The sequence below is a fragment of the Algibacter sp. AS12 genome (genome assembly GCF_046736315.1).
GTDB classification, from domain to species: domain Bacteria; phylum Bacteroidota; class Bacteroidia; order Flavobacteriales; family Flavobacteriaceae; genus Algibacter_B; species Algibacter_B amylolyticus.
This window is the reverse complement of the sequence record NZ_CP151841.1, coordinates 1,167,573-1,225,243: the sequence shown is the minus strand read 5'-3', so window position 1 is coordinate 1,225,243 and position 57,671 is coordinate 1,167,573. Positions and strand designations below refer to the sequence as shown.

40 protein-coding genes and 2 tRNA genes (2 of these 42 cut by a window edge) are annotated in these 57,671 nt (G+C 35.1%); 20 read left to right on the top strand and 22 right to left on the bottom strand.

Annotated features, from left to right (window positions below):
• Positions 1–1,224, bottom strand: partial view of a choice-of-anchor B family protein gene (locus AAFN75_RS05205; protein ID WP_411808553.1) — the 5' portion only. Its footprint begins 162 nt before the window's first position; the window shows 1,224 of its 1,386 coding nt (coding positions 1–1,224); it begins with the start codon at positions 1,222–1,224; its stop codon lies beyond the left edge, outside the window.
• Positions 1,225–1,296: 72 nt separating this feature from the next.
• On the opposite strand from AAFN75_RS05205, the gene thiL reads away from it, so the two are divergent.
• Complete coding sequence (gene thiL / locus AAFN75_RS05200) at positions 1,297–2,343, top strand: thiamine-phosphate kinase (protein ID WP_411808552.1); 1,047 nt, start codon at positions 1,297–1,299, stop codon at positions 2,341–2,343.
• Here thiL and AAFN75_RS05195 read toward each other — a convergent pair.
• The 4 genes from AAFN75_RS05195 to AAFN75_RS05180 form a co-directional block, all read right to left on the bottom strand.
• Positions 2,340–2,600, bottom strand: coding sequence for a hypothetical protein (locus AAFN75_RS05195; protein ID WP_411808551.1), 261 nt, complete (start codon positions 2,598–2,600; stop codon positions 2,340–2,342). The genes thiL and AAFN75_RS05195 overlap by 4 nt on opposite strands.
• 73 nt (positions 2,601–2,673) lie before the next feature.
• Positions 2,674–2,928, bottom strand: a complete 255-nt coding sequence (locus tag AAFN75_RS05190; RefSeq protein WP_144118151.1) for a hypothetical protein — start codon at positions 2,926–2,928, stop codon at positions 2,674–2,676.
• Positions 2,929–2,990: 62 nt separating this feature from the next.
• Positions 2,991–3,767, bottom strand: a complete 777-nt coding sequence (locus AAFN75_RS05185; RefSeq protein WP_411808550.1) for an alpha/beta fold hydrolase — start codon at positions 3,765–3,767, stop codon at positions 2,991–2,993.
• Between the two features lie 45 nt (positions 3,768–3,812).
• Entirely contained in the window at positions 3,813–4,469 is a 657-nt protein-coding gene (locus AAFN75_RS05180; protein ID WP_144118149.1) for a hypothetical protein, read from the bottom strand.
• Between the two features lie 219 nt (positions 4,470–4,688).
• On the opposite strand from AAFN75_RS05180, the gene AAFN75_RS05175 reads away from it, so the two are divergent.
• The gene (locus AAFN75_RS05175) at positions 4,689–6,011 is read left to right on the top strand and encodes an aspartate kinase (protein ID WP_411808549.1); all 1,323 of its coding nucleotides are present in this window, start codon (positions 4,689–4,691) and stop codon (positions 6,009–6,011) included.
• Between the two features lie 61 nt (positions 6,012–6,072).
• Here AAFN75_RS05175 and AAFN75_RS05170 read toward each other — a convergent pair whose 3' ends face one another.
• Positions 6,073–7,365, bottom strand: a complete 1,293-nt coding sequence (locus AAFN75_RS05170; protein WP_411808548.1) for an aminopeptidase P family protein — start codon at positions 7,363–7,365, stop codon at positions 6,073–6,075.
• 110 nt (positions 7,366–7,475) lie between these two features.
• On the opposite strand from AAFN75_RS05170, the gene AAFN75_RS05165 reads away from it, so the two are divergent.
• From AAFN75_RS05165 to AAFN75_RS05140, 6 genes are all read left to right on the top strand, one after another.
• Positions 7,476–9,278: a T9SS type A sorting domain-containing protein gene (locus tag AAFN75_RS05165; RefSeq protein ID WP_411808547.1), complete on the top strand. Its 1,803-nt coding sequence runs from the start codon at positions 7,476–7,478 to the stop codon at positions 9,276–9,278.
• A gap of 136 nt (positions 9,279–9,414) precedes the next feature.
• A complete protein-coding gene (locus AAFN75_RS05160; protein WP_411808546.1) occupies positions 9,415–11,217 on the top strand; it encodes a T9SS type A sorting domain-containing protein in 1,803 nt (600 codons plus the stop codon).
• Positions 11,218–11,502: 285 nt separating this feature from the next.
• On the top strand, positions 11,503–12,180 hold the full coding sequence (locus AAFN75_RS05155; RefSeq protein ID WP_411808545.1) for a succinate dehydrogenase cytochrome b subunit: 678 nt from the start codon (positions 11,503–11,505) through the stop codon (positions 12,178–12,180).
• 10 nt (positions 12,181–12,190) lie between these two features.
• A complete protein-coding gene (locus tag AAFN75_RS05150; protein ID WP_411808544.1) occupies positions 12,191–14,203 on the top strand; it encodes a fumarate reductase/succinate dehydrogenase flavoprotein subunit in 2,013 nt (670 codons plus the stop codon).
• A gap of 10 nt (positions 14,204–14,213) precedes the next feature.
• Positions 14,214–14,957 carry a succinate dehydrogenase/fumarate reductase iron-sulfur subunit gene (locus AAFN75_RS05145; protein WP_411808543.1) on the top strand — a complete coding sequence of 248 codons (744 nt, stop codon included), beginning with the start codon at positions 14,214–14,216 and terminating at the stop codon, positions 14,955–14,957.
• A 75-nt stretch (positions 14,958–15,032) separates the two neighbouring features.
• Positions 15,033–15,956, top strand: a complete 924-nt coding sequence (locus tag AAFN75_RS05140; RefSeq protein ID WP_411808542.1) for a M28 family peptidase — start codon at positions 15,033–15,035, stop codon at positions 15,954–15,956.
• Here AAFN75_RS05140 and AAFN75_RS05135 read toward each other — a convergent pair.
• Entirely contained in the window at positions 15,953–19,375 is a 3,423-nt protein-coding gene (locus tag AAFN75_RS05135) for a hypothetical protein (RefSeq protein ID WP_411808541.1), read from the bottom strand. The genes AAFN75_RS05140 and AAFN75_RS05135 overlap by 4 nt on opposite strands.
• A 277-nt stretch (positions 19,376–19,652) precedes the next feature.
• On the opposite strand from AAFN75_RS05135, the gene AAFN75_RS05130 reads away from it, so the two are divergent.
• The 5 genes from AAFN75_RS05130 (at position 19,653) to AAFN75_RS05110 (ending at position 24,825) form a co-directional block, all read left to right on the top strand.
• Positions 19,653–20,417 (top strand): exodeoxyribonuclease III, encoded by a 765-nt coding sequence (locus tag AAFN75_RS05130; protein WP_411808540.1) that lies wholly within the window; start codon positions 19,653–19,655, stop codon positions 20,415–20,417.
• Between the two features lie 19 nt (positions 20,418–20,436).
• On the top strand, positions 20,437–21,396 hold the full coding sequence (locus AAFN75_RS05125) for an OmpA family protein (RefSeq protein WP_411808539.1): 960 nt from the start codon (positions 20,437–20,439) through the stop codon (positions 21,394–21,396).
• Positions 21,397–21,587: 191 nt separating this feature from the next.
• On the top strand, positions 21,588–22,241 hold the full coding sequence (locus AAFN75_RS05120; protein ID WP_411808538.1) for a hypothetical protein: 654 nt from the start codon (positions 21,588–21,590) through the stop codon (positions 22,239–22,241).
• 41 nt (positions 22,242–22,282) lie between these two features.
• Positions 22,283–23,314, top strand: coding sequence for an aldo/keto reductase (locus tag AAFN75_RS05115; protein ID WP_411808537.1), 1,032 nt, complete (start codon positions 22,283–22,285; stop codon positions 23,312–23,314).
• A 239-nt stretch (positions 23,315–23,553) separates the two neighbouring features.
• Positions 23,554–24,825: a DUF2254 domain-containing protein gene (locus AAFN75_RS05110; RefSeq protein ID WP_411808536.1), complete on the top strand. Its 1,272-nt coding sequence runs from the start codon at positions 23,554–23,556 to the stop codon at positions 24,823–24,825.
• A 47-nt stretch (positions 24,826–24,872) separates the two neighbouring features.
• Here the strand turns inward: AAFN75_RS05110 and AAFN75_RS05105 are convergent, their stop codons facing one another.
• The 5 genes from AAFN75_RS05105 to AAFN75_RS05085 form a co-directional block, all read right to left on the bottom strand.
• The gene (locus AAFN75_RS05105; protein ID WP_411808535.1) at positions 24,873–26,300 is read right to left on the bottom strand and encodes a flotillin family protein; all 1,428 of its coding nucleotides are present in this window, start codon (positions 26,298–26,300) and stop codon (positions 24,873–24,875) included.
• Positions 26,301–26,303: 3 nt separating this feature from the next.
• On the bottom strand, positions 26,304–26,873 hold the full coding sequence (locus AAFN75_RS05100) for a hypothetical protein (protein WP_411808534.1): 570 nt from the start codon (positions 26,871–26,873) through the stop codon (positions 26,304–26,306).
• A 315-nt stretch (positions 26,874–27,188) separates the two neighbouring features.
• On the bottom strand, positions 27,189–28,118 hold the full coding sequence (locus AAFN75_RS05095; protein ID WP_411808533.1) for a PorP/SprF family type IX secretion system membrane protein: 930 nt from the start codon (positions 28,116–28,118) through the stop codon (positions 27,189–27,191).
• Positions 28,119–28,125: 7 nt separating this feature from the next.
• Positions 28,126–36,147: a BspA family leucine-rich repeat surface protein gene (locus AAFN75_RS05090; RefSeq protein WP_411808532.1), complete on the bottom strand. Its 8,022-nt coding sequence runs from the start codon at positions 36,145–36,147 to the stop codon at positions 28,126–28,128.
• 501 nt (positions 36,148–36,648) lie between these two features.
• Entirely contained in the window at positions 36,649–38,163 is a 1,515-nt protein-coding gene (locus AAFN75_RS05085) for a GH3 auxin-responsive promoter family protein (protein ID WP_411808531.1), read from the bottom strand.
• Between the two features lie 42 nt (positions 38,164–38,205).
• Here AAFN75_RS05085 and AAFN75_RS05080 point away from each other — a divergent pair, with 42 nt between their 5' ends.
• A complete protein-coding gene (locus tag AAFN75_RS05080) occupies positions 38,206–39,000 on the top strand; it encodes a DUF2797 domain-containing protein (protein WP_411808530.1) in 795 nt (264 codons plus the stop codon).
• 130 nt (positions 39,001–39,130) lie between these two features.
• On the opposite strand, the gene rpsU is transcribed toward AAFN75_RS05080, so the two are convergent.
• The 5 genes from rpsU to AAFN75_RS05055 form a co-directional block, all read right to left on the bottom strand.
• Entirely contained in the window at positions 39,131–39,325 is a 195-nt protein-coding gene (gene rpsU / locus AAFN75_RS05075) for a 30S ribosomal protein S21 (RefSeq protein WP_092848816.1), read from the bottom strand.
• A gap of 100 nt (positions 39,326–39,425) precedes the next feature.
• Positions 39,426–40,289, bottom strand: a complete 864-nt coding sequence (locus tag AAFN75_RS05070; protein ID WP_144118262.1) for an RNA polymerase sigma factor RpoD/SigA — start codon at positions 40,287–40,289, stop codon at positions 39,426–39,428.
• A 472-nt stretch (positions 40,290–40,761) separates the two neighbouring features.
• Positions 40,762–43,449 (bottom strand): AsmA-like C-terminal region-containing protein, encoded by a 2,688-nt coding sequence (locus AAFN75_RS05065; protein ID WP_411808529.1) that lies wholly within the window; start codon positions 43,447–43,449, stop codon positions 40,762–40,764.
• Between the two features lie 110 nt (positions 43,450–43,559).
• Positions 43,560–44,264 (bottom strand): queuosine precursor transporter, encoded by a 705-nt coding sequence (locus tag AAFN75_RS05060; protein ID WP_411808528.1) that lies wholly within the window; start codon positions 44,262–44,264, stop codon positions 43,560–43,562.
• Positions 44,265–44,474: 210 nt separating this feature from the next.
• The gene (locus AAFN75_RS05055; protein WP_092848807.1) at positions 44,475–44,771 is read right to left on the bottom strand and encodes a GIY-YIG nuclease family protein; all 297 of its coding nucleotides are present in this window, start codon (positions 44,769–44,771) and stop codon (positions 44,475–44,477) included.
• A gap of 257 nt (positions 44,772–45,028) precedes the next feature.
• Between AAFN75_RS05055 and folK the strand changes: the two genes are divergently transcribed.
• From folK to AAFN75_RS05040, 3 genes are all read left to right on the top strand, one after another.
• Positions 45,029–46,159, top strand: a complete 1,131-nt coding sequence (folK, locus tag AAFN75_RS05050; RefSeq protein ID WP_411808527.1) for a 2-amino-4-hydroxy-6-hydroxymethyldihydropteridine diphosphokinase — start codon at positions 45,029–45,031, stop codon at positions 46,157–46,159.
• 127 nt (positions 46,160–46,286) lie between these two features.
• Positions 46,287–48,869: a sulfatase-like hydrolase/transferase gene (locus tag AAFN75_RS05045; RefSeq protein WP_411808526.1), complete on the top strand. Its 2,583-nt coding sequence runs from the start codon at positions 46,287–46,289 to the stop codon at positions 48,867–48,869.
• Positions 48,866–49,330, top strand: coding sequence for a DUF6702 family protein (locus AAFN75_RS05040; RefSeq protein WP_411808525.1), 465 nt, complete (start codon positions 48,866–48,868; stop codon positions 49,328–49,330). The genes AAFN75_RS05045 and AAFN75_RS05040 overlap by 4 nt, the downstream gene beginning before the upstream one ends.
• Before the next feature lie 34 nt (positions 49,331–49,364).
• On the opposite strand, the gene AAFN75_RS05035 is transcribed toward AAFN75_RS05040, so the two are convergent.
• The 4 genes from AAFN75_RS05035 to AAFN75_RS05020 all read right to left on the bottom strand — a co-directional run bounded on the left by AAFN75_RS05035 (position 49,365) and on the right by AAFN75_RS05020 (position 53,755).
• Positions 49,365–49,610, bottom strand: a complete 246-nt coding sequence (locus AAFN75_RS05035; RefSeq protein ID WP_411808524.1) for a hypothetical protein — start codon at positions 49,608–49,610, stop codon at positions 49,365–49,367.
• A gap of 121 nt (positions 49,611–49,731) precedes the next feature.
• Positions 49,732–52,356, bottom strand: a complete 2,625-nt coding sequence (locus tag AAFN75_RS05030) for an MGH1-like glycoside hydrolase domain-containing protein (protein ID WP_411808523.1) — start codon at positions 52,354–52,356, stop codon at positions 49,732–49,734.
• A gap of 191 nt (positions 52,357–52,547) precedes the next feature.
• Positions 52,548–53,207, bottom strand: coding sequence for a class I SAM-dependent methyltransferase (locus tag AAFN75_RS05025; protein ID WP_411808522.1), 660 nt, complete (start codon positions 53,205–53,207; stop codon positions 52,548–52,550).
• Positions 53,208–53,224: 17 nt separating this feature from the next.
• Entirely contained in the window at positions 53,225–53,755 is a 531-nt protein-coding gene (locus tag AAFN75_RS05020) for an RNA methyltransferase (protein WP_411808521.1), read from the bottom strand.
• A 410-nt stretch (positions 53,756–54,165) separates the two neighbouring features.
• Between AAFN75_RS05020 and mutS the strand changes: the two genes are divergently transcribed.
• The 3 genes from mutS to AAFN75_RS05005 all read left to right on the top strand — a co-directional run bounded on the left by mutS (position 54,166) and on the right by AAFN75_RS05005 (position 57,058).
• Entirely contained in the window at positions 54,166–56,778 is a 2,613-nt protein-coding gene (gene mutS / locus AAFN75_RS05015; RefSeq protein WP_411808520.1) for a DNA mismatch repair protein MutS, read from the top strand.
• Positions 56,779–56,876: 98 nt separating this feature from the next.
• A tRNA-Gly gene (locus AAFN75_RS05010) sits at positions 56,877–56,948 on the top strand.
• Positions 56,949–56,974: 26 nt separating this feature from the next.
• Positions 56,975–57,058, top strand: a tRNA-Leu gene (locus AAFN75_RS05005).
• Between the two features lie 64 nt (positions 57,059–57,122).
• Here AAFN75_RS05005 and AAFN75_RS05000 read toward each other — a convergent pair.
• Positions 57,123–57,671: the 3' end of a thioredoxin domain-containing protein gene (locus AAFN75_RS05000; protein WP_411808519.1), read on the bottom strand. It continues 1,563 nt past the right edge of the window; only the last 549 of its 2,112 coding nucleotides appear in the window; its start codon lies off the right edge, out of view — the gene reads right to left on this strand; its stop codon occupies positions 57,123–57,125.

The following is a 57,671-nucleotide window of genomic DNA, read 5'->3' as shown; positions in this document are numbered from 1 at the left end:
TCCTATATCGGTGATATTTAACATACGGACTCCTGCTCGGTAATTTGCAAAATAATAGGTGTCATTTTTTACATAACCATTATGATCTATTGCAGCGCTTGCGCCATAATAATCAAAATGAAAAGAGGGATTGTCTAAATCTGTGAAATCAAAAACTATAGTTCTTGTGTTATTTCCGGCTCTAGCTTCGTCTAACTCATCGCCCAAAATAAAATATTTCATGTCTTGAGTAAACCAACCTTGGTGGGCATACCAAACATTAGCATAACTTATTGTTGAAATTATAGTAGGATTTGCTTTGTCTGAAACATCTGCTATTACGACTTCGTTTTCATTGCTACCTATTAAAATTTCTTTACCTGTATAATCACTATCTGGTCCATTATAAGTGACTACTTGTGCATCGTGAGAGTAGCCACCTTGACTAAAGCCACCTTCTGAAACTGGGTTTTTAGGGTCTTGAATATTTATAAAAATAGGGCCACCAAGGTATGTTGAGCTTCTGTTAGCACCTACAATATAGGCGTAACCAGAATCTTCGTTAATTACAATGTTATGAGCTTTACCAAATTCGGTAAAATGTGTGTCGGCTGTAAAAGTTTCTGGGGGATTAGGAACGTTTCGTAATCGTGTTAAATCAAATACTTGCATGCCATGATCGTCATTACAATTGGGGTCGTTTCCTAAGCTACAATCTGCAACTATAAACGCGTGGTCTTTATATACTTTAACATCTCGCCAAGGACCTGTTGACGATGCTGTTGGGAGGATTCCTAAATAAATAGGAGCTGTAGGTTCTGTAATATCAACAAAAGCAGTGTTATGAGATGTTGCCATTAAAGCATATTCTTTTCCTGTGGTAGTATCCGTCCAGCCCCAACAATCATTTCCTGCTGTAGCACCAAAAATGGTTAATGGTATGTTTGCCATTAAATCGTAATCGTTACACGGGTAAATGCCTGCAAAACCATTTTCGCAAATAGCTAATGGTGTTTTTTCAGCGTTAATAAAATCATCATCACAAGGATTTCCTATACCATCTTTGTCGTCATCTAATTGGTTTGGGTTGCTTGTAAATGGGCAATTATCAAAATCATCTAAAATGCCATCGTTATCGGTATCAATTACCGGGATTATTTCGTAAGGCTCATCGTTACAGGATTGTACATTAAAAACTAAAACGCAAATAAGTATTAGGTAGGAAAAAGGGCGTAAAACTGTCATTAGAGAATTTATTAAAATGCTAAATAATTATTAAAGATAGTAAAAACAAATATAGCTTCTTATTTTTGCATTATGATAGAAGATAAAAACCAGCAACGAACACAATTAAGTGACCTAGGTGAATTTGGATTAATTGACCATTTAACTAAGCATTTTAAAATTAAGCAAAACTCTACAGTAAAAGGTATTGGCGATGATGCTGCTGTTTTAAAATTTGACGATAAAAAAATAGTTGTTACTACTGATTTATTGATTGAAGGTGTGCATTTTGATTTAGGCTATATGCCTTTAAAACACTTAGGGTATAAAGCGGTAATGGTTAATTTGTCTGATGTTTATGCAATGAATGCTACTGCTACGCAAATAACAGTATCTATTGCGGTTTCTAACAGGTTTCCGTTGGAAGCTTTGGAAGATTTGTATGCTGGAATAGAGGCGGCATCGGCTTTATATCAAGTTGACCTTGTTGGTGGCGATACAACCTCGTCAAATAAAGGGCTGTTAATTTCTGTTACGGCTATTGGAACTTTGGAAGGCGATAGCGAAGTTTATAGAAGTGGAGCAAAGCCAAACGACTTACTTGTTGTGTCTGGAGATTTTGGAGCTGCTTATATGGGGCTTCAAGTTTTAGAGCGCGAAAAGGAAGTTTTTAAGGTGAACCCGAATAGTCAGCCAGATTTAGAATTGTATTCATATATAATTGAAAGACAGTTAAAGCCTGAAGCGAGACAAGATATTATTAAATTATTAAAGGATTTAGATGTAAAACCTACATCTATGATTGATGTTAGTGATGGTCTATCATCTGAAATTATTCATATTTGTAAACAAAGTCAAGTGGGGTGCGATTTATATGAAGAAAAAATTCCATTAGATCCTCAAGTTATTTCAACCTGCGAAGAATTTAATATAGATAGTACAACGGTGGCTTTAAATGGTGGTGAGGATTATGAGTTGCTTTTTACTATTTCGCAAGATGATTATACTAAAATAAAGGCAAATCCGAATTTAACGGTTATTGGGCATATAAAGGAAGAGAGAGAAGGTTTACATTTAGTAACTCGAGCAGATACACGAATTCCAATAAAAGCGCAGGGTTGGAAAGGTTTTAATGATTAAGCTATGCGTAGTTTTGCTTGGTTTTCAACAAGTACTTTATTTATAGGTTCGTTTTTTCTAAGTATGCGTTTGTGATGGATGCGCTCTAAAACGTCGTTTATTTCTCTAAATTTAGGTGTTAATGCTATTAAATCACCGTTTCCACTTGTAGTAAGTTCTGTTTTACAATTTTTACAGGTGTATTCTTTTACGTGATAGGTAACATGTCTAGATATTTTATAGTCATGCCCAAACACCTTGCAATGGATGCTTTTCATTTTACTTAAAATTAATTAATTTTAGAGAACGTTTTAAAAGTATTAAAAATCAGACCATTAAAATAATTAGTAACTAATAAATCGACGAAGAGAGATTTTTATTCTTTAAACGTTGTGTTCTGGCGTTGTGAATTCTTTCAAGAATAGCATTTATTTCTTTAAATTTAGGAGTTAGCTCGGTTAAGCAGCCATTACTGTTTGTTGTAAGTTGTGTTTTACAATGTCTGCAAGTATACTCTTTTACATGATAGGTTACGCGCTTAGTAACCTGATAATCATGGCCAAAAAGGTTGCAATACATTTTAGGAATTGGGTTAGGTTTTTTCATGATTTGTTAATTTGGGTTGTATAAACTTAATACAAATCACTCAATAAGTCGGTAAAAAGTAATTAAAATTCGATGAAACGCATTAACTCATATGAAAATTCGTATTTATTTTCAATATGACTCATGTGTCCGTCGTTGAATTCCACAATGTTCACTTTAGTATTTTTGGTTTGTGCAAGAAGCGTATCGTAACTTAAAATCGGGTCTTTTTTACTAATTATAAGCATAGTCTTATACGGTGCTGAGTGGAAAACAGAGGTGCGGTCTTTTCGTATTTTCATGCCTTCTAATGCAGCTACAATACCTTGAAGTGGTGTTTGCTGTGCTTCTTGAATTAAAGTTTTAATATTTTCGGCAAATGTAGTTCTGTTATTGGGGCTAAATAAGTTACCAATTGCCAATTGTATAAAGGTGTTGTGGTTTTGCTTTACTGCTTGTATCGCGCGATCTCTATTTTTTTTCTTTTCGTGTGTGTCTTCGTGTGGTGTCGAATTCATTAAGCACAAACCTTTCAGTGCTGCTGGGTTTTTTTCCGCGAAAGCGAGTGCTACATAGCCACCCATGGAATGTCCAATAATATAGAATTGCGAAACTTTTAAATGGGTTAAAACCGCTTGAACCGCTTCGGCCATAAGTTCCATAGAGTGCACATAACCTAAACAACCTGTTTTTCCGTGGCCCAATAAATCTATAGTAATAACTCTATTGTTTTGCGAAAGTGTTGGTGTAAACGGTTGCCACATTGAAGCGTTTTCTAGAAATCCGTGGAGAAAAACTACGGTGTTTCCTTTGCCTTGATCGGTAAAAAATATGTTTATGCCTTTATAGTCTAAATACATGTTTTCTTTATCTGGGGCAAAGATAAAGTCAACGATATAAATAAGCTAAGATTTTACTCTTTTAATGGCGGTAAAAGCTTTGTCGACAAATTCGTCTTCAACTAAAATAGTAAACTCGTTGGTGGTTGATAAGACTTCATAAAGTACAATGCCTTCCCAGGCTAAGCGTTTAAAAAAATGATAGTATAAACCCGCAATTTTAGAGTTGTCTTGAGGTAAATTAATACTAATTGCCGATAAGTTTTCTTGTACAGCAATAAAGGTTTCGTTCTCTAAATGATGATTAACAAAATCATTTAGACTGCTAGAAACAACTATGTTGCTTTCATGAATTCCTCTTGTAAAGGCATAAAAGAGTTTTTCTTCCGTATTAATTCGTTCTAGAATTTTGGCGTGATTATCTATTAATGTTGTTGAATTTTTTACGGTAAAATCGGTAAGGTTAGAGCGTACAGTAATGTCGCCAAGGTTTTGTATTACACGTTTCATTTTAATGGAATTACCTAGTGTAACAGGAGGGTTGTAGCGCCTTAAAGCCATCATAATAGCGCCAGGTTTCACATCCTTTTTTAGCATTTTGCTAATAGGTTCTACTAATTCTATGGCAAGCGCACTAAAATTTATGATGTTTCTGGAAAGCGCCTCTTCTAAATAAGGTTGCGTTATTAAAATGTCTTCAACGCAATTGGATACCGTTTTCATGTTATTAAACGTCTTAAGTGTTAATTATTTAACAATTTGTGTAAAAATAACTTTTTTTTATTAAAAATATCATTTTTTAATAAATGAGTTATAGTTTTGTTACTCAAATTAGTGAAAATGAAACCGGTATGATTAAAAATAATCTCTAAAAGCAAAATGGCTTGATTATTTTTCTCATTAAGGTTACATCTGACAGCTTTTTAAACATAGAATAAACAGATGAAAGTATTAAAATTTGGTGGAACGTCAGTAGGCTCTGTGAAAAACATGAGCGAGGTTAAAAATATAATTAACGACGGAAGTAAAAAGGTGGTTGTTCTTTCGGCTATGTCTGGAACAACAAATAAATTGGTTGCAATAGCAAACGATATTAAAAATAATGAACCTAATACTGCTATTGATAGAGTTAATAGTTTGCTAGAAACATATTTTGTTACTATCGACGAGCTTTTAAGTGATGTTACATTAAATAGTGATGTTAAAAATTATGTGTCAAGGGTTTTTGAACTTTTGGTTGAAAGTACAAACCAAGCATTTTCTGAAACCTTAGAGAATAAAATTTTAGCACAAGGTGAATTGCTTTCTACCTATATGTTTAATAGTTATTTAAAACAAGAAGGTGTAAGTTCTACATTATTGCCTGCATTGAGCTATATGCGTATTGATGACTTTAAGGAACCTGATACCGATTATATAGAAAGAGAATTTGATCGTGTTTTTAAAGCGGCTGATGATGCTCAAATATACATTACTCAAGGTTTTATTTGTTTAGATAGCGCTGGCGAAATCTCTAACCTTCAACGTGGTGGAAGTGATTATACAGCTACCATTATAGGTGCTGCATTTAAGGCAGAAGAGGTTCAAATCTGGACAGATATCGATGGTATGCATAATAACGATCCACGATATGTGGATAATACAAATGCGATTTCAAACTTATCGTTTGAAGAAGCTGCGGAGTTAGCTTATTTTGGAGCAAAAATTTTGCATCCACAAACCGTAACGCCTGTTAGAAAGGATAGTATTCCGGTAAGGTTAAAAAACACAATGAAACCAGATGCGCATGGTACCTTAATTTCCAATAGTACATCGGGAGAGGGTATTAAAGCCATTGCTGCAAAAGATAATATTACAGCCATTAAAATTAAATCGGCTAGAATGTTACAGGCTCATGGTTTTTTGAAAAAAGTTTTCGAAATTTTTGAAACTTACCAAACATCCATTGATATGATTACAACCTCTGAGGTTGCTGTTTCATTAACGATTGATGATGATAAAAATCTAGATAAAATTTTGGCAGAGCTAAAAAAAATAGCATCGATTGAAGTGGATGCCAACCAAAGTATAGTTTGCTTAGTAGGGAACTCTGTTGTCAATCATCAAGATACTTACAAGATGTTTAAGATTTTGCAAGATGTAAAAATTAGAATGATTTCTTATGGTGGAAGTAATAACAATATTTCTTTGTTAATAGACTCTAATGATAAAATTAAAACGCTACAAAAACTAAATGATTATTTATTTGAATTAGTCACTCTGTAACATATAATATTTTAGTGTTGTAAGCAAAAGGGTCGTTTTTAAAAACGACCCTTTTTAATTTTTATGAATTCATTAAAGATTCAATCTCTTCAATTTCTATAGGAATGTTTTTCATTAAATTAATAGGCTCTCCAGTGTTTTGGATAACCACGTCGTCTTCCAGTCTGATTCCGAATCCTTCATCTGGTATGTATATTCCAGGTTCTACAGTAAATACCATATTAGCTTCCATGGGTTCTGTTAGTATACCGTAATCGTGTGTGTCTAATCCCATATGGTGGCTAGTACCGTGCATAAAGAATTTTTTGTAGGCTGGCCAATCTGGATTTTCGTTTTGTACATCGGCTTTGTCTAATAAGCCTAAACTAAGTAACTCGCTAGTCATTAGTTTTCCAACTTCAACATGGTATGCTGCCCAGTCCGTACCCGGAGTTAGCATTTTTGTAGCTTCGTTTTTAACTCGAAGTACAGCGTTGTAAGCCGCTTTTTGTCTTTCAGTAAAACGACCAGAAACAGGAAGGCTTCTTGACATATCACTTGAGTAATTAGCGTATTCTGCAGCCACATCAAATAAAATTAGATCGCCAGCTTTACATTGTTGGTTGTTTTCTACGTAGTGCAAAACATTTGCATTGTTGCCTGATGCGATAATAGGTGTGTATGCAAAGCCTTTAGAGCGATTTCGTAAAAATTCATGCATAAATTCTGCTTCAATTTCAAATTCCCAAACTCCCGGTTTTACAAATTCTAGAACTCTTCGAAAACCTTTTTCGGTAATATTACATGCTTTTTGAATTAAATCAATTTCTATAGGTGATTTAACCGAGCGTAAACTCTGCATAATAGGGTTGCTTTTGGCTACCGCATGCGCAGGATATTTATTTTTTAACCACTTTGTAAAACGGTCTTCGCGGGTTTCCGTTTCAACATTTGCACGGTAATGCTCGTTGGTGTTAATATACACGGTATCGCATTGGGTCATTAATTCGAACATGATTTTCTCCATGTCTTGCAACCAATATACTGTTTTTATACCGCTTGTTTCAAAAGCTTTTTCTTTGGTTAGTTTTTCGCCTTCCCAAACTGCAATATGCTCGTTGGTTTCTTTTAAAAATAGAATTTCACGATGTTTCTTTTTAGGGCAATCAGGGAAAACTACAAGAATACTTTCTTCTTGATCTACTCCACTTAAGTAAAAAATGTCGCGGTGCTGCTCAAAAGGCAACGTGCTATCTGCACTTATAGGATAAATATCATTGGAGTTAAAAACAGCTAAGCTATTAGGTTTCATTTTAGCTTTAAAATTTGTTCTGTTTGTTTCGAAAAGAGATTTATCTATAGGTAAATATTTCATGTTAAATAAAGTTTATTTTTATCACTGATGTAAATGTATAAATAAAAAGTAGAATTTTATTTGCTATATTTGATAATCCCTCGCATTCTTAAATAAAATTAAAAAAGATTATGATTAAAAATTTACCTTTTAGATTAATGTTTGTGGCATTAATTTTTTTAATGAATTTAACAAAAGTTTCTGCTCAAGTATCGCTAAAAGAAATACCATTAAAGGAACAAATTGATAACTCTAGTTTAGTGGTTGAGGGCGAAGTTGTTGCACACCGATCTTTTTGGGATGAAGCGCAGGAAAAAATTTATACAGTCTATACTGTAAATGTATATAAGGTTTTTAAAGGGGAATTTGTAGAGCAAGTAGAGGTTGTAGAACTAGGTGGGACGGTTGGTTTAAATGCTTTGGTGGTTTCGCATGGTTTAAATCTTAAAAAAGGAAATCAAGGTGTTTTTACATTATATGATAGTAATTTTAAGCTAAAAGCAACAACAAAGTTAAAGAAGTTTAAAACGTATAGTGCGGTTCAAGGTTTCTATAAATATGATAGAGCTAATGATGAGGTTGCTAATGTATTTGGTAAAACAAATGGTATAGAAAGTACATTTTATAAAACGGTAACAAAACTTACTAAAACAAGTTATAAAGAAGTCAGAGCTTTTAAGGCAGCTAAAGTTAGTTCGAAAAGTGCAGGTGTTTTAGTTCCTGGAGGTATATCTTTTCCAAGTACACCGGTTACAGCTGGAACTAAAACAGAGTTGGTAATAACGGGTTCTGGTTTTGGTACAGATTTAGGTAAAGTGGGCTTTAGAGATGCCGATGAAGGTGGTGCGGTTTTTACTGATGCTTTGGACTCTGAAATTATATCTTGGTCCGATTCAGAAATTAGGGTGCATGTGCCAAGTTTTGCTGGTACGGGTAATATTCGTGTTACAGATTCGGGAGGAGCAAGCAGTGTATCTGCCGGTAATTTAACTGTTACTTATGCTACATCAAATGCATTGTTTGAAATTAGCGGAGAAAATCAAGCTTTTGAAGTACAACATTATAATAACAACGGGCTTGGTGGTTATACTTGGTCGTTTTTTACTGATTTCTTTCAGGATATGGTTCATCCAGGTGCTAAAGCATCTTATGAAAGAGCGTTAGAGAGTTGGAGGTGTGAAACTGGGGTTAATTGGATTGTAGATGCAAATGAAACTAATATTAGTGAAACTAGTGATATTGAGACCAATATTATTAGATTCGATAATGGAAATGAGCTTGAAGCTGGGGTATTAGGTGTAACATATACATCTTTTGGAGGTCGTTTTTGTCCAGGTGGTGTTATTGCTTATGTAGTGGATAATGATATGGTTTTTGATAAAGAAACGAGTTGGTATTTTGGTCTTGAAAACGAAACCTTAGATGCCGGTGAATATGATTTTGAAACCGTAGCGTTACATGAGTTAGGGCACGCGCATTTATTAGGTCATGTAAATGACGTTACAAACGTTATGAATTTTGAGATTTTTGATCAGGACATAAATACAACTTTAGATGTGAATAGTATAAATGCAGCAAATAGTGTGCACTTAAGAAGTACAACAAATGAGGTTTGTACTGGTAATCCAACTATTCCATTAATGACAGATTACTCGGGTTCATGTGGTTTAAGTGTAGGGGATAATACTATGGAAAATAGTATTTCTATTTACCCAAATCCAGCAGAAAACGAATTTTATATTCAATCTTCAATTGTAAATTTAAATAGAGTCGTTATTTACGATGTTGGAGGAAGATTAATTCTTGAATTGGATGTTGCAGATAATAGTAAATTAATACCCGTTAATTTAAGTAGTGTTTCTAAAGGTTTGTATTTTGTTAATTTATTTTCAGAAGAATCAAATTTTATTTCTAAAAAGCTGGTTTTAAAGTAGTAATATTTGTTTATTTTTGATTTTTTATTGATTTATTCATTTTCATATAGTCTAAAAATGTAAATCAACCGTACATAGGAATACAAATCTTGTTGCCACTGTTAAAGGCGCAAACCAACTATTTAAAATTTTGAGAATGAAGAAGGTTATATTACTTAGTTTATTGATTATTATAAGTTTAGAGACTTTGAGTGCTCAGATTTTATTAAAAACGGTGTCTTTAGAGAAACAAATTGAAAAATCCAGTTTAGTTGTTGAAGGTCAGGTTGTTGCTAAACAATCTTTTTGGGATGCTAATCACGAAAAAATATATACCGTTAATACCATTGAAGTATTTAAAGTATTTAAAGGCGGTGTAAAATCTTATGTAGATGTTATTACTTTAGGTGGTGTTTTAGATACTGAAGCGCAAGTAGTGTCTCCTAGTTTAGATTTAAACGTAAATGATGTTGGGGTTTTTACATTATATGATGACAACTTAAAATTGGGGACTGCTAGTCCATCTAACAATGCTAAATTTCTACCTTACGGAGTAACGCAAGCATTTTATAAATATGATTACAATAACGATTTAGCATCAAATCAATTTAATGTAAAACAAGGTATTCAAAGTGTTTTATATAAAGATATTGAAAGTCGAACTAAATCTGAATATATTGAAGTAGCTCCTTTTAGTATTCAAAATAAATTATTAAAAGCAAATGCGGCAAAGTTATTCGATGTCGACAATTTTTTTCCAACAACTATTTCGGCTGGAACTAAATCTATTTTAACTATTTCTGGTTCAGATTTTGGTTCGATAAAAGGTAAGGTAGGTTTTAGAAATGCTGATAACGCTGGAGATAATTATGTAGATGCTTTAGATTCTCAAGTCTTAACTTGGACTGATATTCTAATCACTGTTGAAGTGCCTTCACAAGCGGGAACAGGTCAGGTAAGAATTACCCATAATGATGGCAGTAGTTTTGAAACAGCTAACGTCTTAACTATCAATTATGCACAAAACAATATAGTTAGTAATAATATAGCTTACCCTTCACAACTTGTGGACGATAATGGAAGTGGTGGTTATACTTGGCAACTTTCGGCACATTTAGCACAAACAAACGGTGTGGCAGATGCTTTTAAATTAGCTTTAGAAACTTGGAGTTGCGAAACTAAAATGAACTGGGAATTGGATGAAGTTAATGTTGTAGCCAACTTAAATGCCATTCACAAAGCGGTTAATGATAATAAAAATGTTATTGCCTTTGATAATAGCTCGAGTTCTAATCCAGATGAGGTGTTACCAGATTTAGTTCTTGGCCAAAGAACCAGTTATTATGTTTCATGCAGCGAACCTATTAATGGGGTTCCTAGTTTAGTATGGTATGTAAAAGAATTTGATATTGTATTTGATGGTGATACGAACTGGAATTTCTCAGTAGATCCTCCTTCTGCGGTTCAATATGATTTTCAGAGTGTAGCTCTTCATGAGTTAGGGCATTGCAGGCAATTAGATCATGTTATTGATACTAACGATTTAATGCATTTTGATATTGCACAAGAAGAAGTGTTAAGAAATTTAAACAATTCTAATGTATTGGCGTCTCAAATAGTTCAAGATATTAGTGTAAATCAGCCTATATGTAGTCAATCTGGATTAGAGAATTATGCTATAAGCTGTAGTACTTTAGGTGTTGCAGAAGATGTTTTATCAGCAGGTATTAAAATGTATCCAAATCCTACAAATGGTGATTTGTTTATTAGTCATGATGGTGCAATAATTTTAGATAAAATTGTAGTTTACGATGTTAGCGGAAGGCTTATTTCTCAAAATACGAAGCCAAATTCATCTAGTTTAAAGACTATTAGTTTAAAAAATGCTTCTAAAGGAATGTATTTTGTCGATATCCATTCTGGAAATGCTGTTTTAACCAAAAAGCTCATTATTAATTAGTACTAATATTTCTAAAATATTATTTTAAAAAGGAGATCTATAATTAATAGATCTCCTTTTTTAATTAGTTAACCTATAGTCTGTTGTGAGTTTTAACAAAAAGAAAGCTAAATATTTATCAATTTCAAATATTATTTTAAGTATTCTTAGTTTAAGTTTGTTTTAGTTATGGATAATAAATTTCTTTAAAATCATTCTAAATAAAGAAAACATGACATTTGTTATTTGTCTAAGAGTGCATCCATAACTACCTTTGTTTAAATTAAAATAACAACTTCTAAAATAATGGGCGGATTTTTTAAATCTTCGATTGGAAGAAAAGTAGCCATGGCGCTTTCTGCATTCTTCCTTATGTTTTTTTTACTTCAGCATCTATTTATAAACATGTTATCTGTTTTTAGTCCAGATGCCTTTAATGAGGTTTCACACTTTATGGGTACAAACCCACTCGTGCAATATGCATTGCAGCCAGTGTTAATTTTTGCAGTAGTATTTCATTTTGTAATGGGTTTCATTTTAGAGCTTAAAAACAAAAAAGCTAATGGTGTGGCTTATGCTAGAAACAACGGTGCCGCAAACTCAACTTGGTCTAGTCGTAACATGATTTACAGCGGATTAGTGATTTTAGCTTTTATTGTACTGCATTTTATCGATTTCTGGATTCCAGAAATTAATACAAAATATATTGTAGGTGATATGTCTGGACTTCACAATGGGGAATTTAGATATTACCACGAATTAGTAGAGAAATTTCAAAACCCACTACGTGTAGGGGCTTATGTAATTTCATTTGTCCTATTAGGATTGCACTTAGCTCATGGTTTTACATCGGCTTTCCAATCTATGGGATCTACAGCTGGTCGTAAAAAGAACTTACAAGTATTTGGTAAAGCGTATTCTATAATAGTTCCTTTAGGATTTGTAATTATCGCGCTTTTTCATCATTTAATAAATAACCATTAATCTTAAAACTATGGCTTTAGATTCAAAAGTACCTCAAGGTCCAATTAAAGATAAATGGACAGATTATAAAAATCATATAGATTTAGTTAACCCAGCAAACAAACGTAACATCGATGTTATTGTTGTTGGAACAGGTCTAGCAGGTGGTTCCGCTTCTGCAACTTTAGCAGAACTAGGATACAACGTAAAAGCATTTGCTTATCAAGATTCTCCACGTAGAGCGCACTCTATTGCAGCTCAAGGGGGAATTAATGCAGCAAAAAACTACCAAGGCGATGGCGATTCTACATATAGATTGTTTTACGATACTGTAAAAGGTGGCGATTATCGTTCTCGTGAGGCCAACGTATATCGTTTAGCAGAGGTTTCGGCAAATATTATCGATCAATGTGTGGCTCAAGGTGTTCCTTTTGCTCGAGATTATGGTGGTTTGTTAGACAACCGTTCCTTTGGTGGTGTACTAGTGTCTAGAACATTTTATGCTAAAGGTCAAACAGGACAACAATTACTATTGGGCGCTTATTCTGCAATGAATAGACAAATTGCTCGTGGTAAGATTGAAATGTTTAACCGTCACGAAATGTTAGATGTTGTTGTTGTTGATGGTAAAGCAAGAGGAATTATAGCTAGAAACTTAATTACAGGAGAGATTGAGCGTCATTCTGCTCACGCCGTTGTAATTGCTTCTGGTGGCTATGGAAATGTGTTTTTCTTGTCAACCAACGCTATGGGATCGAATGTGTCTGCCGGATGGAAAATCCATAAAAAAGGCGCATACTTTGCAAACCCATGCTATACGCAAATTCACCCTACATGTATTCCGCGTTCAGGAGATTATCAGTCTAAATTAACGTTAATGTCTGAGTCTTTAAGAAATGATGGTCGTATTTGGGTTCCTAAAAACATGGAAGATGTTTTAGCGATTCGAGAAGGAAAGAAAAAGCCAGTCGATTTATCTGAGGATGAAAGAGATTATTACCTAGAGAGACGTTACCCTGCATTTGGTAACTTAGTACCTCGTGATGTTGCCTCTCGTGCAGCAAAAGAGCGTTGCGATGCTGGTTATGGTGTAAATGCTACAGGTGAAGCTGTGTATTTAGATTTTGCTTCTGCAATAGACCGTTACGGTAAAGAGCAAGCTAAAATTCATAATATAACAAGCCCTTCTAAGGAAAAAATATACGAGCTAGGACAAGCTATTGTTGAAGCGAAATATGGCAACTTATTCCAGATGTACGAGAAAATCGTAGATCAGAACCCATACGAAACTCCAATGATGATTTATCCAGCAGTACATTACACCATGGGTGGTGTATGGGTAGATTATAACTTAATGACTACCATTCCTGGATGTTACTGTATTGGAGAAGCTAATTTCTCAGATCACGGTGCAAACAGATTAGGAGCTTCTGCATTAATGCAAGGTTTAGCCGATGGATATTTTGTATTACCTTATACTATTGGCGATTATTTATCTGATGATATTCGAACTGGAAAAATTTCAACTGAAACTCCAGAATTTGAAGCTGCAGAAAAAGAAGTTACCGAAAGAATTAATTTCTTCGTAAATAATAAAGGCACAAAATCTGTTGATTACTTCCATAAGCGATTAGGGAAAGTAATGTGGGATAAAGTAGGAATGTCTAGAAACGCAAAAGGTTTAGAAGAGGCAATGGCCGAAATTAAAGCTATTCGTGAAGAATTCTGGAAAGAAGTTTCTGTACCAGGAACGGCAAATGAAATGAATCCAGAGTTAGAAAAAGCAGGAAGAGTTGCAGATTTCTTAGAGTTAGGAGAATTGTTTGCTAAAGATGCCTTAATGAGATCTGAGTCTTGTGGAGGTCACTTTAGAGAAGAATCTGCTGAGTTAGATGGTCCTCAAAAAGGAGAAGCAAAACGTAATGATGAAGATTTTGCTTTTGTAGCTGCTTGGGAATATAAAGGAGAGCCTGCAGATGCCGTTTTACACAAAGAAGAATTAGAATTTAAAGATATAGAACTAAAACAACGTTCATACAAATAATAAAGACATTATGAATTTAACACTTAAAATTTGGAGACAAGCCGACTCAAGTTCAAAGGGTCAAATGGTAGATTATAAAGTGACTGAAATTTCAGAACACATGTCTTTTTTAGAAATGATGGATGTTTTGAACGAGCAGTTAGTAAATTCTGGTGAAGAACCAGTGGCTTTCGATCATGATTGTCGTGAAGGTATTTGCGGTATGTGCTCTATGTACATAAATGGTGAGGCTCACGGGCCAGATAGAGGCGTAACAACCTGCCAATTACACATGAGAATGTTTAAAGATGGCGATACCATTACAATCGAACCTTTTAGAGCAGCAGCTTTTCCAGTAATTAAAGATTTAGTAGTAGATAGAAATGCGTTTGAGCGTATACAACAAGCAGGTGGTTACATTTCTGTAAACACTTCTGGTAATACTCAAGATGCAAACTCTTTACCAATATCTAAACATGCTGCCGATGAAGCTATGGATGCTGCAACTTGTATTGGTTGTGGTGCCTGTGTTGCAACTTGTAAAAACTCCTCTGCTATGTTATTTGTAGGTGCTAAAGTATCGCAATATGCGTTATTACCACAAGGACAAGTAGAAGCGGCAGACCGTGTACAAAACATGGTTGCGCAAATGGATTTGGAAGGTTTTGGTAACTGTACAAATACTGGTGCTTGCGAGGTAGAATGTCCTAAAGGAATTTCTTTAGATAACATTGCTAGAATGAATAGAGAATTAATGAAAGCTACCGTTAAGTAGTTCCATTTAAAATATATTTTAAGCCCATATCAACTTGTTGGTATGGGCTTTGTTATTTATTTACTATTATTGTGTATGAATAAAATTGCCCTAATTCTATTTTTTTGCTTCATTTTTCAAGGGTCGCAAGTGCTAGCTCAAACAGATTCAGCTTTAACACAGGCCTTTAATGAAAAAGACTTGCTTAAACATGTTAAGTCCTTGTCTTCCGATGCGTTCCAAGGTCGAAGAACCGGTGAAACAGGCGCTATAAAGGCCCGAAAATATATTGTAAATCAATTTCATAGCGCACAGGTTAAACCTTTAGGAAAAGCGTTCGAACAAGCATTTACGTTCCGTAAAGGAAGTAAACAGTATAATGCTGTAAATGTTATTGGCCAAATAATAGGTACGGAGTTCCCTAAAAAGTATATCGTTATAAGTGCACATTACGATCACGAAGGTATTAAGCAAGGTCGTATATATAATGGTGCAGACGATAATGCTTCTGGAGTAAGTGCTTTATTCGCTTTCGCGGAATATTTTAAAACATACCCACCAAAACATACCGTTATTTTAGCTGCTTTTGATGGCGAGGAATTAGGCTTACAAGGCTCTAAGTATTATGTGAATCATCCTATTGTTTCCCTAAATGATATCTTAGTTAATTTGAATTTAGATATGATTAGCCGAAGCAATAAAAATGAGTTATTTGCCGTTGGTACATCATTCAATAAGAATTTGAAAAATTTAATTTCGAAGGTGAAAACGACTTCTAAAATACAATTAGTTAGCGGTCATGATGGTAATGATGGATTAGAGAATTGGACATATGCTTCAGATCATGCTAATTTTCATAAAAAAAACATTCCGTTTATATATTTTGGGGTTGCAGATCATAAAGATTATCACGAACCAACCGATGATTATGAAAATATTCATCCTGAGTTTTATACCGAAGCTGTTAAAACAATACTAGCTGTTTTTACAGATGTGGATAATGCTAAAACGCATTTTTAAAAATAAGCCTTTAGCTGAATTGAGCCAGAATGTATAGTGCGACTAGTTTCCGTTTTTCTTCCAAAATAACTCATGTTCAAATCTAAAAATTTGGTTAGCTTTTTTTGCGCTAACAGGCTCCAAGTAAAGTTTTTTCCGGGTTGTAAACCTTCTAATAATTGATAGGCTACTGGCGTATTTGAGTTGCCTGTATAATCGTTAGAAAAGTAATTGAATTCACCATTAATAGCACTTTGTTGGCTACTGGCTAAACTAAAAGATACGCCGTAATTTTGTTGTTTTAAAGTTTCTAAATCGCCAATAGTATTGTTTTTACTCGCGTATTGGTAAAATATATCGAAACTAGAATTGTCGTTAAATAAGTAAGATAGTTTAGGGTTAAATCTGGCCTCGTCAAAATTATAATTTTTACTAGCAAAATTTTCACTAATGCTCTCGTTAGTATCAAAAGCCGAAAGCATATTTACCAGCCAGTTTTCAGATAATTTATGATTAAAATTAAACTGATGGCTTTTTAAACCATTTTCTATAAATCCAACAGATAAGATGCTTCGCGTGGTGTTTTCTAAAAAAGTATAAGACGTCGTGTAACGCTGTTTTCCTCTGTTAAAAAACAATACGTTTCTAAAGTTTAATTGTAAACCCAATTGGTCTTCTTCGTTACTATTAAACGGATTCAAATTAAAATCGCCGCCTTCTCGTTTTATTTTTCTATCAATTAAATAACTGGTTTGATTGTAAAAATGCGACCAGAATTTTTTGGATTTTTTATCGGAAACCGACCATTGTGCTGGGTTTATAGTAAGCGTTTGGCTCAGTCTGTTTTGATGCGTTTTTAAATATACCTGATTGGGCAGTAGGACCCGAATGTATATGCCTTGATCTTGAAATTGAGCAATTTCAAACTCTTCAAGTTCCTGAATACCGTTTTGGTTATAATCATTCCAAGTGTAAGTACCTTGTCCGGCTTCAACTTCCACGTAAGTGAAATCTTGTTGCGCTAATTGTCCAGAATTGGTTTCAAAAATAGTGTTCCATTGCACAATTTGCTTAAATAGTTTTTGGTTAAATTGTAATCTAGAATTTATAGAGTTCTCATCATCTAAGGCGTCATCTGCATTATTTAAGGTTCTGTAATTGGCGTATAAAGATAAATTGGTGTTTTTGTTTTGAATAAGTCTGGAGTCAAAATAAAAAGTGTTAGATGTGTTTACCTTTTGCAATTCATTATTTCTAATACTATCATTTACACGGTTTTTATATCCAATTTCTGTAAAAATCTTAGTGCTATCACCAACACCAACAAATACTTCGTACGATTTAAATTTCTGACTTAAAGCCGTAAGTTCTTGCGTGCTATTATTACGTTGTTCATTATCTTCAATAGCTATTCTTGTACCAATCCAACTATGTTTCATGCTATAGGTAATACGATTAAAAGACCTTAAAAAAGTTGAGGTATTTACATTAGAATCTGCATTTAAAAAACTAGAAGACGTATAAATATTAAACTTGTTTAAAAACAGATTAGCAAAGGTAATATGTCTGTTTCCGTTAAATCCATCAGAGAAGTTTAAATGCTCAAATTGGTAATTAATACTGCCTTTTTTATGATGCGATAACTTTAAACCTGAATTTAAAAGAATTTGGTTTCCTAAATTTAATCCAATACCACTGGTGTTGTCGAGGTCTAAGTTCCAGTCGCGGTTAAATTCTGGATTGTATAAACCCTCAATATTTCGGTAGTTAGAACTTATGTAATCGCTATCCAAATAGGCATCAATAGTCCATAGGCTATCTTTTTTTACAAGGTTTTGATTGATATTAATTTTCCCTGCAAAACCATCGTTATTATCGTCGTTTATGGTTGAAAACGCATTTAAATCATTTTTACTACCCGAAGCCTCGAAACTAATATTTGTTTTATCTGTTGGTGCATAACTACCATTTAAAACCGCAATTTGTAGTTTGGTTGGGGCTTCCAATTGAACAATAGGGGCGTAGTTTCCTTGGTTTACGCCAACATACTCGTAAATATTATTAATATGGTTAATATTGCTCAAGGCATAATCCCCTAGATTGTCGCCTACAAAAGTGAAAGTTACGCGGTATAACTCTTCATCTGGATCGTTAGAAAACTCGAAACCTTCAACAGTACCAAAAAGTGTTTTTCTGTATAAAATGCGGTTGTCGTTTAGTTCATCTCGAACTTCAGACGGTGCTACCATTAACGACTTATCATCGCCCGCATTGGCAAGAATTTCAACTTGTTCTTCCGAGAGGTTTTGTTGAAGCGGTTGGTTTTTAGCATCATTTTCAGAATACACAGAAACCCCAATTTTCAATTTTTCGCTTTCATAATTTCCGCCACCATAGGCTACAAACCGCGAATAATTTCTGTCGCTATATTGGTAATCTACCGTTATTCGCATTTCGGACGTTATTGGGTAAGTCGAGTTAAATATAATTTCACCTGCATTATAATCTATAATATAATCTTGGTCTTCACCACGTTTTATAGGAATGCCATTTACATAAACCGTTTCGCTACCCGAAACAATAAGCACAAATAATTCGCCATTAGGACCCTGAAGTTTGTACGGCCCTTGGTTACCCTCTAAAGCAGTAAATTGGCTCGTACTAAATTGCCCTCTAACTATAGCGCCTGCCGCAAATAAATTGGTGCTATTAACTGTTTCGCCTAAATTCAAGTTAAAATTTAATCCTTGTACGCGTTTAGAAAAGCTTGAAAAGTAGGATTTAGTATTTACCAGATCAATATCTCCAGCACGAATATTCCAGCGGTCGCTAAATAGCTCTATAAATACTTGGTCGAACTCATCTAAACGCTGGCTATACCCACTTTCTTGTAACGGAATATTAGCATCTTGAATGGAGGCTCGCAAGGATACCTTATCATTTAATTTCCCTGTAATTTGAAGGTCTAATTCGCTATTTAAAACCGAGTTTTGGTTATTACCAACCGTTACACCCCGCGATATGCTTCCAGAGGTTGTTAAGCCATCAAAAGGGACATACGTTTTATCTGTATTAGGTTGTTTTAATTTATATAAGGTTTGGTTGGTGCTATTATTTTTTACAATAATGCGCTCGTCCAGCTGTTGGTAGGTTCTTGTTAAAAAGTCGGGGAATTTTAGGTAGTTTATTAGTACAGAATCTGTATCAATAGCCTTTTTAAATGTTAAAATGGCGTTTGGAAAATCAACCGAATAGTAGGTGGAATCTATAACGGTGCTATCCTTTTTTTTTATAAAAAAGTAATTAGAATTGATGCTTACACTGTCAATTTTAATCGTGTCTTTTACAGCATATTTTTTAGTTTTATAGTTGGACGATGGGTTTTGCGAAAAGCCGCAAAATCCAAGTAAAACTATAAGTAAGGTAATTATGTCCTTCATTAACTATGTAAACTACAAATTGTTTAAAATATTTTAGTGAAGCTCTGTTTTTAGAAGCCTTTTTGGGTGCTAAAATTAGACGATCCAACTAATCTCGATTTTTATGTCGAGATCTCAAACACTAAAACTAATATGTTAAAAAAATTAGTTAAATCTGCTGTAAAATGATACCGTAAAAGTAATGTATTATTTATTTTAGCTGAAACAATCGCTTTTTAATAAAAAGCGTATTTTTCCAACAAAAGGTACAACGCTTTTAAAATTTAAATAAAAACTAATGAAAATTATATCCTATAACGTAAACGGCATTCGTGCAGCCATTAATAAAGGTTTTATCGACTGGTTAAAAGCTGCAAATCCAGATGTTATTTGTTTGCAAGAAATTAAGGCTATGGAAGAACAATTGGATTTAAGCCTTTTTGAAGAAGCTGGATATAAATATAACTATTGGTACAGCGCACAAAAAAAAGGATATAGTGGTGTTGCTATTTTAAGTAAGACCGAACCCAATCACATTGAGTACGGTACCGGAATTGAGTCTATGGATTTTGAAGGTAGAAATATTCGTGCCGATTTTAATGGCGTTTCGGTTATGAGTTTGTATTTACCTTCGGGAACTAACGATGCCAGATTAAGCCATAAACTGGAATATATGGATCTGTTTCAGGAGTATATTAATAATCTTAAAAAAGAGATTCCAAACCTAGTAATTTGTGGCGATTATAATATTTGCCATGAAGAAATAGATATTCATAACCCAAAAATGAAAGGCGTTTCAGGATTTTTACCCGTAGAGCGCGAGTGGATTGGGAGTTTTATAGAAAGCGGGTTTATCGATTCATTTAGATTTATACATCCTGATTTACAGCAATATAGCTGGTGGAGTTATCGTGCCAATTCGCGTGCCAATAACAAAGGTTGGCGATTAGATTATGCCATGGTTTCGCAACCCTTACAAGAAAACATAAAAAGAGCCGTTATACTGTCAGATGCAGTTCATAGCGACCATTGTCCTATTCTGGTAGAAATAGAAAATAAATAACAAACTAATGCAAAGCAACATGATTAAAAAAAGCATTTTCACAGTATTCACTCTTGTAGTATTAGCATCTTGCGTGTCTCCAAAAGTATATAAAGACCTCGAAGCCAAGTATGCCGATTTAAAAAAAGAGAACCGAAAATTATCAACCAATAACGAAGCGCTTTTAAGTGCGAAAACAGCTGCCGAAAACGAATTAAAGCAAATACAATCTGCTTACGACGAGGCCATAGCACAACGCGATAAATTACAAGGCGAGTATAACGCCGCCAAAGCCAATTTAGATAATATGAAGGCCTCTTACGATGCTTTAGAAAAAAATAGTTCAGCATCCATTGCTGCAAACTCTCAAAAAAACAGAGAGTTATTAGCGCAATTAGAAGCCAAAGAGCAAGCACTAGCAGCCGAAAATGCACGTCTAGAAAAGCTTAAAAAAGAATTGGAAAACCGTTCTAATCGCGTAGCAGAACTAGAGCAAGTTATCGCATCCAAAGATGCAGCAATGACAGCGCTTAAAAATGCCATTTCTAGAGCCTTAACCGATTTTGAAGGTAAAGGGTTAACGGTAGAGCAGCGCGACGGTAAAGTGTATGTATCTATGGAAAATAAACTGCTTTTCAGTTCAGGAAGTTGGGCTGTTGGCTCAGAGGGTACACGTGCGGTAAAGCAACTAGGTACGGTACTTGGCGAGAATCCAGACATAGCAGTTTTAATTGAAGGGCATACCGATGATGTGCCGTACAAAGGCAACGGTATTTTAACAAGTAACTGGGATTTATCTACTAAACGTGCCACAGCAATTGTAAATATTTTACGTCAAAATGATGATATCAATCCAGAAAATTTAACGGCAGCAGGACGCGGCGAATTCGCACCAGTGGCCTCTAATGAAACCAAGGAAGGTAAGGCGAAAAACAGACGTATCGAAGTTATTTTAACACCAAAGCTAGACGAGCTTTCTAAGTTGCTAAGTGAGGAGTAAAATTTAGGCGTTACCACAAGGGTCGGGCTTTCGGTAGTCGCTTTTTTGTGTTGCATATGTGCAACAACACAAAAAGAGCTCCAACAATACCTCAATCCCTAACGCATAAAAAACCGTTAAAAGCTAAAATGGCTTTTAACGGTTTTTTATCTTTACGCTAAATCGATAAAAATCATCGGTTAAAATTTACTATGAGGGTATTTAAAAGTTTATTTATAGTTTTGCTGTTTTCAAGTTCTTGTAACTCGTTTGACGAAAAGGAAGTTAAGAATGAAGTATTCTCTCCTGAATTTAAAAACTACCAACTTCAAAATAACCTAGAATTAATAAATTTAGATACTATAAATACATATTCAGAGCTTAGAAAAGAGATGAGTCGAATTGATTGTTCTGGGAAAGTTGCGGGCTTAAAGTTTAGTTATAATCAAGTCCATTATAACACAGTAGGATTTGCATATTGCCCCAATATAAGTGAAGATGCCTGTTATTTCACACCTAATCAGTTTACAATAAAAAACGATTCGTTTATCAAAGGTTTTAAAAAAAGGAAGTCTATAGAACACCTTAATAGAGTATTAGATACAACAATTTCAAATAAGTATAATTTTCGATATAAACAGAATAAGTTAAAACCTGCTGTGATTTTTCTCTATGTAGAAGATAAACATTCAATAGTAGTTACTAAAAAAGTTTTAAAAGAAATAATTGAGCAGTTTAATAGAGTGAATTCTGATAAATCTCCGGATTATTTTAAATATACAATTTTGTTTGAGGGTTATAGTTTACTAGATATTCCTCCGCCACCTCCACCTCCTGTAGAAAATAACAAATTAATTTTAAATTAAAAAGATTCCTGCCTGCGCAGGAATGACAAATATTAAAATATATGAAATATACAACACTACCCAACACCAATATAAAAGTTAGTAAAATATGCCTAGGTTCCATGACATGGGGAAACCAAAACACCGAAGCCGAAGGTCACGAGCAATTAGATTATGCTATTGACCAAGGTGTTAATTTTATTGATACTGCCGAGTTATATCCAGTGCCAGCCACGGCAGAACGTAGCGGACGTACAAGTAAAATTATTGGAACTTGGTTAAAAAAATCGGGGAATAGAGACAAGGTTATTTTAGCATCTAAAATTGCAGGTCCTGGCGATTATACGGCTCATATTAGAACCACAGGGTTTGGCCCAAGTGCCATAAAAGAAGCCATAGATTTAGAACTCCAACGCCTACAAACCGATTATATCGATTTATACCAACTGCATTGGCCAGAGCGCGATACTAATCGTTTTGGGATTAGAGATTATAAATTAGATGCTAAATGGAACGATAATTTTAATGAAATCCTCCAAAGTCTAGATGCTGAAATTAAAGCAGGCAGAATAAGAAACATTGGAATATCCAACGAAAATGCTTGGGGCACCATGCGTTACTTAGAAGAATCGAAACACCATAATTTACCTAAAATATCAACCATTCAAAATGCCTATTCCATGCTAACTAGATCCTTTGAAGGCGATTTAGCAGAAGTGGCCTTAAGAGAGAATGTTGGGTTGTTAGCATATTCGCCAATGGCATTTGGTGTGCTTTCTGGTAAATACATAAATGAAACCGCGGCAGATGATGCCAGACTAAAATTATTCCCAAGGTTTGCCAGATATAGTGGCGAAAGAGCTAGTGATGCTGCTAAGAAGTACCTAGAAATTGCAGAAGACAACAACATGAGTTTAGCGCAAATGAGTTTAGCCTTTGTAAACCAACGTTCTTTTGTAACCAGTACTATTATTGGAGCCACAAAAATGGAACAGCTTAAAGAAAATATTGAGAGTATAAATGTAAACCTAAGCGATGCTGTTTTAGAGCAAATTGACGCGGTGCATGAGGCCATGCCTAACCCAGCGCCTTAAGTTTTATAAAGTTTGTTACCACTTAGCTTTTGCCTAGTGTCGGTAACAGTAGCAAAATATAAGCTTTTACAATCCACTATGTGGATGTAAAAGCTTTTTGTATTTTAGAGAGTGCGTAAAATACGCAAATTAGATATTAAAGCTAGTTTGTATGTTATTTCGTTTGCAACTGTTAATAGGTTGAGTTTGTTAACGGCAGTAATATACCAATTAATTAATTTTTAAAAGTATTCAATTTTATGAAAGACAAAGCACTTGTATTATTCAGAAAACTATATCGCTTAAAAGATAAAATAGCCTTCTATCCGGGGCTTTTAGCTATTTCAGGTCTAGTTTTTACTTATTTAATGATTTACTTGGAAGAGCAAGGTATCTCTAAATATCTTCTAGACGTATTTCCTTCGTTAGTGATAAATAATACAGAAACAGCTAGAAGCCTTTTAACCACATTTATTAGTGGTCTTATTTCTATTATGGTATTTAGTTTTTCTATGGTAATGATATTGCTTAACCAAGCTTCTAGTAATTTTTCTCCACGATTATTACCAGGTTTGATTAGTAATAGAAGACACCAAATCATATTAGGTGTATATATAGCAACGATATTATATTGCATTTTTATTTTAGTTTACATTGAGCCTGAAAGCGATAAATATCAACTACCAGGGTTTGCAGTTCTTTTTTCCATTTTGTTTATGGTAAGCTGTCTTGCTGCGTTTATTTATTTTATTCATTCCATTTCTCAAGAGATTCAAATTAATAACATAATGGATAAGGTTTTTAATATTTCTAAATCTAGAATGTTGTATTTAATAGATAACGAGGCGTATAACGAGAATGATTTTCCTGAAACAGATAATTGGATTACGTATAAATCAAGAAGTTCTGGGTATTTGCAAAATGTTGCAGCAGAAAAGCTTGCCGACATAGCAAAAGATAAGGAGGTGAAAATTGATATAGCTGTTATTAAAGGGCTTTTTGTTTCTGAGAAAAACATACTTTTTACATCTGAAAAGGATTTAGATGAAGAGACATTAGATAAAATTCACGAACAGTTCGATTTTGCTAAAAGCGAATTTATTGAAGATAATTATGTGCTTGCTTTTAAACAAATTACCGAAGTTGCTGTAAAAGCGATGTCGCCCGGAATTAACGACCCCGGAACGGCTTTAAATGCTATAGATTACCTATCGCAATTATTTTCTTTACGAATTAAAAAGAATGATAAAAGTTTAGCTTATATAGACGACTTAGCTTATGTTTCTATGGCTACGGTTAGTTTTAAGGATTTAATTTTTCAGGTTATGGCAGAATTGAGAACCTATTGTAAACACGACGTTGTTATTGTAGAAAAGTTATTAAAGATGCTCTTACACCTAAAACGCATAGCAGCCGAAGAAAACAAAACCTATCTACCTATTATAGATGAAGAAATTGAAAGTTTGATTTTGGATGCTGAAGCCGCAATTGCTAATAAACGAGATATTGTTTTTATTAAATCTGTTGCTTAAAACAAAAAAACCGCTAACTTAAAAAGTAGCGGGTTTTTTTATAAGACTTATTTGCTGTTTTTTGGTTTTTGTTCTTCCATGATTTCGGCATCATCATCTGGTTTAACATCTTTGCCTTTTAAATAATCTGGCAATTGCATACCTGCCATGTTAAACATTTCTTGTAATGGCGGTACCGATTGGTACATACCCGAAAGAAAATTGGCTGTAGATGACTTTCCATCTTTTCCGCCACCGTTTTCCCAAACAGTAACTTTATCTATTTTAATATTTTTAATAGCCTCGGCTTGCGTTTTTACTAACTCTGGTAACTTATCTGCAATTAATAATAATACGGCATCTTTAGAGTTGTTGCCTGCAGCTTTTACAATTTGATCTAAACCTGCTGCTTGTTTGGTAAGTACTTCGTAAAGCCCTTGCGCCTCTGCTTGTGCTTTAAAAAGGATGGCATCGGCTTCACCTTTTGCACGTCTTCTAATGCGTTCTGCTTCTGCCTCAGCATCAATTTCTACTTTCTTTTTATCAATTTCTGCAGGGACAATAATATCTGCCATTTGAGAAGAACGTTCTCTATCGGCTCTGGCAGTTTCGGCTTGTTGCTCTGCTGCATAAGATTCCTCCAAAGCTTTTGCACTTTGTACTTTTTCTGAAGCAATGGCTACACGTTCTGCTTCGGCTTCACGCTGACGACGTAAAGAATCGGAGTTTGCTACCGCAATTTTTGCTGTGTTCTCACCTTCAACAGCTTGAGCATTTGCTGCTGCTACTTGCGATCTTTCATCTTGTACTGCATTGGCTTCACCAATAGATCCATCTCTAGTTTTTTCGGCAACCGATTTACGAGCGGCATTAATAGCGTGTGCTGCAGCTTCTTTTCCTAAAGCTTCAATATATCCTGACTCATCAACAATATCTGTAATGTTTACGTTAATAAGCTTTAAACCAACTTTCTTTAACTCGGTTTCTACACTTTGAGAAATATTAGTTAAAAATTTATCGCGGTCGTTATTAATTTCTTCGATATCCATAGAGGCAACAACTAAACGTAACTGACCAAAAATAATTTCTTTTGCTAGTTCCTGCACGTCTTGTGCACCTAATCCTAATAAACGTTCGGCTGCGTTTTGCATAATACCTGGCTCTGTAGACACACCAATGGTAAAACGCGATGGTACGTTAACACGAATATTTTGCTTTGATAAGGCATTTACTAGATTAACTTCTATAGAAATTGGTGTTAAATCTAAAAACTCATAATCTTGAATTACTGGTATTATAAAGGCGGCACCACCATGAATACATTTAGCAGATTGCCCACCGCTAACTTTACCGTAAACGACAAGAATTCTATCTGAAGGACACCTTTTGTAGCGTCTTATTAAGACAATTAAAAATAAAAAGATAAATAAAACGGCTGCTATAACTGCCATTGGGAATCCAAGGCTTAAGCCTTCTTGAATAAGAGGTAAAATCATAAATTATTTGTTTAGTTGTTCTACAATTAAAATGCCGTTATTAGTAACATCTGTTACCTTAATGACAGCTCCTGTTTTTAAATCGGTTTCTGAGTCTGATAGCGCTTCGAGCTCGCGTAATGAACCTTGAATACGTACATGTGCTTTTCCTATAGAAGAGCGGTTAGCACCAATAGTAAGGTAAACTTCGCCTATATTGCCAATAGCATTTTTAAAAATTAACGTGCCACTATGGTTTAGTTTCTGCATATAATAAAACATGGCTGCCATGATTCCCATCATAATTAAACCACAAATTAAAGATACTAATATGGTGATTGGTTTTGAGAAACCAGCATCTATACAAGCAATACCACTCCACCCAAATAGGGTAAAAAATCCAACTAGATTTTTAAAGGTTATAAATTGAAAGCCAATTCCAGTATCGGCTTCAATTTCGGCATCCGTATCTAAATCTCCCGAATCGCCACCCATAAAACTTGTTGCAATGGTTATAACGAAAATTAAAGAACCAATTAAAGCAATGCCCCAATAGATTTGTGAAAAAAGCTCCAATTTTGAAAACCACTCCATAAGTATATGTGTAAAAAATTAATGATTTAAATGTAAGACCTTTTATATAGTCCTACAATTTATTTTGAAAGTAAAAATGAAACTTTACTGTAGCTAGACCTTTTACCGATTTAATAAGGTTTTAGTTTTACGTTCTCTTATATGTAGTGTTTCTTTTTGTTTTGTTACAGTGTGGTTTGAAATTTTTGTAGTAGTAAAGTTGAAACTTAGCACAAAACCCGCGTTAGGGATAGCAGTGGAAAGCCCACAGCCCGACGAAGGAGGTGCGAGGACTTGTAACGAATAGCCCGACCCTTTTTGGGTAACGCCCAAATACTAATCTATAGCGTAACCTTCTTTAAATTGGATATTTAATATAATGCCATGGCTATTGCCTAAAGGTGAATTGTTTGAAGCGATGTTATAGGTGTAAATAAAACGCAGATTGTTCAATAAATAGATGCCTGCTAGCAAATTTACAGACGAACTTGTGCGGTAACCCGCGCCTATTTCGAATTTGTTTTTAAAGCTTGTTGCCAGATTAAAATCGATTTGCATGGGCGCATCTTTTTCGTGCTTAATGAGTACGTTGGGTTTTATCATAATATTCCGGAAGGAATCGCTTAGAATTCTATAACCAAAATACCCATAAACGGGTGTGCTAAGTTTTAAATCTTTGTCGGTAGCCAAGGAATTGCCCATAATATTGGGAGCGGAAAAACCAGCATAGAAGGAGGCATGATTAAAAAGAAAACTTAAGCCTATTGTAGGTATAGTGGTATTTATGTCTTGAGCAAAATTAGGGTCGTTTGTAATGCCTAAATCGGTTAAATTATCTTGGTATTGTTGCACGCCACTAGTAATACCAAAAGAGATTACGCCCGGTGAGTAGTGCTGCCAATATGGACGGTTACTCTCGAAATCGAAAAAGATTTTATAGGAGTACGCAGCGAAAAAACTGGTTGAGGTGGTTACCCCAATTCTATCTCGAATAAGTCCTGCGCCTAGACCCACTTTTCCGCGGTTCATTTGTCCGTGGCCACTTAATGAAAGACTACTCGGGCTACCCTCGAAATCGTTAAAAAAACCAGAATTGGACAGCGAAACTTCGGTGTTTTGGGTAAGACCTGCATAAGCGCTGTTAATTATAAATGGGTTGTAATTATACTCCGAAAATGTGGGTGTTTGTTGCCCAAAACTAGCGTTACTAATTAGGGAAACAACAGCAATGGCTATTAAAGCGTAATGTTTATTAATACTATTCATGTTGTTATTATCGCTTTATAACTACGAATCCTTTTAAGGTTTTTAGGTTGTGTGTTCCGTTTACTTTAATGTGGAAGAAATAGGTGCCGTTTGGTAAGGCACCCGCTCCAAATTTTGTTAGCTTATTGGCTTCGCCTCGAAACACATTGGATTGGTTGTCATAATTATTAATTGTGAAAACCAAATCGCCCCATCGGTTATAGATATCAACGCTATTATTAGGGCTGTTTTCAATGCCTTTAATTTCCCAGAAATCGTTAAAACCATCGCCATTTGGTGAGAATCCATATTTAGATTCTACCAATGGTTCTGCTTTTATAGTGAATGATTCTGTTGAACAAGAAATACCATCGCCTAAAGTATTGTATGGCGTAATGCTTACAAAAATAGTTTCATTGTATGGTAAGTTTGAATTTAAATAAAAGGTTGTGGTGTTTCCAACATCTTCATTGTTTAAAATATCAGAATCTCCCGGGTTTGTTTCTAGTGTTAGTATGTAACCTGTTGCATTTGGGATGTTGTTCCAACTAATGGTGGTGTCCGGTTCAATATCAGTATGGCCATTTAACGGACTTGTTAATGTGGTGCACACCGGAATGGTTTCTAAAGTTTCAGTGCTGAAAGATTCCTCAGAACAAGAAACGGCATCACCTTCTGAGTTATACGGTGTAATGGTTACAAAAATGGTTGCTGTTTCCGGTAAATCTGAAGGCAAGTTATAGCTTGTAACATTGCTAACATCTTCATTGTTTAAAATATCGGTTCCGCCAGAAGTTGTTCCAATAGTTAGTTTGTAACCAGTTGCGTTTGCAATGGCATTCCAAGACAAATCAGTTGAAACAGCAACATCGGTATCGCCATCCAACGGACTCGACAATGTTGTACACACCGGAATGGTTTCTAAAGTTTCAGTACTGAAGGATTCCTCGGAACAGGAAACGGCATCGCCTTCGGAATTATACGGTGTAATAGTTACAAAAATAGTTGAAGTTTCTGGTAAATCTGAAGGCAAGTTATAGCTTGTAACATTACTAACATCTTCATTGTTTAAAATATCGATTCCACCCGAAGTGGTTCCAACGCTTAGTTTGTAACCAGTTGCGTTTGCAATGGCATTCCAAGACAAATCAGTTGTAACGGGAACATCTGTATCGCCATTTAAGGGACTTGTTAATGTGGTACAAACCGGAATAGTTTCTAAAGTTTCAGTGCTGAAGGATTCCTCGGAACAAGAAACGGCATCACCTTCTGAATTATACGGCGTAATGGTTACAAAAATGGTTGAAGTTTCCGGTAAATCTGAAGGCAAGTTATAGCTTAAAACATTGCTAACATCTTCATTATTTAAAATATCGGTTCTGCCAGAAGTGGTTCCAACGCTTACTTTGTAACCTGTTGCGTTTGCAATGGCATTCCAAGACAAATCTGTTTTAACGGGAACATCTGTATGACCATTTAACGGACTTGTTAATGTGGTACACACGGGAATAGTTTCTAAAGTTTCAGTGCTGAAAGATTCTTCTGTACAAGAAACAGCATCACCTTCGGAATTATACGGTGTAAAGGTTACAAAAATGGTTGAGGTTTCTGGTAAATCTGAAGGCAAATTATAGCTTGTAACATTACTAACATCTTCATTGTTTAAAATATCGGATCCGCCCGAAGTGGTTCCAACGCTTAGTTTGTAACCCGTTGCGTTTGCAATAGCATTCCAAGATAAATCAGTTGTAACGGCAACATCGGTATCGCCATTTAAGGGACTTGTTAATGTGGTACACACCGGAATAGTTTCTAAAGTTTCAGTGCTGAAGGATTCCTCGGAACAGGAAACGGCATCGCCTTCGGAATTATAAGGTGTAATAGTTACAAAAATGGTTGAAGTTTCCGGTAAATCTGAAGGCAAGTTATAGCTTGTAACATTGCTAACATCTTCATTATTTAAAATATCGGTTCCGCCAGAAGTGGTTCCAATAGTTAGTTTGTAACCCGTTGCGTTTGCAATAGCATTCCAAGATAAATCAGTTGTAACGGCAACATCGGTATCGCCATTTAAGGGACTTGTTAATGTGGTACACACCGGAATAGTTTCTAAAGTTTCAGTGCTGAAGGATTCCTCGGAACAGGAAACGGCATCGCCTTCGGAATTATAAGGTGTAATAGTTACAAAAATGGTTGAAGTTTCCGGTAAATCTGAAGGCAAGTTATAGCTTGTAACATTGCTAACATCTTCATTATTTAAAATATCGGTTCCGCCAGAAGTGGTTCCAATAGTTAGTTTGTAACCTGTTGCGTTTGCAATGGCATTCCAAGATACATCAGTTGTAACGTCAACATCAGTATCGCCATTTAAGGGACTTGTTAATGTGGTACACACGGGAATAGTTTCTAAAGTTTCAGTGCTGAAAGATTCTTCTGTACAAGAAACAGCATCACCTTCGGAATTATACGGTGTAAAGGTTACAAAAATGGTTGAGGTTTCTGGTAAATCTGAAGGCAAATTATAGCTTGTAACATTACTAACATCTTCATTGTTTAAAATATCGGATCCGCCCGAAGTGGTTCCAACGCTTAGTTTGTAACCCGTTGCGTTTGCGATGGTATTCCAAGATAAATCTGTAGTAACGTCAACATCGGTATCGCCATGTAACGGACTTGTTAATGTGGTGCACACGGGAATAGTTTCTAAAGTTTCAGTACTAAAGGATTCCTCGGAACAGGAAACGGCATCGCCTTCGGAATTATACGGTGTAATAGTTACAAAAATAGTTGAAGTTTCCGGTAAATCTGAAGGCAAGTTATAGCTTAAAACATTGCTAACATCTTCATTATTTAAAATATCGGTTCCGCCAAAAGTTGTTCCAACAGTTAGTTTGTAACCCGTTGCGTTTGCAATGGCATTCCAAGATAAATCAGTTGTAACGTCAACATCAGTATCGCCATTTAAGGGACTTGTTAATGTGGTGCACACGGGAATAGTTTCAGGAGTGCCTGTTCTAAAACTTTGTTCGGTACAACCTGTGGCATCGCCCACATCGTTATATGGTGTTATATTAACAAAAATAAGGCGGTTAGTTGGTAAATCGTCTGGGAGATTATAAGAGATTACATTATTAACATCTATACTATTTAGTATTTCTATACCACCTCCAGTAGTACCCACGCTCAATAAATATCCTGTAGCATTAGGTACGGAGTTCCAACTAATATCTGTGTCTATCGAAACATTGGTTGCGCCATTTAAAGGTTCGGTTAAGGTTGTGCATGTTGGAGGGACCGGAATAAGCTCTGTTGTAAAGTTTTCCTCTGTACAGGTAGCGGCATCACCTTCAGCATTGTAAGGAAGAATGCTAACATAAAAGGTGGTGTCTTCAGCTAAATCCGATGGCAAATCGTAATTTGTAACATTGTTAACATCAAAATTGTTTAAAATATCTGTTGCTCCAGGGCTAGAACCCATTGTTAGTTTATAGCCATCGGCATTTGCTATTGGCGTCCATTCTAAATCGGTATTAATAGCCACATCAGTGCTATTATTTAGCGGAAGCGTTAGCATGGTGCATTCCGGAGTCGTAGGTGTGCTATTGCTGCTAATAGTAAAACTTTCTTGCGTGCATCCCGTAGCATCTCCTTCATCATTAAACGGTACAATAGTGACCTCTACAGTTTCACCTCCAAGAAAGTCTGTTGCGAATTCGTAGGACGTATTATCATTAATAATTTCATCGCTAACAATGGTAATGTTTCCTGGTTGTGATATTACAGTTAATCTGTAACCTCGTGCGTAGCGTGCAGGTTCCCAACTTAAATTAGTATTTACAGGAACATCTGTTGCGCCATTTAAAGGCGATAATAATTGGGCACATTCTGGAAGCGGACAGTCTAAATTGTCGCCATTAAAAGTCCAGAAATAAGTATCAATCATGGATTGTCTTTCTTCTAAAGCATCACAATACGGCAATCCGTTAGCGCCTAAGGTAATTCCAGAAATTAAGGTTTGCTTGGACCAAGAGATTAATGTGTTGTCGTAATTCTCTCGTGTTAATGCTGTATCGTCTAGCATATTTCTCATTTCGTTTACACCACTAATATCCCAATCGCCAAGGTATTGATTTAGTGCTGTGGCATTTTCAAATGTAGAATACATGCTTACGTTACCTAAGTTCCATTTATCTAACGGTTGGTTAAAAGTAGTGGCATCTTTAAACATATAATTCATGTTGCTAATGCCTGTTACACGCCAATTATTAAGGGGCTGATTAAAAGCGCTAGCCTCATTAAACATGTATTCGGTGGTGGTTACCGCTCTAACATTCCATGGGTCAATATTTTGATTGAATTGAAGTGCGCCTTTAAACATTTTTTCCATGGTTGTTACTGAGGCCACATTCCAGGATCCTAAAGGGCTATTAAATACAATAGCATCCTCAAACATAGATTCCATTGTGGTTACAAACGACGTGTTCCAGGTGTCTATTGGCTGGTTAAAGGCCGCAGCTTCTTTAAACATGGCTTCCATAGTTTGTACTTCACCAGTATCCCAATTTTCCATGGGTTGATTATACACAGTAGCACCAGAAAACATGGCTTCCATGTTAGTAACTGAAGATACATCCCAATTACTAAGCGCATTATTAAATGTACTTGCCTCTTTAAACATATTGGCCATTATAGTTACAGAACTTACATCCCACGTGTTTATAGGTTGATTAAACAACGTAGCATTTTCAAACATGCTATTTGTAGTAGCTACGGCACTTACATTCCAATCTATTAAAGGCGAATTAAATACGGATGCGCCACGAAACATACCACTCATATTTACTACCGAGTTCACGTCCCAACTATTTAGAGGTTGGTTAAATGCAGCAGCATAGCTAAACATGTAGGCCATATTGGTTACGTTAGTAACATTCCAAGTATCTATATTTTGATTAAAACTTGTGGCCGAACTGAACATACTTTGCATATTAGTTACAGCATCAACATCCCAGTCGAATAATTCTTGATTAAAAGCACTAGCGCCACTAAACATTTGTCTCATGTTTGTTACTTTATTTACATCCCATGAGTTTAAAGGCTCATTAAAATTTGCAGCTCTGGCAAACATACTTACCATATTAGTAACATTACTTACGTCCCAATTATCTATGTTTTGATTAAATTGTTCGGCATTTGAAAACATATCTTCCATGTCTGTCACTCCACTTGTATTCCAGATGCTTAAATCTTGATTAAATACACTTGCATAATTAAACATAGAATTCATATCAATAACCTTATTAGTACTCCAGGAGTTTAGGGGCTGATTAAATTCTCGTGCTTGAGTAAACATATTACTCATAGTAGTTACATTAACAACATTCCAGCCATCTATAGGTTGATTAAATACCGATGCACCACTAAACATAGCACTCATTGTTGTTACATTACTTACATCCCAACTGTCTAAAGGTTGATTGAACATAGAACATTGGGAAAACAGGCTACTCATGTTTGTTACATTCCCGACTTCCCAATTGTTAATATCCGTATTAAATAAAACAACCCTTCTAAACATACTAGCCATGTTAGTTACCTGTGTTAAATTTGGGGTATCGGTAGCATTATACTCCATGTTTTCACAGAAGTAGAACGCTTGATTCATACTTTCCCAAACTTGATCGCCCCATTGGTCCATCGAAATAAGTTTGAGGTTATCTCGATTGCTAGAGGTATGTCTAAACGACGGAAAATTGCCTATAATGGCTATGGTGTAAACACCTGGGTTTAAATAGGTGTGGGTTATGTCATCTGTTACGTTATTGTTGTATTGTCCGTCGCCCCAATCTATATTAAAATCGTAAACAAGATAATCTGGATAGCCATCGTTAAGTTCAATTCGATATTGGTTTGCTGCGGTCGAGCTGTTATCTAAATTTCTAGTATCAATCGTAATTTTAAAAACATCGGTTCTATTAACCCAGCTTTCAACAGTTTTAAAACTTATTTCTTGACAGCCAGTTGCTGGTCCTTCATCGTTATAAGGAACAACAGAAACAAAAACATTATCTCCCGGTAAAAATTCGTTAGTAAAATTTAACAAAAGAACATTCCCAAAATCTTCATTATCAGCAATAACCTGTATAACGTTTCCTAAGTCATCTTCTCTTCTTATACTTACATAATAACCATCAGCGTTAGGAGCAGCTTCCCATCTAATAGATGAGTTGGCTGGCACGTTTTGGTCGCCATTAATTGGAGAAATTATATTGGTGCATAATACATAAGAGCAGTTTACATCGTCCCCAACAATATTCCAGTTGTTATTATCAATTAAACTTTGTCGTTGTGTTAAGGCGTTGCAGTATTGCAGATTTGTGGCACCTAAGGTTACATTGCTATTAACAGTTTGAGATGCCCAGGCGATTAAAATGTTATCATAGTTTTCTTGTGAAATACCACTGTTAGATAACATATTGCTCATGTTGTTAGCTTCGGAAACATTCCACGCACCAATGTTTTGATTAAATGAAGATGCATTATTAAATGCACCAGACATATTATTTACTTTACTAACATTCCAATTATCTAGTGGCTGATTAAATAGGCTTGCATTAGCAAACATTGAAGATATATTGGTGAGATTAGTTAATGTCCAATTGTTTAACGGCTGATTAAAAATTGTGTTTTGCTGAAACATGGCGCGCATAGTAGTAACATTACTAACATCCCAAATTTCGATAGGTTGGTTAAACGCATCATTGCCACTAAACATTTCGCTCATATCTTCAACAGCACTTACGTCCCAAGCGTTTAACGGTTGGTTAAAACTGTCGGCATTTTTAAACATCTGGCTCATGTTAGTAACGCTGCTAACCGTCCAGTCGTTAAGCGGTTGGTTAAAGGCTATACTTTGATTCTCTCCGCTAAACATAGCGCGCATGTTTGTTACGTTGCTTACAGTCCAATTTCCTATGGGCTGGTTAAAGGTGTCGGCACCTTCAAACATATAACTCATATCGGTAACATTGCTAACATCCCAACTATCTAAAGGTTGGTTAAACGATGCACATCGCCTAAACATATAAGCCATGTCTGTAACATTATGTACTTTCCAAATATTTATAGGCTGGTTAAAAGGCATGTCTAAAAAACCATAAAACATTTCTCTCATGCTTGTTACGTTGTCCACGTTCCATTTGTCTAATGGCTGGTTAAAGTTTCGGCATCTATAAAACATTCTAGACATATCGGTAACATTGTCTACAATCCAACTATTTAAAGGCTGGTTAAAACTTAATGCAATATTAAAAGTGCCCGACATGGTAGTAACTTGGCTAACATTCCAATTATTAATGTTTTGGTTAAATTGTGTAGCGCCGCTAAATAGGTTATTCATATCTGTAACCGAAGCGGTATTCCAATTATCTAAAGGCTCATTAAAAGCGTAACAATTTCTAAAGGTACTAGCCATTAAGGTAACCGATGATGTGTTCCATTTGTCCAATGGCCTATTAAAAATGTTGCAACCCTCAAAAGTTCCAGATAAATTTGTTATTTTGCTTATATCCCAATCGTTTACAATGCCATTAAAAGCATTACAATCTTTAAACATATTTTCAAGACTTGTAACCGCACTTAAGTTTGGCGAAGCAATGGCATCAAAATTTAAATTCTCGCAGCCATAAAAAGCGTTTTCCATGGTTTGCCATTGTATGTTACCCCAATCTAAAATTTCTATTATTTTAATTTTGTCGCCATCATCATTAAAATAGATGGACGGAAAATCGCCACTAATCGTTATGGTGTATAATCCGGGTGTGGTGTAAGTATGGGTAATATCTCCAGCGATATTGTTGTCTGTAGTACTATCGCCCCAATTAACACTATAGTTATATGTATATGCTGGATTTGTAGGTATAGTAATTTGGTTGTTTGCAGAAGATCCCGATTCTATGTTTTCGGTATTCCAGAGTGCCGTAAAGCCCTGACCAAATACATTAATATTTACGAAAAACAAAAAAAGGAATAAAGCGTAATTTTTAAGCATTCTTGTAATAGCTATTATTAGTTTAAGGGAGTTCAAAGATAAGAATCTCTCAATAAACTCTATTATTTATAGGATTGTCTTATAGTTATTTATATGAAATGTATAAGTTTAAATAATGAATTAGTATATATCTTGGAATGCGTTTGATATAGCAGAAAATATAAATTATGGAAGTATATTAATAAAAAAAACCACACGGTTAAGTGTGGTTTTTATATTTAGGGAAATTAATTAATATTGGATATCTATATAAATAAAAAATTTATTTCTGTGTTTAAAACTGATGTAAAAGTAAGTTTAATACATACTCTAGCCACCTCACAAAAACAGGTTTTAGATTATATGACAAAATATTCGTTTAAAAACTTTTTAAGTTACACGTTGTCGGTTTTGATGCTTTTTATCGGTTATTTTAGCCGTACATAATGCATCTAAAAAAAGTAGATTATTGGTTTTTTATCTGAATTTAATAAAAAAAGTATAACAAGATAGTTAGTATTCTTAATGATTCAGTTTTAATAATTCCTCTAAATAGTCGCGTGTGTTAGATAGCCTCGGTATTTTGTGTTGTCCACCTAGTTTATCATTCTGTTTTAGCCAATCATGGAAAAGTTGAGGTCTAGCAATATTAATTTTGGGCTTATTAAGCGTAATGTTATTGTAGCGTTTTGCTTCGTAATCAGAGTTTAAAGCTTTTAATGCGTTGTCAAATAATTCATTAAAATAGTTAATGTCTTCTGGAGGTGTTTTAAATTCAATTAGCCATTCGTGGGCTCCTTTTTCTTTACCTTCCATAAAAATGGGAGCAGCTGTAAAGTCTACTATTTCGGCTTTTGTGCGGTTGCACACTTTTTTTAACGCGTTTTCGGCATTTTCAATAATAAGTTCTTCACCAAACACATTTATATGGTGTTTTGTTCGTCCAGAAATTTTTATTCGGTAAGGATTTAAAGATGTAAACCTAATAGTGTCTCCAATTTTATAACGCCATAAACCGCCATTTGTAGTTATAATTACTGCATAGTTTTTGTTTAATTTTACTTGGCTAAGCGGAATAGCTTCTTCTTGAGACGTAGCATAAATATCCATAGGAATAAACTCGTAAAAAATGCCGTAATCTAACATTAGAAGTAATTCTGATGAATTATTTTGATCTTGAATAGCAAAGAAACCTTCTGAAGCATTATAGGTTTCATAATATTTGAAACCAGATTTAGGAAGCAGTTTTTTGTACTGATCTTTATATGGAGTAAAACTTACGCCACCATGAAAATAGACTTCTAGATTTGGCCAAATATCATGTAGATTTTGTTTTCCTGTAGTCTCTAAAACATTATTTAATAGTACTAACATCCAAGATGGTACGCCAGCTAAACTGGTAACATTCTCGTTTATAGTTTCGTTTACAATGGCTTGCATTTTATGTTCCCAATCGCTCATTAGTGACACCTTGTTGCTAGGTGTACTGCTAAATTCTGCCCAAAAGGGCATGTTATCAATTAAAATAGCAGATAAATCGCCATAAACGGTTCCTTTTTCTTTATACAATTCTTTGCTTCCGCCAAGGCGTAAACTTTTACCATTAAATAATTGGGAGTCTTCGTTGTTGTTTAAATACATGCATAGTAAATCTTTACTTGCCGCATAATGGCAATCCTCTAACGATTCCTCGCTTACCGGAATAAATTTACTTTTTGCTCGGGTAGTTCCGCTAGATTTCGCAAACCATTTTATAGGTGTTGGCCAAAAAATATTGCTTTCTCCACGTCTAGATCTCTCAATATCATCTTGCCAACCATCGTAATTTTTAATAGGAACACGCTCTGCAAATGTTTTATAATTTTTAATAGAAGCAAAGTCGTACTGTTTGCCAATTTCGGTGTTTTTAGCAAAATCTATTAAGCTTAAAAGCAGTTCGTTTTGCACTTCGTTTGGGTATTTTAAGAACAATTCAATTTGATGAAATCGTTTTTTTAAAAACCACGATGCAATAGAATTTACTAAGGGAATTGACATATTTATTCTATCTTTATTTTTTTAAAAATAATACTTTTTTTTATGACCTACCAAGGTGTTTTAACAAAAATGGCAACAGAGTTTGGAAGTCCTATTCAATACTACCTAGTTTTTGAAAATGATTTTATAAATATGAATCAATTAATAGGGAAAAATGTTACCATAGAGTTTGTGAAATACCAGTGTTTAAATTGCGGTTTGGATAAGCCTATATTTAGACAAGGCTTTGATAAACAGTGTTTTTATAATACGGCTAGGGCAGGCGATTGGATTATGCGACCAGAATTAAGTACCGCGCATTTAGGAATTGAAGACCGCGATTTAGAGTACGAAAAAAAAGCGCAATTACAACCACATATTGTGTATTTGGCGAACTCTAGTAATGTAAAAGTAGGGGTAACACGAAAAAACCAAGTACCAACACGTTGGATAGATCAAGGCGCGCATGAAGCTATCGAAATTGTAGAGGTTCCTAACCGTTATTTGGCAGGTATTACCGAGGTGGCTTTAAAAGATTATGTAGCCGATAAAACCAATTGGCGAAAAATGCTAAAAAACGATATTGAAGATGAAAATTTGGTAGAATGGCGAGAGCGTTTAAAAGCCCATATTCCAGATGAGGCTGCCGAATATTTTATAGAAAGCAATAGCGAAACTAATATCGATTTTCCGGTGCTGCAATATCCAGAGAAACCTAAGAGTTTAAATATTAAAAAAGAGCTAAAGTATACCGGAAAACTTGTTGGCATAAAAGGGCAATATTTAATTTTTGAAGACGAAAGGGTATTTAATGTTAGAGCTAACGAAGGTTTGGTGGTTAATTTAACCATAGATTAATTGTTGAAGCACTAAAGCAAAACACTGTTTTTTGGTTTACAGGATAGAATACACCCATACAAATACACAAAAACAAAAAATCCTCTTTACAATTGTAAAGAGGATTTTTATATCATTTTGAAACTAAAGACTAAATATCTTCTTGGTCTCTTAAATTTTGAATGTAAGCTGCTTTTTGAACTTGACGACGTCTTTTTACAGAAGGTTTTGTAAAAAACTGTCCTTCTCTTAAGTTCTGCATTACTTTAATATTTCTGTGCTTTCTTTTGTAGCGTTTTAAAGCTCTCTCGATGTTTTCACCATCTTTAACTATTATTTTTAACATATGCCTTTATTTTAGTGCTTTTTCTGAAAATCCAAAATGGGATGCAAATTTGCGGTTTTTAAAAATAAAAACCTAATAAATTAAACTCTTTTGCATTAGATTATCCTAAATAGGTTCTTAAGACTTTATTTTTTGAGTTTTGACGCAGTTTTCGGATGCCTTTTTCTCGTATTTGACGCACGCGTTCTCTAGTTAAACCAAAAGCATCTCCAATTTCTTGTAAACTTTTAGGATTTTTAACGCTAATTCCGAAATAATGACGAATAACTTCGGCTTCTTTTTCCGAAAGTGTATCTAAAACACGGTTAACTTCTAGATTAAGCGAGTCTTTAAGTAATTTAGCATCTGGACTTGGCGATTCTTGCCCTGCAACAACATCGTATAAATTTGATGTTTCGCCTTCTTTAAATGGCGCATCCATAGAAACATGGCGTCCAGAAATTTTCATAGATTGTTTTACATCGCTAATAGTTAAGTCTAGCGTGTTGGCAATTTCTTGTGCACTTGGAGGCCTTTCGTGTGTTTGTTCTAAATGTGAATAGGCTTTATTTATTTTACTAATGGAGCCAATTTTATTTAATGGTAATCGTACTATTCTAGATTGTTCGGCTAAAGCTGATAAAATAGATTGACGAATCCACCAAACGGCATAAGATATAAACTTAAAACCTCTAGTTTCATCAAAGCGTTTTGCCGCTTTAACTAAACCAGCGTTCCCTTCGTTTATTAAATCGGGTAGGGTTAATCCTTGATTTTGGTACTGCTTTGAGACAGAAACCACAAATCTTAAGTTAGCCTTTGTTAGTGTATCTAATGCTTTTTGATCGCCTTTTTTAATACGTTGTGCTAAATCAACTTCTTCGTCGGCAGTAATTAAAGGGATCTTACTAATATCTTGAAGGTATTTATCTAACGATTTAGATGCTCTGTTGGTAACTTGTTTCGTGATTTTTAATTGCCTCATATATAATGTTTTGGGTGTTTAAGATTAAACGTAATTTACAATATAACGGAATAGTTGGAATAACCTAAAAAATGATGGTTTTTCTTTAAAAATGAGTAAAATTTGACTAAAATGGGGTGAAATGACGCGTTTTTTAATGTGTTTTGGTTCTTTTTTGTGTTTTTTGAATGATGAGGTAGTAACGCCTCTCTTAATCCTTGATTTTATAAGATGAGAACTAAAGTATTATCCATCTATTTTTTTGAGTATGAGTTTCCCCGCTATAAAGAAGGGATTAAGGGGTGTTTTATAAAATAGAGCTTTTAAAAAAAACTATTAAATAGATTTTAATATGATGCTAGCAAACATGCCCGCGTTAGGGATTGTATTGGATAGCCCACAGCCTGACTGTAGGAAGTGCGAGGACTTGCAACCTTTCGACTTTGCTCAAGACAGGCTTCAAGCCCGACCCTTTTCGGGTAACGCCCAAATATTATTTAACGGTGTCTTTCTCCTTTTTACCAAATAAACCACCAAGTACGTTTTTAAAGGTTTCTTGCGTTTTAGTATTACCAGTTGTGCTTGTTTTTGTGCTATCGGTGGTTTTGTTGCCACCAATAATGCCTCCAATAACATCCTTTATGGCATTGTTTTGTTGAGTTTTTACAGAGTCGGTTTTGGTTTTATTACTGCCAATTACATCGCCAATTAGGTCTTTAACTTTGTCTTTACCTTGGTTAAGGAGTTTTTGCTTTTCGATTTCTATAAGCTGGTTGGTAAGGTTTGAGATGCCACTTGTTAAATCGGTTTTAACCGACGGACTTGTAAAACTACCACCAATATTTGCAGTTACCGGTATGGTTAAATTGCTTACTTCGCTATCGTTTATTTTACCAATTAACCTATTAATGTCGCTGCCTAAATATTTTGCCGGTACATTAAAAATAGCGCTATAGTCCATGGTTTGGTCGAAACTATGCGAACCAGAAACGGTAATGGCTATGTCTTGGTATTTTATATCGAAGGGTTTTACGCTTACTTTACCGTTGGCAAAGGATAGTTTGGTTTTAAGGTCTTTTAAATCGAGTTTGCTAAAGTCGATAAAATTAAGTGAGCCTTCTAGTTTATTCATTAATTCGCTTTGGTTGGCGCCTATTCTTGTTGCTAATAATTCGGCAAGCGCATCGCCAGATACGGTGCTTAAATCTGGAGCAAATTCTTTATCTAATTTTCCAGATAGATTAATGCTTGTGTTTAATTTTCCTTGAAGAATTTTTGCAATAGGTGCTAAATTTTTAAGTAATTCTAAATCTTTAAAAGATTGAGCAATATCAAAGCCATTGGCCCCTAAATTTAAATTAAATGTTGGGGTGTCTTCTTTGGTAGAAATATCGCCAGAGACAGCCAATGCACCATCAAAAATACTAGATTTAAGGTTTTCTAGTTTGGCTTGTTGGTCTTTTATATATAAGGTGCCGGTTACGTTTTTAAGGTTTAAATTATCGTACACAACGGTTTTAGCATCGGCATTTATAGTACACTCTAAAAAGGCTGGAATTTTTAAAGATTCGGCGTTGCTTGTGGTTTTGTTAGTGCTTGGTGCGGTTTCACTTTCGGTCATAAAATCGCTTACCTTAAAGGTGTTGGAATTAACGGTAAAGTTTCCTTTCAAGGTATTATCGCTTAGTAAAAACCCTAGTAAATTGTTGATTGTACCTTTGGCCTGAATATCACTTTCGCCTGTTTTGGCACTAAAATTATTAAGCGATACAGTTCCTGGATTAAAGGTTAGATTAGCATCTGAGATATGAAACGGGTTTACAATATCTTCCGATGAAAATACAAAATTAGAAATACTTGCCGATCCATTATTTTTTATTCTTGCGTAGGCATTGGTTGCCACAGCGTCCATATCAAAAGCTGTGTTTAGTTTCGCTTTTAAAATTCCGGTAAGCGAATTTTCTAGCTCTACGGGATATGCTTTTGTAATGTTAGCAAGGTTTAAAGTACCATCTAAATTGGCATTTACCAACATGTTTTTTGTGATGTTTTTTAGCGTAGCAGAAGATTTAAATACATCTTCATCAATTTTAAAATTTAGGGTTTTAATATCGATATAAGTGTCGTCTACATTTCCGGTAGTGTTTTTTATTTCGGTGTTTATTACAATGTTGGTAACGCTTTTTGGTAAGTCTGGATATTTAAAAGATGCATTGTTTGATGTTATGCTAATATCTAGATTAGGAATTGTAGTATCTGAACTTAAACCTTTAATAATACCCTTTACTTTAAAATCGCCAGAGGTTTTTACATTGGCAATATCTTTAGAGTAAGCTTTAGGAATTACAGCCAAGAAATTTTTAAAATCTGAACCCGGGTTTTCGAAGCTAATATCGATATCTTGTCCAGCTTCTACGAGTTGCACATAGCCTTGAAACTCTAATAGTAAATCGTTTATATAGGCTCTATTTTCTTTAAAAGTGTATTTGCTGTTTACTAAATCTAGACCTATTAAGGCATCTAACTTTACAGGGTTACTGCTTAAGTAATTTGTGCTGTCTAGCGTAAAACTTACATTGGCTTCGCTGTAAGTATCGAGTTCGGAGGTTTCGGCAGAAAACGTACCATGGCCTTCGTGGTTTAACTCGGAAACGTGAATTAATGTTTTCGAAATATCGTCAATATAAGTTAAGGCACTGTTTTTAATTTGGTAGTCCTCAATACTAAAAGTAAAATTACTAGAACTAGCATTGGTAGTTGTTGTGGTAGTAGTATCTTCTTTAGTTATATCGTAATTGTTATTGCCTAATTTATCGGTTTTAAGGGTCATTAACGCTTGGTCAACATAAATAGAATTTACGGTTATAGGCTCTTCGCTGGCGGTTTTAAAAACTTCTTTAATAGACATAGTAAACGAAATATCCTTAACCGTAGCAAAGGTTTCGTCTTTAAAAGGCTCGAAATTTGTTATTACTAAATCGCTTACGCTTACCTGTGCCTGCGGAAAGCTTTTAATTAAGCTTAAAGACACATCGCTAAACTCAACCTTAGCATTAAGATTGTTGTTTATGGTTTGTTTTACGATATCTTTAATTTTTCCTTGAAAAGCAAACGGAAGGGCTATTAAAAGTACTATAAGTATTAATAAAGTAATGCCAACAATTTTTAAAGCTTTTTTCATAGTTAACGGGGTTTATGTAAATATACGAGCGCGTTTAATTTTAGGCCTAAGTAAATTAAAAGTTTAATATAATTTTAACCTTACTACTAGTAATTTTAACGCATTCCATTTTAAAGTAAATCAATCTCTTCGTTTACTTTTAAATTAAAACGTTTTCTAAAAAGGTATACGCCTAAGTATAATAGTGGCGTGTCGCAAGCGGCTACAATAACTTTAAATAAAAAACCACTAACCAAAAGGCCTTTGAAGTTTGCCCAATCTATAATACCAAACGAGCAGAGTAAAAAAACAATTGTAAAGGTATCTACAAATTGGGAGAACCAAGTAGAAAAATTATTTCTTAGCCATAAGTGTTTTCCTTTAGTTAAGCGTTTCCAGAAGTGGTAAATTTGAATGTCTACAAACTGTGCAAACAAGTAAGTAAGCATGCTTGCAAAAACCGCAATCATAGAGTTTCCAAAAACGGTTTTAAATGTTTTATCGTTTACGTAAGACCATGATGTTGCAGGAACCGAATCGGCCATAAATATGATTAACAACGAAAATAAAGAGGCGAAAATCCCAATAATAACCACATCATTAGCACGCTTTTTACCAAAAATTTCACTTATTAAATCGGTAATTAAAAAGGTAATAGGGTAGGGTAATATACCAACCGATATTTCGAAAAGTTTATTACCAAAAATTTCAAAATTGAAAGGGTACCAATAAAAAAACTTTTGAAAAATAAGATTTGAAACCACTAACGATGTTATAAAAAGTGCTCCTAAGAGCAAGTAAATGCGTTGTGCGGCAAGTTTATCTTTTAATGTCATTTATAATATTTTTGTCAGTTCGAGTCATGCGATCTAAGGTACGTTGTGTCAAGAACTCTTAGTGAACAGTTTTTAAAGTTAAATTAGAAAGCTTCTCGATACAATTTTTCTTCGCCAGCTCAAAAAAATCACTCGAAGTGACAGCAGATTGTTTAATGAAATGGTTGTCAGTTCGAGTGATGCGACGGTAGGAGTATTGTATCGAGAACCTCACTTTTTCTTGAATTTTTTTCTAGCTAAGTTAGGAAGCTTTTCAAATTCTCCATTAATTAAAGCTTCTTTTTTAGCTCTAGACCATTTTTTAATTTGTTTTTCTGTTTGTATGGCAATAGTGGCTTCGGTAAATTCAGAATAAAAAGCTAAATGAACGGGGCGCCTTTTGTAGGTATAGCTTTCTACAAATCTGCCCATTTTATGGTCTTCATATCGTTTAGTAATGTTAGATGTAAAACCTGTGTAATAGCTCTTGTCTGAGCATTTTAGGATGTAAACATAATACGTTTTCATAGTGATAAAGATAAAAAACTTCTCGATACAATTTTTGTTCGCACACTCCCAAAAACCACTCGAAGTAACATTGGGGTTTTTAATTACAGATTTGTCAGTTCGAGTGATGCGACGGTAGGAGCATTGTATCGAGAACGTTTTTATGTTCAACTTATCATGATGTATTAAGTAGCTTCTCGATACAATTTTTCTTCGCACACTCAAAAAATCACTCGAAGTGACAACAGACCATTTACTTTTTATTAATTTGCCGCCCTATGTTAAAACCCAAAACATACCATATCGCTTTAGGAAGCAATAAAGGTGATAAATTTAAGAATTTACAAGATGCTATCGATACCATTTACGTGCGTATTGGTAACATAAAACTAATTTCTAAAATTTATAAATCGCCCGCATTTGGTTTTGAAAGCGACGATTTTTATAACTGCTGTCTGGTGCTAGAAAGCTATTTACAATCCCAAGAGGTTTTAGATTTGCTATTAAACATTGAAACCGATTTAGGAAGAACCCGAACCCAAGCAAACACCTACGAAGCTAGAATAATAGATTTAGATATTGTTTTTGCCGAAAACGACATTATAAACACAGCAACCTTGCAAGTTCCACATCCAGAAATGGCTAAACGCAGGTTTGTTTTGTTGCCGCTTAACGATATTGCTTCTAAACTAAAGCATCCGGTAAACAACACGCAAGTATCTGTTTTGTTGGAAAATTGCGATGACGATTCCGTTTTAGAACCTATAAATATCTGGTTGAAAAACCCAAGTAAGCAACACCAATTCTCGAAGTTTAACTACATTGCTATCGAGGGTAATATTGGCGCCGGAAAAACAAGTTTAGCCACAAAAATGGCGCACGATTTTAATGCGCGTTTAATTTTAGAACGCTTTGCCGATAATCCGTTTTTACCTAAGTTCTACGAAGATGCAAACCGATATGCCTTTACTTTAGAGATGTCTTTCCTTGCAGATCGTTACCAGCAAATTAGCGACGATTTATCGCAACTCGATTTGTTTAAAGATTTTATAGTTAGCGATTACGATATTTTTAAATCGCTTATATTTTCTAAAATTACTTTAAATGAAGATGAGTTTAATTTATACCGCAAGCTCTTTTACTTAATGTATAAAGACATTGCTAAACCCGAATTATACGTTTACTTATACCAAAACACCGAGCGTCTACAAGAAAACATAAAAAAACGCGGTCGCGATTACGAGCAAAATATAGCCAATGAATATCTAGAGAAAATAAACTCTGGGTATCTAGATTTTTTAAAGACTCAAAAAGATTTTAACGTAAAAATAATCGATGTATCCAATAGAGATTTTGTGGGCAATCGGGCTGATTATTTGTGGGTTTTAAATGAAATTTCTTCCAATTAGAAATAGCTATAGTGCTTCAAATACTTCACAGGTTAAATTAAACTTTTAGTAGTTCGGAGAGTCTAAAGATTTTAAAAGCGTTAAATTTAATAACGCTTTGTCCTTCCATAGTAAATCTATACTTAGTATGAAACTATTAAAAACGCTGTTCTCATTATTGTTATTTACATCAATACTATCAGGGCAGCAGCAATCTCCGAACATATTATTAATTATTGCTGATGATTTAGGTATCGACGCTGTTTCGGGCTTCGGAATAGAAGAAAATGTACCCGTAACACCAACGCTAGATACCTTTCGAGCAGAAGGTATTTCGTTTACCAATTGTTGGGCAGCACCACAATGTTCGCCAACACGAGCGGCAGTTATGAGCGGTAAGTTTGGCATAAAAACAGGTGTTATGAGACCGCCTTTGGTTCTAGAAACCACCCACACTTCATTATTCACAAAAATAAAAGAACAAAGCATTACCGATTATAGTATGGCTGTTATAGGTAAATGGCATATTGGTGGCAATAGCAGCAGTAATTATGGTCACCCAGCAGATTCTGGTGTGCCATATTACGAGGGTGTTTTTACGGCGCAAGTAGACGATTATTACAACTGGACAAAATTAAACGCCCAAGGCAACGAAGAGCAAATTACCGAATATGCGACTACGCATTTAACAAATAGCGCCATTTCGTGGGTTGGTAATCAAACAAAACCTTGGTTTTTATGGCTGTCTCACGTAGCGCCTCATGTGCCTTTTCAAGCGCCGCCTGCAGGAACGTATACCACAACACCTACAGACGATAGAAGCACCTATTTATCCATGATCGAAAATTTAGATTACGAGATCGATAGATTAATTAAAAGTATGGATGCCGAAACGCTAGAAAATACAGTCATAATTTTTATTGGCGATAACGGCACTCCAGGACGCGCTAATACCTATTGGCCAAACGGACATGCTAAAGCATCGCTGTACGAGGGCGGTGTTCGTGTTCCCATGATTATTACAGGAAAATCTGTAGCACGTGTAAACGAAGTTGAAGCCGGTTTAACCCAAGCTACCGATTTACACGCCACCATTCTGGAATTAGCAGGTGTGCCGTTACTTGGCGGCACCGAAAACAGCCTGAGTCTTAAACCGGCATTGTCTTTTTCTAATCAAATATCAAGAGCTATAAATTATACCGATTACGAAAGCAATAATACCGAATCTTGGGCAACCAGAAATGCAACCTATAAGCTTATTGAAGATGAAAACGGTAACCAAGAATTATACAATATTGTTGATGATATTATGGAAGAAACCAATTTAATTGGAAACCTATCTACAGAGCAGGAAACCATTAAAACCATGCTGGAACAAGAAGCGCAAGTTATTAGAACCGATTGGTCTTGTAATGATGGTATACAAAACGGAACCGAAACTACTATAGACGATTGCAACAACACCTGTGGCGATACCGATGTGTTAACTTACGATACTATTGATTGCTGCGGCACACCATTAAACCCAAGCATTTATTACGAGTTTCTAGAAGGCGATCAGCGTGTGGTGTATTCTAACAATTACCCAAATCATGATTTTTGTTTTGTTGACGATAGAACGCCAGAACCGTATTACCGACTTTATAAATTTGATTTAAATCCGGAATTATCAGGAACTACAACAAGTATTTCTAGAGCAAACGGCAGACCTATAAACTATTTTGGTATTAGTCTTAATGGGGTTTATATGATGCCTGCGCCGGCAACACCATTTATTTTTGAAGATAAAAATACCGGTCAATATAACTGGGATTGGGTGTTCGAGCCCACAACAAATATTGGCGATGGTAGAGATTTTGTAGGTCTGGATTGTGCTTCAGCGCACGTAAATCCAAATTCGGGCTATCATTATCATGGTAATATGTTTGAATATGTCGAAGAGCTAGAAACAGGTATTTCAACAACCCAAACCGTACCTCAAGATGTATTACAAGTAGGTTGGGCGTCCGATGGGTTTCCTATTCTATATCGATTCGGACCCGATAAAGATGGCAACGTTAAAGAAATGTTTCCTAGCTTTCAATTAAAAAGCGGTTTACGTCCTGGCGATGGTATTTCTGCACCTTGCGGACCGTATTCGGGGAAATATACCAACGATTTCGAATATATTGCTGGTAAAGGCGATTTAGACGATTGTAATGGCATTGAAGCTTCGGTAACCTTAACAACAGCGCAAGGGCAAGAAAAATTTGCGTATTACTATGTGGTAACTCAAGATTTTCCTCAAATTTCAAGATGTATGAAAGGGAATTTTAACGACAGCTTTATAAGTTCGGCAGGCGCTTTAAATGATACCGATGCCGATGGCGACGGTTTTGTAACCGCTTACGATTGCGATGATACCAACCCCAATATAAACCCATTTGCTACGGACGATCCTGCAACAACAGTCGATGAGAGTTGTGGCGCTAATTTAAGCATGCACGATGTCGATTTAGAAGATCTCGGGTATTATGTAAACTCCAATCCTAATAACGGTAGCTTTTCGGTAATATCGACCCATTTAGAAAGCTATAAGGCAGAGTTGTTTTCTATGTCAGGGCAGAAAGTTAGTGAAACATCAGGTACAGGCGTTTTAGAGTTTAAAAACATAAAAAGTTCGGGTGTGTATTTGTTGCGTCTTGCAAAAAGCGGCAACGTATTAGGAACCCTTAAAATTGTTGTAAAATGAGACTATTAATACTAATTTGTATCGCGTTTTTTAACTTTAGTAACATGGGTGTTGTGGCTCACGATTCTGTTTCGGCAACCTTTAATGTTATTGAAAGAGGCCATGTGTTAATGCTAGAAATAGATTTCGATATGGATAATTATTTAAAAATAAACCCGTCTAATAACGCTCAGGTCACTAAAGCAAATTTTAGCACCTACCTAAATAAAACAACCCGTTGGGAAATTGATGGCGAAACACTAATACCACAGGTTTTAAGCTTAAAAGAGCAAGGGCATCATAGTAAAGTGATTTGTTTGCTGTCTGAAACCACAAAAGAGATTAAAACAGTTAAAATTACAAATGAATTTTTAATCGCAATTCATGATCATTCTAATATTATTAAGCTAGATATTAATGATAGCTTTAAAGATTTTAGATTGTATAAAAAACGAAAAACGGTAGAAGTGATTTATAATTGAAAGCACTTAAATAGCTCTATAAACCTAATTAAAATCAAGACTGCATCTGGTTTTTTTGTAGCCAAATTCTAATGTCTTTTCGTAAGGAAACCTCTGGTTTTGCTAACGGAATGGTTTGCCCGAATTTTTTGCTTTTATTAAATTTTGAAAACATAATTTTTTGCTTTTTCCAAACCTCAGGATACAACTCCAAGAACTTATTGAAAAAACTTTGTTCGTTAATTGTGCCTTCTAGTTTAGAAAGCACGTCTTTAAATATTTGCTCTTGGTCTAAGATCATTAAGTCAGGGTTAGGGAAAAGGTGAAACTGTTTTTGGTTGTTTTTTTAAGTTTTTTATTTTGATAGGAGCCCAATCTATTTAGACATTCCGATAACGGATTTTATTATGAGCTACAATTTTTTAATCCTCGTCCATTTCCATAACTAAATTAGCAATTAGTGATGTCCATCCTGTTTGGTGAGATGCTCCAAGGCCTTTACCGTTGTCGCCATCAAAAAACTCATAGAAAAAGTGTTCGTTTTTAAAATGTTCATCTTTTGTAAATACCTGGTCAGCATCTTCAGAGTGGTATGGGAATTTACCATCTTCATTCGGCTCAAAGAGTTTAACGAGTCTTTTAGTTATTTCGTTTGCAATTTGCTTTAAATTTAGCTTGTTGCCAGAACCTGTAGGAAATTCGTAAACATATTCGTCGCCATAAAATGCGTAATATTTCCTTAACGATTGTATAATCATATAATTTAACGGCATCCAAATTGGTCCGCGCCAATTGGAGTTTCCACCAAACATGTTGGAGCGACTTTCGCCAGATTCGTATTGTATTTGATGGTGCCCATGATGCTGAAATACAAACGGGTATTTTTCATGGTATTTTGAAAGGGATCGGATACCATAATCAGATAAAAATTCGTCTTCATCCAATAAGCGTTTTAATAAATGCTCTAACCTAAAGCCGCGCATAATGGAGAACATAAAGTTACCATCGTTATTGGCTTTTTCTAAATTAGAGATTAAAGAGGCTAAATCGGGTCTTGTTTTAATAATACGGTTGGCACGAAACTTGAATTCTTTTAAATCTTCGAATAAATCTTTATGAATAATTTCTACGGCAAACATTGGTATTACGCCAACTAAGGAACGCACGCGTAAACGGTCGGTGCTGCCATTGTCCATTTCTACCACATCATAATAGAAATTATCATCGTCGTCCCAAAGCGAAATGTCTTTTTTACCAATATGGTGCATGGCCCAAGCAATGTTTAAAAAGTGCCTAAAAAAGTTTGCTGCGGCTTCCTCGTACACTTTATTGGTTTCGGCAAGCTCTAAAGATATGCGTAACATATTAATAGAAAACATAGCCATCCAACTGGTAGCATCGGCTTGTTGCATGCGGGTTATGCCTTCGGGCATGTGGTTTCTGTCGAAAACCCCAATATTGTCTAAGCCTAAAAAGCCGCCTTCAAAAAGGTTGGTGCCGCTTTTATCTTTTTGGTTAACCCACCAAGTGTAATTTATTTGTAGTTTATGGAAGGCTTTCTCTAAAAAGGCTGTATCTCCTTTGCCTGTTTTGGCCTTGTCTTTTTCGTAAACTTTCCAAACGGCGTAAGAGTGTACAGGCGGATTTACATCGCTAAAATTCCACTCGTAAGCCGGAATTTGACCGTTAGGATGCATATAGCTTTCTTCTAAAAACAATAATAACTGCTGTTTTGCAAAATACGGGTCTATTTCTACAAACGACGCCATATGAAATGCTAAATCCCAAGCGGCATACCAAGGGTATTCCCATTTATCTGGCATGGAAATTATATGCCGGTTGGTAAGGTGTTGCCAACTGTAATTTCGCATGTTGGTACGTTGTGGCTTGCTTTCTCCAGGGCCACCAAATAACCATTTAAACACATCGAAATAGTAAAATTGCTTGGTCCATAACAAGCCTGAAAAGGCTTTTCTTGCTAGTTCTTGTCGTTGTTCTGGTAAATCTTTTTGTATGATGTCGCTATAAAAGTCTTCGCACTCTTGTATGCGTTGGTTAAATATAGCATCGAAATCGGACCAAGGATCGTTTAAAGCCTCCTTGCTAAGTCTCACTTTTACGCTTTTTTCTTCGCCGGCTTTTAAATTAAATTTATGCCAAACAGCCATTTTAGAACCCGTTTTTTTAGGGTTGACTGTTTTTTTGCTGTTTACAACATGCTCATGAATGCCATCTTTAACAAAAGGGACTTCGTTTTTTATATTGTAAATACGTTTGTTGTTGGTTTCGTTTTCGCAAAATAACTGCTCGCCACCTTCGTGGTAAAAAAAGTAATCGCCATTTCGTGGGCTATTAGATTGTGCGGCGAATTTATCGGTCGATTTTATACTTGGGCGTTCGTGTTTTACGTTGTGTTTCCAGAAATTCCTAAACCAAAAGTGTGGTAACACATGTAAATCGGCTGGTTTATTGCCTCGGTTAATTACCGTAACTTTCATTAAAATATCATCGACACCAGCTTTTGCATATTCTATAAAACAATCAAAATATGCACTATCTTTAAAGCAACCGGTATCTAAAATTTCGAATTCGTCTTCGTGTCTGCCACGCGATGCATTAACGTTTACCAACTCCGAATACGGAAATTTGCTATGCGGATATTTATATAAGTATTTATTATACGTGTGTGTTGGCGTAGATACTTGATGGAAATATAGCTCTTTAACATCTTCACCGTGGTTACCTTGGTTGTTGGTAAGCCCGAATAAACGCTCTTTTAAAATACTATCGTTTCCGTTCCAAAAAGCAGGTGCTAAACATAAAATTTCTCTAGAATCGCAAAAGCCACCAATGCCTTCTTCTCCCCAGCGGTACGCGTTACTTCTGGCTTTGTCGTGATCTATAAATTCCCAAGATTCACCATGTTCGCTATAATCTTCGCGTACGGTTCCCCATTGTCTTTCTGCCAAATATGGACCCCATTTTTTCCAGTTTCTGTAATTGTCTGCAACTTCTAGTCGTTGTGCTTCTGGATTTTTATTAGCCATAAAATAGATATTAATAATTTCTGAAACAATTTAGGTAAAATTATTGCAAGTTTTGGCCAATTGGCGGTATGTTTTTTAAGTATTATCTATTTGGAATTTTTTGGTGGATTCTGTTGATATCTCACTAAGAACGCTAATTTTAATTTACCGAAATGATAATTTTAAATAGAAGTTTTAAGCGAATTTTATCTTTAAAGTAATGTGTATAAAGTGGTTACAATGTGTCCTTTGTTATGCTCTAAAATGTAATCGTCAATTGTTTTTTGGTCTTTAATCTTTAAGAAAAAAGGTGCTTCTAGAAGGTTTACACCGCTATTTTTTTTAATACGAATGCCTTGGCCAGAAATAATATCTTTATTGGGTATAAAGTCGCCATTGGGCAAATGCTCGGTAAGGATCATGTATTTGTAGTTGGTTATTTTCTGGACCACTTCTAAAATTTCGGCGGTAGATAAATGCTGTAATACTTGCCTAATTATAAGGCAATCTGCCTCTGGAAGTTGGGCTTTACAAATATCTAAGCAAGCAAACTCTAGGTTTTCGGCTTTAAACCTGTTTTGGTTTCGTTTAATAAGGTTTTCAACAATATCAATACCTATATATATTTTGGTTTGTGGATAAATATGTTTGCCAATATTAAAATCGCCACAGCCTAAATCGCACACCACTAAAGGTGTGTTGTGTGTTTTTAAAAAACCAATAATAGCGTTTAAATATGGCGTTATAATATTAGGGTCGTGCGAACCGAATCCTGAATAAAACGCGGTGGTTTCGCCACCCCAAAGGTTGAGCTCATAAATCTGACTCATCGCATCTTTAGTGGGCCATGGTGTTTTTACTTTTTTTGGCATGAGCGCAGATTAAAAACCTATTGCTGTAATTTACTAAATAAGTCCCATGTAACAACACCGCAACTAACCGAAATATTTAATGAGTGTTTTGTTCCAAACTGCGGTATTTCAATAACAAAATCGCTTTTATCTACCACATTTTGCGCTACGCCTTTTACCTCGTTACCAAAAACTAAAGCGTATTTGGTGTGGGCTTCGGTTTTAAAATCGTTAAGCATAATGGCGTTTTCGGCTTGCTCGATGGCGCATATTTTAACATTATCGGCCTGAAGTTTTTCAACTATATCTAACGTGTTTTCAACATATTCCCAATCAACAGTATCTGTACTGCCTAATGCTGTTTTATGAATGTCCTTGTGTGGTGGTTTTGCAGTAATGCCACAGAGGTAAATTTTTTCAATTAAAAAAGCATCACTTGTTCTAAAAACCGAACCAATATTGTTTAAGCTTCTAATGTTATCTAGTACAATAATTAATGGTGTTTTTTCAGCCTCTTTAAAAGCATCAACACTTAATCTATCTAACTCACTATTTTTTAGTTTCCGCATGCTTTATTTTATTATTTCCGCGAAAGCGAAAATCTTATTGATCTTTATTTTTTATTAAATTGGGTGTCTGCCTGCCGGAAGGCAGGTTACCACACCCTTCGTCTATGCTCAGGGCAAGCGGTCGGGCTTGAAGCCTGTCTTGAGCAAAGTCGAAAGGTTACAAGTCCTCGCACTTCCTTCGTCAGGCTGTGGGCTTTCCACTGTAATCCCTAACGCGCCACGGTTATGTGCTTACTCAAAACTTAAAACAAGGTCGCTTAACTTAGTGTTATCCAGTAAAAATAAAGGAATCCATATATGCCAAACCATAAACCTGTTTTTGTGAACAAGTACCAATAACTTCTATGCTTTCCGCTTTAAAAAAAATAGAATAATAATTACATTAGCAAACTTACTAAAACAGAAAACCATTGGCAACAAAAAGTAAAAAAGTAACCCCGTTAATGAAACAATACAATGCTATAAAAGCAAAGTATCCAGATGCTTTATTGTTGTTTCGTGTGGGCGATTTTTACGAAACTTTTGGTAGTGATGCTATAAAAACAGCAGGTATTTTAGGCATTATTTTAACCAAACGTGGTGCCGGTAGCGAGAGCGAAATTGAGTTAGCAGGGTTTCCGCATCACTCATTAAACACCTATTTGCCAAAATTGGTTAAAGCGGGCGAGCGTGTTGCTATTTGCGACCAGTTAGAAGATCCTAAACAAACCAAAAACATTGTAAAGCGTGGTGTTACAGAGTTGGTAACGCCTGGAGTTGCCTTAAACGATGAGGTTTTAGTCTCTAAATCTAACAACTTTTTGTGTTCGGTTTATTTCGATAAAAAATATATAGGGATATCTTTTTTAGATATTTCTACGGGCGAGTTCTTAACATCGCAAGGTAATGCGGAGTATATTGATAAGTTGCTCCAGAATTTTAGTCCGAGCGAGGTTTTAGTGTCCAAACAAAAGCGCAGCTTGTTTAATAAAACTTTTGGCGAAGATTTCCATACGTTTTATTTAGAAGATTGGGTTTACCAAACCGATTATGCTTACGAAACCTTAACCAAACATTTTGATACTAAAACCTTAAAAGGCTTTGGTATTGAAGATTTATACGAAGGTATTATTGCGTCGGGTTCTATACTGCACTATTTAGGAGAAACTCAGCATCATAAATTACAACATATCACTTCTATTTCTAGAATTGCAGAAGATGATTATGTGTGGATGGATAGATTTACTATAAGAAATTTAGAACTTTATAACTCTACAAATAACAACGCGGTAACGCTTTTAAATGTTATTGATAAAACCATTTCGCCTATGGGCGGAAGGTTGTTAAAACGTTGGTTGGCGCTTCCTTTAAAAAATGTTGAAAAAATAAAACAACGCCACGAGGTGGTTAGTTTTTTAACTAAAGAAGATGCTGTACATCAAAACATTCAAAACCATATTAAGCAAATTGGCGATTTAGAACGTTTAATTTCTAAAACAGCTACAGGTAAGGTGAATCCGCGAGAGGTAATTCAACTTAAAAACTCCTTAGAAGCTATTGTGCCCATTAAAGAATTGGCTTCAAATTGCGATAATGAATCCTTAAAAATTATTGGCGATACTTTACAAAGTTGCCAAGTATTACGCGAAAAAATTAAGGAAACCGTTAATGAAGATGCGCCTGTAAATGTTTTAAAAGGAAATAGTATTGCGCCTGGTTTTTCGGCCGAATTGGATGAGTTAAGAGGCTTGTCTAAATCCGGAAAAGACTATTTAGATAAGATGTTAGAGCGCGAAAGTGAACGCACCGGAATAACATCGCTAAAAATAGCATCCAATAACGTTTTTGGGTATTATATAGAAGTTAGAAACACCCATAAAGATAAAGTTCCAGAGGAATGGATACGTAAGCAAACCTTAGTAAATGCAGAGCGTTACATTACCGAAGAACTTAAAGAATACGAAGCTAAAATATTAGGTGCCGAAGATAGAATACAAGCCATAGAGCAGGAGTTGTTTGCTAAATTGGTAACTTGGTTAAACCAATATATAAAGCCTGTACAGCAAAATGCTTTTTTAATAGGGCAAATAGATTGTTTGTGTGGGTTTGCGCAATTGGCAAAAGATAATAATTACATATACCCAACGCTCGATAATTCCTTCGATTTAGAAATTAAAGATGGGCGCCACCCAGTTATTGAAAAGCAATTACCAATAGGCGAAGCGTATATTGCTAACGATGTGTTTTTGGATAGAACGGGGCAACAAATTATTATGATTACGGGTCCGAATATGTCTGGTAAATCGGCCATATTACGTCAAACCGCCTTAATTGTGCTGTTGGCTCAAATAGGAAGTTTTGTGCCTGCTAAAGAAGCGAGAATAGGATTGGTTGATAAAATTTTTACTAGAGTTGGTGCTAGCGATAATATATCGATGGGTGAATCTACATTTATGGTAGAAATGAATGAAACCGCGTCTATTCTTAATAATATCTCAGATAGAAGTTTGGTTTTACTTGATGAAATTGGTCGAGGCACAAGTACTTACGATGGTATTTCTATTGCATGGGCTATTAGCGAATATTTACATGAACATCCTGCAAAACCTAAAACCTTATTTGCCACGCACTACCATGAGCTTAATGAAATGAGTGAAACTTTTGAGCGCATAAAAAACTTTAATGTGTCTGTAAAAGAGTTAAAAGACAATGTTTTGTTTTTAAGAAAATTGGTTGAAGGCGGAAGTGCACATAGTTTTGGAATTCATGTGGCAAAAATGGCAGGTATGCCGCAGCAAGTTTTGCATCGCGCTAACAAGATTTTGAAGAAATTAGAGCAGTCACATTCCAGCGAAGAGCTTACCGATAAGGTAAAAACGATAAATGACGACATGCAACTCAGTTTTTTTAATTTAGACGACCCATTGCTGGAAAATATTAAAGAAGAAATATTACACATTGATATTGATACACTTACGCCTGTAGAAGCGCTTATGAAATTGAATGAAATTAAGCGAATGTTGGTCAAAAAAAAGCAGGCTTAAAATTTTTTTAATTTATTTTAGCAAAACGCTTTGGTATTCCTAGAAATATTTTAAATTTGCATCCGCAATAGCAATATTGCACGTTCATTAAAATGACTGCGAAAGTAGCTCAGGGGTAGAGCATCACCTTGCCAAGGTGGGGGTCGCGGGTTCAAATCCCGTCTTTCGCTCTGAAACTTTCTTAAAATATACCAATGCTGAAGTGGTGGAATTGGTAGACACGTTGGACTTAAAATCCAATGTCCATTAGGACGTACGGGTTCAAGTCCCGTCTTCAGTACTAAAGCCTTATCTTTTATTAGATGAGGCTTTTTTTATTTAGCTACTTTAAGGAAACTATGTCCTTATTTTTTAAGTTGCTCAATAGCCTTCTTTACATCTGTTTCTGGAAGTTTACAGGCGCCATCAACACATACAAAACTATAGGTTACATCTGGGCTATATCTATTTTTTAGTAAAGCCATATCGCTCTCTTGCGTTGAACCCGCTATCAAAATATTGGGTAGATAGTAACTGTTTAATGTTTTTAGTTGGTCCTTGGCGTTCTTTCCCGAAATAACAAACTCATAATGCTTAAAAGTTAAATTTGCCATGATGTCCATCCAATTCGGGTAGGCTGGAGCTGCTTCTGTAATATTGGATTTTAAATTATTCAGCATTTGATGCGCCATTTTTTTATAATCCAGGTTGTCATAAAAATGACTTAATTTAAAAAGGTTTTTTGCTAAAACGGAATTGGACGATGGAATGGCCTTGTCTATAATATCTATTTTTCTAACAATTAAAGAATCATCTTCATCGGAGGTGAAAAAGAACATACCGCTGTTAGCATCATAAAAATGATTAATGGTATATATCATTAATGCATTGGCGTTATGTAGCCATTTTTCATT

Coding starts and splice junctions, on each gene's coding strand:
- thiL (WP_411808552.1), top strand. CDS start 1,297: ATGATAGAAGATAAAAACCAGCAACGAACACAATTAAGTGACCTAGGT.
- AAFN75_RS05195 (WP_411808551.1), bottom strand. CDS start 2,600: ATGAAAAGCATCCATTGCAAGGTGTTTGGGCATGACTATAAAATATCT.
- AAFN75_RS05190 (WP_144118151.1), bottom strand. CDS start 2,928: ATGAAAAAACCTAACCCAATTCCTAAAATGTATTGCAACCTTTTTGGC.
- AAFN75_RS05185 (WP_411808550.1), bottom strand. CDS start 3,767: ATGTATTTAGACTATAAAGGCATAAACATATTTTTTACCGATCAAGGC.
- AAFN75_RS05180 (WP_144118149.1), bottom strand. CDS start 4,469: ATGAAAACGGTATCCAATTGCGTTGAAGACATTTTAATAACGCAACCT.
- AAFN75_RS05175 (WP_411808549.1), top strand. CDS start 4,689: ATGAAAGTATTAAAATTTGGTGGAACGTCAGTAGGCTCTGTGAAAAAC.
- AAFN75_RS05170 (WP_411808548.1), bottom strand. CDS start 7,365: ATGAAATATTTACCTATAGATAAATCTCTTTTCGAAACAAACAGAACA.
- AAFN75_RS05165 (WP_411808547.1), top strand. CDS start 7,476: ATGATTAAAAATTTACCTTTTAGATTAATGTTTGTGGCATTAATTTTT.
- AAFN75_RS05160 (WP_411808546.1), top strand. CDS start 9,415: ATGAAGAAGGTTATATTACTTAGTTTATTGATTATTATAAGTTTAGAG.
- AAFN75_RS05155 (WP_411808545.1), top strand. CDS start 11,503: ATGGGCGGATTTTTTAAATCTTCGATTGGAAGAAAAGTAGCCATGGCG.
- AAFN75_RS05150 (WP_411808544.1), top strand. CDS start 12,191: ATGGCTTTAGATTCAAAAGTACCTCAAGGTCCAATTAAAGATAAATGG.
- AAFN75_RS05145 (WP_411808543.1), top strand. CDS start 14,214: ATGAATTTAACACTTAAAATTTGGAGACAAGCCGACTCAAGTTCAAAG.
- AAFN75_RS05140 (WP_411808542.1), top strand. CDS start 15,033: ATGAATAAAATTGCCCTAATTCTATTTTTTTGCTTCATTTTTCAAGGG.
- AAFN75_RS05135 (WP_411808541.1), bottom strand. CDS start 19,375: ATGAAGGACATAATTACCTTACTTATAGTTTTACTTGGATTTTGCGGC.
- AAFN75_RS05130 (WP_411808540.1), top strand. CDS start 19,653: ATGAAAATTATATCCTATAACGTAAACGGCATTCGTGCAGCCATTAAT.
- AAFN75_RS05125 (WP_411808539.1), top strand. CDS start 20,437: ATGATTAAAAAAAGCATTTTCACAGTATTCACTCTTGTAGTATTAGCA.
- AAFN75_RS05120 (WP_411808538.1), top strand. CDS start 21,588: ATGAGGGTATTTAAAAGTTTATTTATAGTTTTGCTGTTTTCAAGTTCT.
- AAFN75_RS05115 (WP_411808537.1), top strand. CDS start 22,283: ATGAAATATACAACACTACCCAACACCAATATAAAAGTTAGTAAAATA.
- AAFN75_RS05110 (WP_411808536.1), top strand. CDS start 23,554: ATGAAAGACAAAGCACTTGTATTATTCAGAAAACTATATCGCTTAAAA.
- AAFN75_RS05105 (WP_411808535.1), bottom strand. CDS start 26,300: ATGATTTTACCTCTTATTCAAGAAGGCTTAAGCCTTGGATTCCCAATG.
- AAFN75_RS05100 (WP_411808534.1), bottom strand. CDS start 26,873: ATGGAGTGGTTTTCAAAATTGGAGCTTTTTTCACAAATCTATTGGGGC.
- AAFN75_RS05095 (WP_411808533.1), bottom strand. CDS start 28,118: ATGAATAGTATTAATAAACATTACGCTTTAATAGCCATTGCTGTTGTT.
- AAFN75_RS05090 (WP_411808532.1), bottom strand. CDS start 36,147: ATGCTTAAAAATTACGCTTTATTCCTTTTTTTGTTTTTCGTAAATATT.
- AAFN75_RS05085 (WP_411808531.1), bottom strand. CDS start 38,163: ATGTCAATTCCCTTAGTAAATTCTATTGCATCGTGGTTTTTAAAAAAA.
- AAFN75_RS05080 (WP_411808530.1), top strand. CDS start 38,206: ATGACCTACCAAGGTGTTTTAACAAAAATGGCAACAGAGTTTGGAAGT.
- rpsU (WP_092848816.1), bottom strand. CDS start 39,325: ATGTTAAAAATAATAGTTAAAGATGGTGAAAACATCGAGAGAGCTTTA.
- AAFN75_RS05070 (WP_144118262.1), bottom strand. CDS start 40,289: ATGAGGCAATTAAAAATCACGAAACAAGTTACCAACAGAGCATCTAAA.
- AAFN75_RS05065 (WP_411808529.1), bottom strand. CDS start 43,449: ATGAAAAAAGCTTTAAAAATTGTTGGCATTACTTTATTAATACTTATA.
- AAFN75_RS05060 (WP_411808528.1), bottom strand. CDS start 44,264: ATGACATTAAAAGATAAACTTGCCGCACAACGCATTTACTTGCTCTTA.
- AAFN75_RS05055 (WP_092848807.1), bottom strand. CDS start 44,771: ATGAAAACGTATTATGTTTACATCCTAAAATGCTCAGACAAGAGCTAT.
- folK (WP_411808527.1), top strand. CDS start 45,029: ATGTTAAAACCCAAAACATACCATATCGCTTTAGGAAGCAATAAAGGT.
- AAFN75_RS05045 (WP_411808526.1), top strand. CDS start 46,287: ATGAAACTATTAAAAACGCTGTTCTCATTATTGTTATTTACATCAATA.
- AAFN75_RS05040 (WP_411808525.1), top strand. CDS start 48,866: ATGAGACTATTAATACTAATTTGTATCGCGTTTTTTAACTTTAGTAAC.
- AAFN75_RS05035 (WP_411808524.1), bottom strand. CDS start 49,610: ATGATCTTAGACCAAGAGCAAATATTTAAAGACGTGCTTTCTAAACTA.
- AAFN75_RS05030 (WP_411808523.1), bottom strand. CDS start 52,356: ATGGCTAATAAAAATCCAGAAGCACAACGACTAGAAGTTGCAGACAAT.
- AAFN75_RS05025 (WP_411808522.1), bottom strand. CDS start 53,207: ATGCCAAAAAAAGTAAAAACACCATGGCCCACTAAAGATGCGATGAGT.
- AAFN75_RS05020 (WP_411808521.1), bottom strand. CDS start 53,755: ATGCGGAAACTAAAAAATAGTGAGTTAGATAGATTAAGTGTTGATGCT.